This is a genomic window from Neptunomonas japonica DSM 18939 (assembly GCF_000422765.1).
Taxonomy (GTDB): domain Bacteria; phylum Pseudomonadota; class Gammaproteobacteria; order Pseudomonadales; family Balneatricaceae; genus Neptunomonas; species Neptunomonas japonica.
On record NZ_AUGR01000006.1, the window covers coordinates 172152 to 229822 of the forward strand.

The window sequence follows — 57671 nt, forward strand, 5'->3', positions numbered from 1 at the left end:
TCAGGTAAACCGATTGCTGATTGCGAAGGTATCGATATCCCTGAGTTTATCCATACGCTGACATGGCATGCTGAAGCGGCGGATAAAATTTATGACCAAACGGCACCGGTCGGTTCTGACGCCATCGCGATGATCGTACGTGAACCCGTCGGTGTAGTGGGGGCTGTATTGCCTTGGAACTTTCCTCTGCTCATGTTGGCGTGGAAGATTGCACCGGCGCTGGCGGCGGGTTGCACAATGGTGGTTAAACCTGCCGAGCAAACCTCACTCACGGCTTTGCGCATTGCTGAACTGGCGGCTGAAGCGGGCTTGCCTAAAGGTGTGTTAAACGTGATCACCGGTGGTGGCGCTGAAGTGGGTGAGCCTTTAGGTCTGCATATGGATGTGGACATGGTGACGTTTACCGGCTCCACCGTTACTGGACGTCGTTTCTTGCGTTATGCCGCGGACTCGAATCTCAAGAAAGTCGTATTGGAGTTGGGTGGCAAGAACCCATGCATCGTACTGGATGATGCCGAAGATCTGGACAAAGTGGCTGAGCAAGTGTGTGCAGCGGCTTTCTGGAACATGGGTGAAAACTGCTCTGCTGGTTCTCGTCTGATCGTTCAGGCCGGTGTAAAAGAGCAGCTATTGGAACGCATTAAAGCACATGCGCGTGATTGGAATACCGGTGATCCGCTGGACCCGACTAAGCAGTTAGGTGCAATGATCGATGCCGGACACTTTGCTAAAGTCAGCGGTTATCTGCATGAAGGAAAATCCGCAGGCCATGACGTGGTGTTGGGTGGCGAAACCATGGATGGCATCTTTATCCAACCCACTGTGTTTGATGGTGTCAGCAATGACGACAAACTCGCACAAGAAGAGATCTTTGGTCCAGTATTGTCGGTAATTACGGTTGCTAGTTATGACGAAGCGATTCAGGTTGCCAACGATACTGACTATGGTCTGGCGGCATCAGTATTCACGGCGAATGGTAAGAAAGCCCTGCGTGCTGCTCAAGCCATTAAGGCCGGTACTGTGACCGTAAACTGCTTCGGTGAAGGCGACATTACCACACCGTTTGGCGGCTATAAGCAGTCGGGCTTTGGTGGTCGTGATAACTCCATCCATGCCCATGATCAGTACACCGAGCTGAAAACAATCTGGGTCGACCTGAGTGATGATGCTGTTGACGGTTGCGTTGACTGAGTAAACATCAGTATTGAATCCGCATAGGTGCTAATGCAGGTACCTATGCGGTTCAGACAGGAACCGATTTATGAGTAAAAGTATTCACGTAAAGCGCTTGCCTAAGGACCCTGGGCCTGCAGCTTGGAATAGCATATTGCCAGCAGCGACTGAGTATCCTCAGCTTAACGATGATATTTCTGCAGACTGGGTCGTTGTCGGTGGTGGCTTTACTGGCCTCGCTGCGGCTCGTCGATTAAGCCAGCTGGTGGGTGATGAGTCGATTGTTTTGCTTGAAGCAAACAATCTGGCAGATGGGCCAGCAGGGCGTAACTCAGGTTTTATGATTGATCTTCCCCATGACCTGAATTCTGAGACCTATGCCGGTGCTCATGAGCAAGACTTGCAGCAGATTCGTTTGAATCGGGCGGCCATTGATTTTGCCCGTGATATGGCACAAGAGTATGGCATGAGTCGTGAGGTGTTTGACCCCTGTGGCAAAGTAACAGCTGCAGGGTCTAGCCGCGGTGAGGAGCATATAGAAAGCTACCGTAAGCACCTTGAAACGTTGGGTGAAACTTACAAGTTGATGAACACCAGCGAGATGAAAGACTGGACGGGTACTGAGTTCTATCGCCAAGGATTGTTTACGCCTGGTGCGGTAATGATTCAACCAGCAGCTTTTGTTCGTGAGGCCGCACAAGGTTTGAGTTCACAGGTAGTTTTCTTTGAGAAAAGTCCAGTCATTGGAATCGAAACCGGTGAAGTACACCGCCTGAATACGCCTAACGGTTCAGTCAGAGCGAAGAATGTGATTCTGGCCGTTAATGGGCATATCCAGTCGTTCGGGTTTTTTCCCCGCCAGTTGCTGCACGTGTTTACCTATGCATCGATGACTCGTGCCTTGAGCAGCACTGAAATAAAACAGCTTGGAGGTGTGAGTGATTGGGGGGTATTACCGGCAGATCCGATGGGAACAACCGTACGGCGAAGTTCTGATTTTATGGGTAGCGGGCACCGTGTGGTGGTTCGTAATCATGCAACGCTCAATCAGAATATGGAAGTAACCGAGCGCAATTTACGTAATGCGGCAAAATTACAGGACCGTTCTTTTGCTCGCCGTTTTCCTATGCTTAAGGGTGTCGATATTGAGCATCGCTGGGGTGGTAGGCTTTGTTTGTCTTGGAACTCGATGCCAGCGTTTGGTGAAGTAGAACAACGCATTTGGTCAGCGGCTTGCCAAAATGGCTTAGGTACTGTTAAAGGTACGCTGTCTGGCATGATGGCAGCAGAGCAGGCCGTATTAGGTCAGTCTGATCTGCTGAGTGAGTTTTTAGAGCATCAGGCACCTTCAAAATTACCGCCTGAGCCGTTCCTTTCATTAGGCGCCAACATGTCGATGAAATGGAAAGAGTGGCAGGCCGGAATCGAACTGTGATTGTGCGTTTTTTCAACTATTCTAGCTATTACGAATATTGCAGCTAATAAAAATAATTTGGGCAGATTGTTAAGGCTGCCAGGAGAGGCCGATGAGCGAATTTAATACCTCCGATTTCATGAACCCCATGATGACGCAAACCTGGTCAAATGGTCGCCATGAAGTGCGTTGTGTCAAAGTCATTGCCGAAACGCATGATGTCACTACTTTCACCTTTGGAATGAACCAACCGGTGTTGTTCTTTTTCAAACCGGGGCAATTTGTCACTTTGGAGCTAGAGATCGATGGTGAGCGAGTGATGCGCTCATATACCATTTCTAGCTCACCTTCGATTCCATATAGTTTTTCGATTACGGTAAAGCGCGTGGCTGGCGGTAAAGTATCAAACTGGCTGCATGATAACCTTAAGTCGGGTGATCAGGTCGCGGTTCATGGCCCCGTCGGGCAGTTTAACTGTATGGACTTTCCATCAGAAAAAATACTTCTTTTATCGGGCGGTGTGGGCATCACGCCGGTGATGTCGATGGCACGCTGGTGGTTTGATACCGACTCTGAAGTAGACATTGTTTTTGCTCATAGCGCTCGAAGCCCTAGGGATATAATTTATTCACGTGAGCTGGAATATATGTCGAGTCGAATCGATAATTTTCAGATGCATCTGATTTGTGAATCGACAGGGATTGGGCAAGCGTGGAATGGTTATCGTGGTTATCTTAACTATCACATGTTGAGTTTGATCGCCCCTGACTTTATGACACGAGAAGTGTTTTGTTGTGGTCCCGAGCCCTATATGAAAGCGGTTAAGTTGATGCTCCAGGGTGTTGGGTTTGATATGGATCGCTACCATGAAGAATCCTTTGGCGAGACACCGGTTAAGGATGTTGAGCTAGCAGAAAAACATGCTGATGCAGCAGAGGTTGAAAATTTACAACCCAAAGAGATGGTACAGGTCAGCTTTACCGACGCAGGCCAATCGGTTGCGGTAGCGCTGGGTACTAATTTAAATGAGGCGGCGAATGAGGCCGGAGTAAATATCTCTAAGGCATGTGGTGTGGGTATCTGTGGAGCTTGTCGAGTAAAAGTCATATCCGGTGATTTTGAAATGGCTCAAAATGGCGGTATTAGTGAGGAAGAGATCGAACAAGGCTATGTCTTATCTTGCTGTACGAATGTGATAGGCGATATAGAGATAGATTACTAACCTGTTTAGTTTTTGCTAGAAGGGGCAACGACTACTTTTATACAGGGCTGAGGCCCTGTTTTTTGTTAATGAAGTACGCTGTTTTTCGAGTAACTTATGCAACAGAAACTGAGAGGCCTACCGTCGTTGACTGCGTTGCGTACTTTTGAAGTGGCAGCACGCTATTGCAGCTTTAAACAAGCAGCTGAGGAGTTATGTGTTACTCAGGCTGCGGTAAGCCGACAAGTTAGGCAGCTGGAAACGCAATTAGATGTTGAGCTGTTTGTGCGTAGTCATCGAAGAGTCGATCTAACAGAGCAGGGCACTAAGCTGTTTCAGACAGTACATCGCTCGCTGGCAGATATAGCGGCTATCAGTTACGAAATGCAGTCAGGCCCTCGCCTAAATAATATTAACTTGTATGCCACCAGTTCATTTTCACGGCTGTGGCTGGTGCCACGTCTTAATCAGTTACGTAGGGCGCACTCACAGGTCCATCTACATCTGATCAGCGTGGAAGAAAACCCCGCGATGTCAGACAAGTTTGATGCGGGTATTACGCTTGGATTGGAGGATAACAACGCTTACCAGTCTGACTTTCTGTTTTCGGAGGATGTATTTCCTGTCTGTACGCAGGTATTTCTTGAGGCTAACCCAACAGCCAACTCTATAGAAGGGTTGATGCAACTACCGTTACTTGAGCTGGATGCTAAGTTTTGGAATGCAAAATGGTGGTCTGCAGTAGACTGGTCGTTTTGGTTCGATCAGCAAGGCTTGGACTGTGCTGATGTAAGCACTGATATCTCTTTCAGCCATTTTCCTATGCTATTGGATGCGGTATTGCAGGATGTAGGAGTGGGGCTTAGTTGGCAGCATCTGGTGCAGGATATGTTAGATGATGGGCGGCTTATTCAGCCGGTAATAGAACGTTATTCAGCACCGGAAAGAAAGCATTATTTTGTTTGTCGTAAAGACCTAGCAGAAAAACCAGAGATGAAGTTATTACGCGCCTGGCTGCTCGAACAAACGGCTATTTTTAGAATGTAATAGCTTATTTTAATAATATATATGGCTCGTTCGCTAGAAAAACCGCTAATGCTTATTACCGGTTTGTTGTTTGTACAGGTCAAAAAGGTAGAGGTAATTTGGCTGTTCTGCCGCCATCGATAACAAAATTTTGGCCGGTGATAAACCCTGCTTCCTCAGACACTAAAAAAGCGACCATGCTGCCTATATCAGAAGGCTCACCGGTTCGACCGACAGGATGCATCGCGCGTAGGTCTTGCTTGGCTTGCTGCGGATCATCTTGGGAATTAATGTAATCATTACTCAGGTCTGAGTTAATCCAGCCAGGGGCAATGGAGTTACAGCGGATGCCATCTTTACCTAGGTCAATGGCCAAGGCGCGAGTGAAACCGTGAACGCCAGCTTTTGAACCACAATAGGCAACATGGTAAGGGTTAGCGCCGATGCCTTCGATAGAACCAATATTGATGATGCTCGCATTACCTTTGGCACGCATCTGACTCAGCACCGCTTTAGCAAGAAACACCGGTGCCCGCATATTGACGATCATCATACGATCCCAATTTTCTTCGTCCATATCCTCTATATGTTGCTCGAACATAAAACCGGCATTGTTAACAAGAATGTCGGTGCCCCCAAGCTCTGCAGCAACTGATGCGATCTGATAGGGCGCTTCAATCTCGCTCAGGTCTGATTGAATATAAAAAACCTTGGCGTTACTTTGTAGCGCTTCATCAAGAGGTTGGCGTTGGGCTATTAATACCCGTGCTCCAGCGGCCAACAGTCTTTCGGTTATACCACGGCCGATACCACGGCCTCCGCCTGTGACAATGGCTAGCTTATCTTGTAGATTCATTATCAACCCTCACCCTGATACCGGTTTTGCACCGGTGACTTCTATGGTTTCACCAGCAATATAACGCGACTGATCTGATGCGAGAAAAGCGATTACATCGGCGATATCTTCAGGTTCGGCAATACGCCCAAGCGGTACTGTTTTGTTAAGCTCTTCCACGGCCTTATCAGGATCAAGACCGCGACGCTCAAACCCACTTCTAATCATCGGTGTATTGATCTCGTGGGGGCAGACTGCATTAACGCGTATTTTCATAGGCGCACAATCACGTCCCAGATTTTTAGTCAGTGCTGCAACGGCGCCCTTACTGGTGCAATAAGCAACGTGTGCAGGCCCAGGGTGAGTGCCCCAGACAGATGAGGTGTTAACGATTGCTCCACCACCGCGTTTTTCCATATATGGGATGGCTGCACGGCACAGGAAAAAGACGGCATTAAGGTTAACGTCCATCGCCAGAGACCACATGTCATCAGTAGTTTCTTCAATAGTGCCCCGTGGAATGACGCCAGCATTGTTAAGTAAAATGTCGATTCCACCAAAGGTCTCGATCGTCGCCTTGATCAGCTGCTCGCAATAACCCTTTTCACGTAGGTTACCAGCAAAAAAGGCGATGTCGGCTCCTGTTGCACGTGCCTCTTCAGCGACGTCCCGGCAGCCCGTTTCATCCATATCAGCAATCATGATACGTGCACCTTCGCTAGCAAAAAGTCTCACTAAAGTCCGGCCAACACCACCTGCACCGCCGGTGATAACGGCAATTTGATTTTCGAATCGCATTATTTTTATCCTTATCTAGCAAAATTGATCAGTGTTGATGTGACTGATGGTGCCGTAATAATAGGGAAGGCGACAAACGATCTTTTAGGCAGGTTTAGGTAACCTTAAGTTAAGTGAATGAGGTTTGATAGCAGGTGTGCCCACAGCGTGATAATCACGGAGTGGGCTAGATGTTTAGAAAGAGGTTAATTCAATTTCCATGTTTTACTTAAGGCGTTATTTATTGTTTATTTTGGTCAACTTTCTCGGCTAGAAGGCATAGCATTTCCCACATTAGGGTGGCGCCCACTAACGCAGTTGCACCACTTGCATCAAACGGCGGAGACACTTCTACTAGATCTGCACCGATAAGGTTTAATCCTCTTAGCCCACGAACCAGCAGCTGTGCTTCTACCGTTGTTAGGCCGCCGATTTCAGGAGTGCCGGTACCGGGGGCGAAAACTGGATCGAGACAGTCGACATCAAAGCTGATATAGGTTGCCTGATCACCGACAACATCGCGCGCAATTTCTAGTGCTTTTTTCACACCGAGTTCAGTGAACTCTTCCATGCGCATTACTCGAATACCTTGTTCTAGGCCCCAGTTATCGTCATTTTCGCTATACAGGCCACCTCTTATACCAATCTGAACGATTCGTTTTGGGTCAAGGATCCCCTCTTCGATAGCGCGTCGAAATGGCGTGCCATGGGTATACTTGCAGTCACCAAAATAACGATCCCACGTATCCGTATGTGCATCAAAATGAACCATGCCTAAAGGGCCATGCTTCTTGGCCAATGCACGTAATACTGGCAAGCTGACTAGGTGATCACCACCGGCACCGAGAGGCACAATATTTTGCTCAACCATCTCTGAGACAAACTGCTCAATCATGTCTAGCGTGGGCTCGATTTGTAGCGGATTAACCGGTGCGTCACCAAAGTCTGCACACTTAGCGAGTTTAAATGGGCTTAGATTAAGCACAGGGTGCACCTTACGCATAAGAGATGAGGCATCACGGATCTGTCGTGGGCCATGACGAGCACCGGCGCGATTAGTTGTACCGCCATCCCAAGGAATTCCGTATAGCCCGATATCGGCTTGAGGGGCTTGAGCGATGCTGTAATGGGGCAAGCGCATAAAAGTGGCTATACCCGCATAGCGAGGGACGGTTTCAGAAGCCAGAGGGCTAAAGCTAAGCTCTTGTGGGTGAGACATTTTGGTTCCTCAACTCATTTAGTAAAGATCTACTTTATGAATTGAGGTGTGTGCAATAAATGGCAAATGTTGCAGGTAAAGTTGCCTAAATCAGAAACTAACGAGGATCGTACTTTTTAAAGGCGTTAAGTAATGTTTTGCGCAGCATATTAGGGCGCGAATCACGCTGTACAATGACTTTAAATGGCACTTTATAATTGAGTGTTTGGGGGAGCAGAGCACGCATTAATTGTTTGTCACTCCAAAGTACTGCGTAATGCTTTGGCAAAAAACCAACATACTGGCCACTAAGAATTAGCGTAGCGATACCTTCTACCTGATAAGAGGTAGCACTGGCTTTCAACTGTGGGAACTGCTTTTTTAGCATAACGGAGTGGGTGTATCCCGGGGCAATAAAGTCATACTGGCTGACAGTATCTATATTGACTTGATCGTCTGGAACCTTGAACAAGGGGTGATTATGACCGCAGTAGAACAATGATGTTTCATTATATAAGTCATAGTATTCCAGCCCTGGCAGGTCGTGATGTTGGGGAATAATACCTATATTGAAGCGTCCTTCTATAACGGCTCGTTCGACCTCATTTGGAGCGGCAACTTGTAAGTTGATTTTCACCCCAGGTTCTTGCTGATGAAATGCCCCTAGAATCTCAACAACAGGCGAGTTTGGGTCGGTAAGCATATTGTCAGTAAGGCCCAGCGTCACTTCGCCAATCAGGTGGCTATGCAGGGCATTAACGTTAGCTCTAAATTTTTCTAGATCAAGGACCAGTTCCTGTATGGCTTCATAGACCAATCTGCCATGGTCAGTTAGCTGAAATCCAGAACGGCCACGTTGGCATAGGTTCATATCAAGCCGGGCTTCTAGGTCGGACATCTGGCGGCTGATAGCTGAGCGGCCAATGTTAAGCTCGACCTCTGCTGCTGAAAAGCCACCGCATTCAACAACGGTTTTAAAGATACGTAGTAGCTTTAGATCGATATCTGCAATTTGGCCGGACAGGCTGGAGCGTTTCATAGAAAGGGCATCTGGATAATGGTACAAGCAAGGTTAACCGAAAAAAGCCCTGCAAGCATAGCTGGCAAGGCAATCCAGAAGTACTTAATAGCTAGATTACACTTCGCTACGGCCAAGCAAACGAAGAATGCGATTAAGCTTATCTTTACCGCCAATACTCTCATAGTGTTTTGGCCATACAGCTGTTGTGGCTTTCTCTATCCACTCTTTTTCGCCATTTGCTGGATCGGTAATTATCATGCCTTTCTCAACCAATCGCTGTTTGATCCGTGCTTCATTTGCTGTAAGGAACTCTGCACTGTGCTTGGAGGCTGTTTCGCCTGCTTTAATAATAGCCTGCTGAACCTTAGGTGTTTGAGCCTGAAAAATGCTTTCACTCATAATTAAAGGTTCAATAGAAAAGATATAACGGATATTTGTTACATACTTTTGTACCGTATCGAACTTCATCGCATCTACTGTCACATAGGGGTTATCTTGCCCATCAACAACGCCTTGCTGCAGTGCTGTGAAGGTTTCAGCCCAAGACATAGGTGTAGGGTTACCTCCCCATGCTTTATAGGTATCGATCATAATTTCATTTTTGGGTACCCGCACGATAACCTGCTGCAGGTCTTCTAAGGTTTCAATTGGTTGTTTGGAGTTTGTTAGTACTCTAAACCCTGTATACGCCCATCCAACAATCCGCACGCCGGCATCATTTACGGTGTTTTCAATTAGCTCAGCGCCGACTTCTCCTTGAGTAAGTAGTTCAGCTTCTTCAAGACTTTGAATTACATAAGGTAAGGTGAAAACACCAACGCTAGGGGAGAAGGGCGTAACGTTATTAATAGCAAGAATAGAGAAGTCGAGTGTGCCAAGGCCAGTTTCAACAACGGTATCCTGCTCGCTACCCAGTTGGCTATTCATGAACAGGTGCCCACTGAACTCGCCGTTTGTATTGGCTTCTAGTTGCTCAACAAACTTCAAACCAAATGCATGTTGTGAGCTGCCTTCAGAATCGCCACCTGCAATCTTCCACGCTGTTGCAGCAAAACCGCTGCTGCTACCAAGCAGTATTGCAGTGGTTAAGGATATCGCTATGGCATTATTATTTTTATACTTCATATCAACCTCAGAGTAATTTTATTATCACCAGAGACCTGTAGCGGAATAGCCGCCTTGTCTGACAAGTCTGAAACCATCCTGCGCTAAATACTCGAGTGATTAAATGCAAACGTTTTATTGTTTAGTTGCTGTAATTGGAAACAATGATGTGAATACAGGCCTGGCTCGGAGTTTAGCGCTATAGACAGAGCAAAAAACGTAGATGTAGCAAGCAAGTACTCGTGTAGATGGCTGTTATGATGTGCTTTGTGATGACCGCTGTCGCGGCCATTACTAATTATTAAATTTTCATAGTTTCGAAGCGGCTCGTATTGCTTGAGTTTTTCCATTGTAGCCCCATGAATTGGCCGGTATTTCATCAACTACTACATAGCAAGCTTCTTGTATTGTGCCAATTTCATCTCGTAACATTTTTATTGTTTCGGAAATCATATTGGTTTTTTCTTCTGAGGTATTGGTCCCTGCTGTAACCTTAATATCTACATATGCACAAATAGGGTTTTCTGGATTTAAGGCTACAGAGTTAATTGCCCATTGTTGTGGGCTATCTTCTTGTATATGCACCGCGGTTACTTCTTGACGTTTTCCCATAATGGTATTCATGAGTAAGGTTGTTTTTTGCTGAAGTTTACCTCTTTGTTCGTTATCTAATGTAGTACCTAGGCGTATGTTAATGTATGGCATTTTTTGTAGTCCTATTTTTTATTAATGTTGTTATGTAAATGGTTGTATATACAACTATATGTGTGAAAAAATTACTTTTCCTCCACAATGTTTTGTATTTTTCTTAGATTAGATACCGTTTGGGAAAGGTCATCTTGGCCGATGATGCTACTCATCAGTTTAGATAAGTTTTTGCCCGTTTGATCTAGTTCATCATGAATTTCAATAGCTGCTTTTGTTGGGTAAATCTGAATTTCTCTGCCATCTTGGGCTGTCATTTTTCGTATCAGAAACCCGCGTTTCACTAAGCTGTCTAGGAAACGAGTTACTGTAGACCGAGAAAGGCTGAGTTCTTTTGCTAATTCGCGAGGCATTAAACCTGGCTTTGAAAGAACTGCACGCAACAAAAAGGCATGAGAGGGCGACAAATCCAAAGGTTTGTACGCCTCAGTCCAAATACGGGTTACAGTTCGTGCCAAAGCATTACTGTTAAAATATAAGCATTCTTCAAACATGCGTATAAGGCTAATTTAATATAATTGTATATGCAACTACTATTTGTAAGTAGGTTTAACTCAAGGTGTTGTCTCAGCGCTCTTTTTGTTGTTGTGTTCATGTCGGATTCGCATTCAAAGAGCATTCAATCATGAGTTTAAAGCAGCTTGATATTAGGAGGTGGACTTTCCATTTAATTCGTTGATTTTTAATCAAGTAATTTATTATTCAGCTTAAAAATGCATTGAAATAAGTGCTTTAGTATAGTGCTTTCTTGTGAGCAATTTATTGTCGCTATCTGTAGGTTCTTGCGCTGCTGATTTTGTTTAAGCGATCGTTAATTCTGAGACAGAAAATAAGCAGTTACAAAACAATCATTTTTTAAGGTATATAAGAATGACAATAAATTATCAGGTCATTGATCAGCACCAATTAGCGTTTGAATACCTCGATACGCTTCAGGCATTGATGGAAAAAGTCATCAATCAAAACGCCGCGCCTTATTTGTATCCACCAGAAGCGGGTTTTTTTGAACGAATACTAGGGGGTGGATTCGTTAAAGTGATAGCGCTAGATGCAGGCCGGCTCGTAGGGTTTTCAGTACTAAGACTGTTGGATGCTTGGCCTAGTTACCTGAAAGAGCAATCATTACCCGCCGAACAAAGTGCAATGATTTTTTTTACTGTAGTAGACCCTGACTATCGTGGCCAAGGTATAAATAAAAATATGTCCCAACTTAGAATCGAATCAGCACAACAAGCAGGCATTAAATATTTGATATCAACTGTCCATCCTGATAACCATCCCAGTATGCGAAGCCTTAAAGCCATCGGCATGAGGCAAATAGCTCAGAGGCCGATGTTTCAAGAGCAGTTATTACGCAACGTCATGTTTAAAGAGATTTAGGCCACAGTCGTTCTTTTGTTGTGGTCGTATTCTTGTATGTAAGCCATTGCCTTTTCTTCTATCAGTGCAGGGAGTGTTAGCTTGTACCTTTTGGCTGCACAGTAAATTACCAAATAAATTAGAGTGTCGAAGGCTTCTTGTTGGCCTACATATGAAAGTTGGGTGATGATTTGCCAAACAGTGACACTATCGGGGAACTCTAATCCGGGTAAGCCATTCACATCAAAAACTTTGAGCTGTCCTGACTCGTCTAAACGGCAGTCCATACGAGTGACATCACGTATATTTAAGGCTTTACATACAGATAACGCGAGGGCTGGAATTTGCGCCAAAATGTGTGCTTCGGTCACCATACTCATTCGCTTACTACCACCCCAGTCTTGCAGTCTATCGGTGCGGTCGAGCACTGATTCGGCCCCATTGTGATTGTCGGCTGTATAATAAGTTGATAGCAGTAGCTGCTCTTCGCCGCTATCAAATACTGCGACTGTTATATCATTGCCAGGTAAAAACTCTTCAACCATTACCGGATAGCCAAAATCCGCGCCCATTTGAGTTATTTTCGACGTTAGTGAGTTGATATCTTTAACGATGCAATCTTGGCTAATACCAACACTAGATGACAATGCATCGGGTTTAACGAATAGCGGGAAGCTCATAGAGCGGGCGACAATGATGCTATCAAGCTCGGCCAACATAGGCTCACTGATTGAGGCAAAAGCAGGAATCGGTATATTGGCCTTTTCTAAAATAGATTGGCAATTATGTTTAAGCAATACATCACTTAAGGCTTGCCTGTCTGAACCGATAAAAGGCAGATTATGTTGATTCAATACATCAGCTAACCAAAAACAATGATCGCTATTAGCCGCTTCTTTTACTTTATATGCGTTAGCCCAAATGAGGCAGGGCTTTTGTTTGATTATATCAATGGCATCAAGTAGCGATTGTCGGCTATCGACTTCATACACATCGACGGTCGCACCTGCGCGTCGCAAAGAATTTAATACGGGTTGTTGGGTTTTGGGTGTTATAGCCCAGCCTAAAGGCCAAAAGCCAGTGCTGTTGATGATAGTAATGTTCACTGCACGTTCCTTGATATCTATCGGTAGATCCATTATTAAAATATAAAATCAGTTACATTTTAGGGTGTTTGTTTTTCCAATTTTGTAAGTATGACCTTTGCCAGTGTGCAATTATGTTACACACCTGTTTTGGTCGATTTTTTGTATAGCTCCCGTGTTAAGTCATGACACTGCTTTCATTCACGTGATGATCAGGCAGAGCAAAGTGAAATTCAGTGCTTTCCTATTACTTCACGTTTACGAGCCTTTTGCAAAAGCGCGCATTATCAACAAACAGACTTATACCTAAGCTGAACCAAAATGGTGACTTTTTTAACTCGCTATGATGGTTTAATATTTGAATTTAAACGTTTTTATATTTCTTGTTAGTTTTCAATATATGTTTGGTTTTTTGAAGTATCGGGGGGCTGTGAATACAGAATTGAGTCTTGAAAGGCTTTAAAAAGGCAGGCCCGTATAAACTTATTAAAAGTCCATACAGGCCTGATTTCTAAAGTGTCATGGAGAGTGCGGCGAGCCACGTGTTACTGCTTATCGCTTCCTTCATTCTTTACTTCGTGATACCAAAGGTCATGATGTTGCTTAGCCCATGTTTCATCAACATGGCCGCTTTTCATGCCCTCGAGTGCGCCTTCAGTACCGGCGGTACCGATGTAGATATGGCCGAACGAAGCGGCTATCAATAGCAGTGATACGGAGCCATGAATTAGGTTCGCAAGTTGCATTGTTTCGCGGGATTGGTCAAAGTTTGGGAAATCCATGACTAATCCGCTAATACAAACAACCAGGCCGGCTATTGTTAGCACCCAAAACCATGCTTTTTCACCACCGTTCATGTAGCCCGCGCTAGGGTGGGTTTTGCCGACCATGCCGCCGCCTTGCATAAACCATTTGATATCAGTGCTGTTAAAGAAGTTATGCTTCATCCATTTGATGATCATGACTAATAACGCCACTACAAATATAGGCCCTAAGTAGTTGTGAGCTAGCTTACAGGCTGTGGCGTAGTTGCCCCAAAGCGAATCGCCTAATGCGGCGCGTAGGAAGAACTTCCCGTAGAGCAGGGTTAAGCCCGAAATGGCCAAGATGATAAACAGTGTGGCAACCGTCCAATGCATGGCGCGATCAAAACGCTTCCAACGCTCAACTGTGCTACCCGTACGGGGGGAGTCAAGCTTATTTTGTCCCACCAGAATATAAAACAAAAGCAGTACGGCAAGCGTGCCGCCCATAGCATAGGCGCCTGCTGGTGTTACCCATTGGTTACGCCATTGCCGCCACTCTTCACCTTGCACATTGATGAGCTGATTGGCTTCTCTTGTTTGTGATTGTGTTTGTCCTGCTTCACCTTGTTGTATGGCTCTCCAGTATTCAGGGCCTGCAAAGCTCGCGACTTTTCTTTCAGCGGGCCTCGCTTCTGAAGAGTTGGATGCTTGTGTTAGCCCAGAGAACAGCAGCGTGAATGCTAATGTGAGTGCCAGCAAGGGCAGCAGTAAGGTATGAAATGGCAGTGTAACACTGGGCCATTTATGTGGAATCATAGATCCCCCTAATAATAAGGCGCCGGAGTGTTCCGGCGCGTTAAGGGTTAAGAGCTAAAGTTTAGGCTTTAGGTTGCGTCGCATCATAAGCCAAGTCTGTTTCGTTCTGAAGTGTTGTTTGTGCCCACGCACCATCATTGTGACCTCGGTAGATCACACGCTCACGGAAGATATCAGACACTTCGGCAGCATCACCTGCCAACAGTGCTTTGGTGGAGCACATTTCAGCACACATGGGCAGCTTGCCTTCGGCAATACGGTTGGCACCGTATTTGGCTTTTTCTTCTGGGCTGTTGTCCTCTTCAGGGCCGCCTGCACAGAAAGTACACTTATCCATTTTCCCACGTTCACCAAAAGCAGCATCGCTCGGGAATTGTGGCGCTCCAAATGGGCAGGCAAATAAGCAGTAGCCACAGCCGATGCAACCATCTTTATTGTGTAGCACGATGCCATCTTCCGTTTGATAAAAAACGTCAGTAGGGCAGACGGCCATACAAGGCGCGTCTGTGCAGTGCATACACGCAACCGAGATGGAGGTTTCACCGGGTTCGCCGTCATTAATAGTGACGACACGGCGGCGCTGGATGCCCCACTCAACGTTGTTCTCATTTTTACAAGCGGTGACACAGCCGTTGCACTCGATGCAGCGCTTAGAGTCACAGAGGAATTTCATTTTAGCCATAATCTGTTACCCCTTATGCGGTAGCTTTATTGATACGACACAAGGTAACTTTCGTTTCCTGCATCTGAGTGACTGGGTCATAACCGTATGTGGTGGCTGTATTGGCCGCCTCACCGGTCACATAAGGTGCAGCACCTTTAGGGTATTTATCGGTGAGATCTTTACCCTGGAAGTGGCCACCGAAGTGGAACGGCATAAACACCACACCTTCATCAACACGACGAGTGACTAATGCTTTAACGCGAACCTTGCCGCCTTCAGCACCTTCAACCCATACATCGTCACCATCACGAAAGCCCATGTTGTTCGCATCAACAGGGTTTACTTCAACAAACATCTCTTGTTGAAGCTCCGCTAACCACGGGTTAGAGCGTGTTTCTTCACCACCGCCTTCATACTCAACTAAGCGGCCAGATGTGAGAATAATGGGATACTCTTTAGAAAGATCCTTGTCTTGAATTGATTTGTACAGCGTTGGTAGGCGGTACATGGATTCAGAGTCGTCCCATGTTGGGTATTTGCTGACTAGGTCACGGCGTGGTGTATAGAGTGGCTCACGATGAAGTGGCACTTTATCGGGGAAGGTCCATACCACGGCACGTGCTTTAGCATTACCGAAAGGTGAGCAGCCATGCTTGATAGCGACACGCTGAATACCGCCTGATAGATCGGTTTTCCAGTTTTTACCTTCAGCTTGGGCTTTTTCCTCTGCAGTTAAGTCATTCCACCAGCCCAGTTTTTTCAGCAGTTTATCGCTAAATTCTGGATAGCCATCTCTGATATCTGAATCTTTAGAGAATGAGTTCTCAGCGAGTAGGTTTTGACCTTCGCGCTCTACACCAAAACGGGCACGGAAGGTTAATCCACCTTCAGCGACAGGCTTACTGGTATCGTACAAGATTGGTGTACCTGGGTGCCCTTGCTCCGCGGTTCCCCAGCATGGCCACGGCATACCGTAGTATTCACCGGATATAGGGCCGCCTTCACCTTTCAGTGTATCGTAATTGAAGGTGTGCCAGTTTTTCTGGTGCAGCTTCAAACGCTCAGGGCTTTGACCGGTGTAACCGATTGTCCACATACCCTTGTTGATTTCGCGGGTAATGTCTTCGATGACCGGTTGGCCGTTTTTAATCTCGATATTCTTGAAAAGCTCTTCACCAAAACCTAATTTGTTAGCGAACAAGTTCATGATCTCGTGATCAGGTTTCGACTCGAACAGTGGCTCAATGACTTGGTCACGCCATTGAATTGATCTGTTGGAGGCAGTCACTGAGCCGGATGTCTCAAACTGAGTACAGGCGGGTAACAGATATACACCATCTTTACGATCAGACATTACCGCCGCGTGTGTTGGGTAAGGGTCAACAATCACCAGCGTATCGAGTTTCTCGATCGCTTTTTTCATCTCTACACCGCGTGTCTGAGAGTTGACGGCGTGGCCCCAGCATACCATGACACGCAGGTTATCTTTTTGGTCGATCTGCGCTTTATCTTCAAGCACACCATCAATCCAGCGAGAAACAGGAATACCCTTGTTATTGATAGGCTTTAGTTTGCGATAAACTTTTTGATCGAAGCGGTTTTGAAGCCACTCTAGATCGACATCCCACACTTTAGACCAATGCTTCCAAGCGCCATCAGATAATCCGTAGTAGCCAGGTAGTGTATGCGACAAAATGCCTAAGTCGGTCGCGCCCTGTACGTTATCATGGCCACGGAAGATGTTAGTACCGCCACCCGATTTACCCATGTTGCCTAAAGCCAACATCAGGATGCAGTAAGCACGCGTGTTGTTGTTACCCGTGGTGTGCTGGGTTCCTCCCATACACCAGATAATCGTACCCGGGCGGTTTTCAGCTAGCTCTTTAGCGGCGCGGCGCATTTGATCGCCTTTAACACCGGAAACATTTTCAACCTCTTCCGGTGTCCATTTACTGACCTCTTCACGTACTTCTTCCATGCCATAAACACGCTGTTGGATGAACTGATCATCTTCCCAGCCGTTTTCAAAAATATGCCACAACAGGCCCCAGACAAACGCAACATCAGAACCCGGACGAATACGAATATATTCATTAGCGTGAGCAGCTGTTCGGGTGAAGCGCGGATCAACACAGATGATGTGTGCTTTATTACGCTCTTTAGCACGCAGAATATGCTGCATCGCTACGGGGTGAGCTTCTGCAGGGTTGGAACCAATAAGAATAATCGATTTAGAAAAATGGATGTCATTGAACGAGTTGGTCATCGCTCCATAACCCCAGGTGTTTGCAACACCGGCTACGGTAGTTGAGTGGCAAATACGCGCTTGATGGTCGACGTTATTGGTACCCCAAAGAGCCGCGTATTTACGGAATAGATAAGCCTGCTCATTGCTGAATTTTGCTGAGCCAAGCCAGTAAACTGAATCTGGACCAGACTCTTGGCGAACTTGCAGCATTTTGTCGCCGACTTCATCGATAGCTTGCTCCCATGAGAGCTTTTTCCATTGGCCATCTACCAGCTTCATTGGGTATTTTAAACGACGGTCACCGTGGCCGTGTTCTCGTACGGCTGCGCCTTTAGCGCAATGAGCACCTAAATTAAACGGGTGATCAAAAGCAGGTTCTTGGCCTGTCCAAATACCATTTTGTACTTCGGCATAAACACCGCAACCAACTGAGCAATGAGTACAGATCGTACGTTTTACTTCTGTTGGTGCTCCTGTGGGTACGATGGCTGCTTGTGCTTGCTGCATCATGCCGGGTGCCATCATGCCTGCTGTTGCTACACCACCGGCAGCGATACCAGAGTTTTGCAAGAAGCGCCGACGACTCAGGCCTAGTCCCGATGTATTGGACGTAGCGGACGGCTGATCAGATTTTTTTGTTAGTCTCATATTCTCAGATCCTCACCTGTTCGTATTATTAGTTACGTAATGTGTCGTAATAACTACGAACATGTTCCGTTTCTTGGTAACCAGAACTTTTAGTTTCTTCTTCTGTTTCTGCGGTTACTTGTGCATTAACGGTGCCGGTAACGGCAACAGCGCCAACGGCTGTTCCTGCTAGTCCCAGTGTTTTCAGAAACCCGCGACGCCCTGTATCAGGCTTTTCTTGCTGGCTCATAATTTATCTCCGCTCTGTAAGTCGCTTAGTGGTTAAGCATCCTGTTTTTATTGTTGTCCGCTCTCACGTGCGGCAGGTGATAACTGCAGGAACCAGTTATCTTCCTGTTGCATAAAAGCGGTGCCTAACAAGCCGGCAGCGGTGTAAAACACAGCGTTATCCGCATTCTGCAAATCTGTAAAAAACTTAGTAGCCCAGCTTTGTAAATGTTGCTGCCAAAACTGGTGTTGTGCTGTATAGCCATGGCCGTTAGTGATGAGTAAGCTCATTACTTCGCACAGCGCTGCAATGTGATCTTCCGGTTCTTTAACGCTGGGTTGGCGCTCAAAACCGAGTCGGTTTAAGTCTTCGCGTAGTAAAACGAGAGGCTTTTCCATGAGTGACCCGGTTAAGTACCAACAGGCAAAAGGCATAAGCTCACCACGACCAACGCCAATAAAAAGGTGATGGTATTCATTATCAAGCTGTTGGGGTCGGCTATGTTTAGCGGCCAGTGCTAACGTGCTCCAGCCGCGCGCCATGGGTGTGTCTTCGTCTTGATCAGATTCAAGGCTTGCTAGCCACTCGAGCAGATCGCCGTTTGGTGCTTGGCGCAACAGCGTGGCGAGCAGGGCGTAGATGTCGGCTCTTAACTGGTCGGTTTCCTGCAGAGCAGGAGTCGCGTTAATCATATTCATGGTCTCTGACTCCTTAATCTTACAGTTCAAGTTGCTTTTCAGGGTGTTGTGTTAGGTCGACATAAATGTCTTGAACCCGGCAGTCCTCGCACATTTTTAGTCGGTTAATAGCCTCCCCCTGAAACATGCGGTGTTCACTCAGCTTATCGAGCATTTTTTCGACAGTACGTTTGGGTGCAAAAGGCTTACTGCACGTGATGCACTCAAAAGCTTCATCTGTATGGATCTCGATAGCGTGCTTACGTGTATCCGAAAGCAACAGGCGTGGCTCTAAGGTGATGGCATTTTCGGGGCAGGCGCGCTCGCACAGGTTGCACTGAACACAGTTTTTTTCAGTAAAATTAAGCGCCGGCTTTTCCCCTCCACTGGTCAGGGCCTGCGTCGGGCAGACCGCAACACAGGACAAGCATAATGTGCAGCTTGAGGAGTCGATGGAGACTTGGCCAAAAGGAGAACCCGCCGGCAGGGTGAGGTGTTCGGGTAGTGCTTGAGGTGCGTTTTCAGCTAGGTGACCTAGCGCAGCAAACAGTGTGTCGCGTTTGTTCTCATGTGAAGTGTTGAAAGCCGCTGGTACTGCTTGCTGGGTAAGCAGGCCATTCAATTGTTCTGGCAAGTCTGTACTCAGCTGCTCACGACCAATCACTTGGACTTGAGAAGGCTGGTAGCCCAAACCGCTTAACATGGTTTGCGTGAGTTTTACTTCGCGGTTAAGCAGTGTGTGAATGGATTCAGGTACAGCCGGTGTATCTAACAACAATATATGGCTAGTGCCTGCGGCCAATGCTGCAAGCCATATTTCTTGGCCTGCTGAGGTTATTTCTTCTAGTTCAATGGGTATAAGGTTACTAGGTAGCTGTGGCAGCAACTCAGTGACTATCTGTTGGCCTTGTTCGTGATCATGAAGTAATAGGGCAGGTTGCGTGCCGCCAGCTTCTTGGTAAGCCAGTAAAAGTTTTTGAATATAGTCTAGTAAGCGAGCTGGTTGTGGGAGTGTGTATGTGATTGCACCGGTTGGGCACGCGGTTGTACATCCTCCTGCACCGTGGCAAATGTGCGGGTCAATATTGATGATATCTTTTATCGAGCTAATAGCGTTTGCTGGGCATACATCTAAGCAGCGAGTACATCCGGTTTGCCCTCGGCTTGAGTGCGCACAAATGTCATTATTGATCTGAAAGTAGCGTGGTTTTTCAAATTTGCCAATGTATTCAGGAAGCTGCTGTATTACTTCACTGAAGTTATCTGCATGAGGTGATATATGGAAATAACCGGCAGGTGCCAGTTCAGCATTTACAAATAATGACTCTTTGCCCACGTTTAGAACTAAATCAAAGGTAGCGCGGTTTTGAGTGAGTTTGGCAAGTTCAATCGATTGTTCTTCATGATGAACAATGACTTGGAACTGGCCTAAAAAGCCTTTAATACCTTCTATTTTTGTTTGGTAGGCGGGTAGGTTTGCTGCCGCGGCTAATGCCTGTTCTAAATGCGTCGTGTCGGTATTTTGTATTGCTTCGGTACACAATAGGGTGATGCTGGCCATCTCTTGTAGCTGTTCGGCTGCAAGACGGATCATATCTTCTGGGCCAGTAATTAACAGGTGCCCTTGGGTGCTAAAGCTCACCGTGGCAGGTGCTAAATTGTGTGGCGGCGTGACACGCGCTTGCGCTGTTTGGCGTGCGGTTTGCTGTGTCAGACTGTTCAAGGGTTGCTCGTTTGTCATTTAATACCTCACCTGACCACTGACAACATGTGCAACCTTTAGCGGTTACGGACAGTCCGTCTTTGGTATCGGCGGCTGCTTATTATTCATGTTGTTAGGGTTGCCAACCTGTACTCACCCGAACAGATTGAAATCACTGATATAAATAAAGCAAAAGCGACACCAGAAAAATCTGAAAAAAGCGCCTTAAAATGGGTGTAGACCAGGGCGCTATGTTACGAATTGCTTCACTGTGGGACATATTGTCTGCCTGCCCTGTGGCGTGTGTGTCAATTCGGCGCGTTAGCCTTCCAAGTCTGCGTCGCCAAGATCATCTTCTATCTCTGCAAGTGTCTCTATCTCCTTATCAGTCAATGAGTTGCTGACAGGTGTGGTCGTTTCTTGTGTTTGTTTCTCATTCTCTTGTGATGAGAGATGTTCGTTTTGTTTTGGTATTAGCGTTTCTTGCTCTTCTGATGTGAGCTCTGTTGTAAGTTCATCTTGTTTTTCATGCATCCAACTACGCATTTTGGCGGCAACTTCTTGTGCTAATGCCGGCATCTTGCTGAAGTCTTCGTCATAATCATTGAGGCCGTCACGAATATTGAATTGCGGTAAGTTAAACAGCCTGCGTAGTGCTAAATTGCGTAACTCATCACTAACACCCGAGGAGAAAAACTGGCTGAAATCAGACTCTTCACTCAGGCTTTCTAAAGGGGGCATGTCTTCATCAGAGAGTGGTGGAATGTCGGCTAACTCAAGGTTCTCCTCTGTGCTGCTTTCACTTGTGTTGCTTTTATCTGCATCGCTTTCATGCGGCAGGGGAGTTGTTTCAATTGATGAGTCGCCAGAGGCACTCTCGACAAGAGTGCGCTCTTGTAGCTTGCTCTGTGATGCAAGGAGTGTGTCGTCCAGCTGATTAGGTTTGGTTTCTAGCGCTTGCGCTGCTCGTTCTGACTTGAGGCGAGACCAGCGAGAGATAAAAGTCTTATCGTTCACTACTGCGCCCCTTGCCTCTTTTTTTCTTTTTCTTGCCTTCGTCTATAAGCTCGCCATGTATTCCTAGGTAGCTATCTACCCAGCATTGAACGGCGGCTGGCATAGGTGTTTCTAATATCTGATGCTCACCGTCCATAAATGAAGCGGCGTCATCTTGGCTGGCAGTCATGTGCACGGGAGTTAATGTGCCGTCTGTTTCATCTTCATCACAGAGCACAAAAAGGTGAGGTGATGCTGAGTTCAGGTTAAAGCGATATGCCGTACGCTCATCTTTATAGAGTTCTAAATCTATATTGATGTAGCTTTCTCGCTCATCTGATCTGGGTATTAATTCCTTAATACTCCAGCGCTCTGTTTCCCAACCGCGAGTCAGCACAGGTTCATGCTGTAGGGCTATTTGCATGGGCCAACGATCAATGCTTTTGCTGGCGGACATCATCCGGCTCCTGTTGTAAATGTATTTAAAGCCTTAGCAAGGGATGGGCCAGCACTGTTTGTTCAGTGTTAATAGTCTGTTGGGACGCGGCGCATAGGGAGGTTAGCTTGGTCAGCGAAAAGCAGATAAAGGGGGCGAGTAGGTTTGAATCTGAACCTGAGTGGTAAAAAAGGGACAGATATAAAAGTGTGTGGGACATTTTGGCCCATGGGGCGAGTAATCCTTTAGTCAGCAATGTCTGTATTTGTCTGTATTTACTGGTGTTTCGTGGAAAGGGGCTGGGTATTGCTCGTAAGCCGCTTGGCAGGAACAGAAATTGCAAAGTTAGTCATAACGGATAAAAACTAACGGGTATGCTAATGAGCAGTCAAAATACACAGTTGGTATTGAGTAAGGCCGCAACGAATTTAACAGAGTCGGTTCAGGCATTAGATGAAAAGGGTGAGCTTCGTGTTGTCGAGATAGCGTGTGAGCGCCCTTTAACGATATATCTCAACAAGCGTGAAATCGTCACTCTGATGACGCTGGGCAGTGACCCTGAAGCACTGGTGCTAGGTTATTTGCGTAATCAAGGGTTTATTCTTACCTTGGATGAGGTGCGAGCTGTTCAGGTAGATTGGGATGTTGAAGTGGCGGTTGTCGTTACTAATGGCGAGCCACCGGGGCTGGAGGAAAAACTACAGCAACGCACAGTAACAACCGGTTGTGGGCAGGGGACTATGTTCGGCAGCCTAATGGATAAAATTGCTGAAGTATCGCTGCCCAAAGCTGACATTAAACAGAGTACCGTTTACGCACTCCTTAATAATCTTAATCTGCACAATGAAACCTATAAAAATGCAGGTGCAGTGCATGGTTGTGCTATTTGTGAGGGTGAGGAGGTCGTTGCCTTTGTGGAAGATGTGGGGCGTCACAACGCGGTTGATACGCTAGCGGGGCGAATGTGGCTCGACGGCATTAATGAAAAGAATAAAATTTTCTATACCACAGGGCGCTTAACCTCTGAGATGGTGATTAAAGTGGCGCAGATGGGTATTCCTATATTGCTGTCGCGTTCAGGTGTTACTCAAATGGGGTTAGCCTTAGCGAAGGAACTTGGCATTATTATGTTAGCGCGGGCCAAGGGTAAGCACTTCTTAGTATTTAGCGGTGAAGATTCACTGCTGCTAGATGCTATGTCTGCACCTAAAATTGACGTCAAAATAAAAGCAACGGAAGCTGTATCGTGAGCGAGTTACCCCCTACCTTTTTAAATGTTCGTCAATTGACTGAATATCTGCATCTTAATGAGAAAAAAATCTATGTGATGGCAGCTGAAGGGAAGATCCCTGCAACAAAGCTGACCGGAAAATGGCTGTTTCCTAAGGTGCTGGTGGATCGCTGGTTATTGGATAGCTGTCATGGTGGTTTGATGACAGATCGCCTGATTTTAGGGGGGAGTGATGATCCGTTGCTACAAGCGGCGGCCATTCGTCTTACACAGCAGCTCAGGGCGCAAGCGCTGTTTAGTTATACCGTAACGGGTACAACAATGGGGCTTGAGTTGTTGGCGCAAGGGCATGCCGACGCCTGTGTGATTCATTGGGGCAGAGCGGAAGAAAGTGAAGTACGCCACCCTGCGTTAATCCAGCAATACAGTGCCTCTAAGAATTGGATACTCGTTCATCTTTTTTGCCGCAGCCAAGGACTCATTGTACGTGCGCAAGATCAATCACGTTTTGAAGATCCAACAACAGCGCTAGATCATAATACGCGCTGGGCGGTACGACAAAAAGGAGCAGGATCTCAGCGTTTTTTAAAGGAATGGTTGATGACCCACTCATATCCCTTTGAGCGGCTAACGATCACTAATACCGCGTATTCAGAGCGTGAGATGGTGTCTATGATTGCTCGGGGAGAAGCCGATATTGGCCCAGGTACACTCAGTGCTGCTAAGGAATTTGGTTTAGGGTTTATTCCTGTGTGTGAAGAGAGCTTTGATCTTGTGGTGCCACGCAGTGTGTATTTTAGGAAGTTGTTACAGCAGTTGTTCGAATTTTTGCAGGGCTCTGAGGGCGTTATGTTAGCGCATCGTTTGCAAGGATATGACCTTAGCCGCAGTGGGCGGTTAGTCTGGAACTCTGAGGGTGAATAACTAAAATAAGGCAGCACCAAAATAACTAGTTAGTGCTGCGTGTTTCTTAGGTTTGTTCATCTGCGAGTGAGCGGCGATTGGTACGCTCTGCTGCAGTCAATCCGTCAAGTATCCCTTCCAGTTTGCTGTCTGTAGAGATATTGGCGCGGTGTAATAGGTACACAGAAAATACAGTGCCTTCACCAACGACTGAGGATACTTTGATATCACCGCCATGGCGGCGCACAATACCGTAACTGACAGATAGGCCAAGACCGGTACCGCTCTTTTTTGTGGTGAAGAAGGGATCAAAAATATGCTGTAGGTTCTGCTCGCTAATCCCTAGTCCTTTATCTATAACGCGAATAATGACGCCTTTAACATTGCCTTGTGTACTCTCATTATCAGCACCTTTTTTGTCGATGCTGTCTTTCTCTGCATCATCACTCTCGATCCAATCAGAAGTGTATAACTGGACGCTGCCAGGCTCAGTTAGTGAGTGTGACGCGTTAAGAATTAGGTTAACTAAGACTTGCTGGATTTGCTGGTAATTGATCTGTACAGAGCAGCTAGCATTGTAACTTTTCTTTATACTGACCTGTTGCTTTTCCAGAGCATGAGAGACTAGGAGTAGAGTGTCATCAATGACTTGGTTTATCTGGTGGCTTTGGTAACTATCTACGTAGTGATCTGGGCGGCTGTACTGCAACAGGTTGTTGATCAGTGAGCGGATACGATACACCTGACGAATGACCATATCGACTTCTTCTTGAGCAGGCTCTACTGCATCTCCTAGCTCTGCTACCAGTAAATCCATATTGCCGAGTATCACCGCCGCTGGGTTATTTATTTCATGAGCAATACCGGCGGTTAGCTCGCCTAATACTGCCAGTTTTTCATTATCTAATAATTTCTTTCGCGTGGTTTTTAGTAAGCGTATATGTTGTTTAAGTGCGTCTGTTCGGTTGCGTAGTGAGCTGGTACGTTTTTCGACGGTAATCTCTAGCTGATCGTGAGCTTGCAGTATTTCCTGCTCACGGCTTTCAAGTAAATCTAACATGGCATCAAATTGATGGGCTAGGTCAACTAATTCATCGGAGGTGTCCAACTTGCCAATTCTCGGGTGTATGGATCCATCATCACGTACCGCTGTCACCACAGAGTGGATGCGAGCCAGAGGGCTGATGAGTACACGAGTACGTTGCAGTATTACAAACCCGGATATCAGCATAATGAGCCCAATCAGGCTGCCTGATTCAAACAGCGTCTTATAATAAATCCTGCTGAACGGTGCTTCTGTAAAACCGGTATAGATCATACCTATGCGCTGGCCGGTTAAATCTATGAGAGGTTGATAAGCAGAGATATACCAGTCATTAACGACAAAGGCGCGGTTAATCCAGGTTAAGCCGCGTGTCATGACGTAGTTGTGCACCTCGGCAGATACGCGTGTGCCAATAGCGCGCTCTTGCAGAGACATCTGTCTTTTATTGCTTGAGTTGTCATCATGAGCAGCGTTCGGGCTGTCAGAAAAATTTTGGTTTTGTGGCACATTGGTACTTATGCGAACATCATCAAGAAAGAGTGTAACCGTACCAATACCGCCTGCTGGAAGAGTGCCGGGGCCATAAACTAGATCACGAATGGTATCGACTGCACGTGTGGTGTTGTTAAGAATACTGCCAGAATCGAGTATGCCGATCAGCTCACCAAATTCATCTTTAACGGGTAGTAATGTCCTAATAACCATCGCTTTATCTTCAATCAAGCGGTTAGTAGGGATGGCTCTGGGTGTTTCCGTTAAGGATATTTGGGCTTGTTTCTCAAGACCAAGGCTGATGAGGTCGAGCATTTTTTTATCAAGTACTGTGAGTCCTTTTAACGGCTCTCCGCGATATAGGCGGGGCAGTAGCGGCGCTAGTGCGGGGTCTTTGATATCAGCAATTAGATCGGTAGAGAGAAAGCGCAAAAAATCCAGTTGACGCCCTTGGCGTGTTTCGAGCATTTGTACTTGAATAGCGCGTTGGTTATCAAGCTGAAGATTAGTGCGAAACTCGTAGCTACCTGCTAGCTGGGTGAGCACATTGAGCTGCTCTTGTTGCATTATGTCCAGCGTACCCTTGGCTACTGAAAGATCAGCTCTGACTTTCATATAGAGCTGCTGATCGGTATAGCTGCTGGCCCAGTAGGCGGCCATAATGACAAAGCCAATGGCAGTTAATATGAGAGGCGCCAAGGTCAGTAATAATAGCTTGTTGCGTAGCGAGCTATTAATTTTTTGCCACAAGGCCCAGATCATAGAGCGCTCTCGTACTCGGTTGTCGTTTGCTCTTCACTTGCCCAGCTCGTTAGTTTACGGTCTAGTGTTTTTCTTGAAACACCCAGTGCACGAGCGGCAGAGGATTTATTGCCGCTATGTTGCTCAAGGGTAAGTAGGATATGCTGCTTTTCGACAGCGTCCATTGTCCACCCTGCAAAGTTGCCTGTTGTTTTCGAGTCATTTGCGTTTTGCTCACGGAAGTACTCGGCCGGCAATTTTCCTAATAAAATACAACGTTCAATGAGGTTTTTGAGCTCGCGAATATTTCCCGGCCAATGATAATGCTGCATTTCCTTGAGGTCGTCGTGGCTAAAAGGAATGGCTGCAAGCCCTAATTCAAGCGATAACGTATTTGAAAAATGATGGATGAGTTCAGGTATATCTTCGCGGCGATCTCTTAGTGGAGGCAAGGTAATGCTAAGTACGTTGAGACGATAATACAGATCTTCACGAAAGCGTCCTGAGGATACTTCATCTTTTAGCTGTCGGTTAGTTGCTGCAATAATACGCACATCAATACTGATCTCTTGCTCGCTACCGACAGGGCGCACTGCCTTTTCTTCTAAGGCGCGCAGTAGCTTTGCTTGCATTAGTAAGGGCATTTCACCCACTTCATCAAGAAATAGTGTGCCACCATTGGCAAAGCTAAATAGTCCATCGCGTGCTTTGAGGGCGCCAGTAAAAGAGCCTTTGGTGTGGCCGAAGAGCTCTGCTTCCAATAACTCAGGAGAGATGGCCCCGCAATTAATGGGTACAAATGCACCGCTGCGGTTACTAAATTGATGCAGCATTCTGGCAGCGAGTTCTTTGCCTGTACCAGATTCACCCTCAATCATGACGGCAGAAGGTGTTGGAGCTACACGATGAATAACTTCCTGTACTTGGCGTATAGAGGGGCTGTTGCCCATCATATTGGTAATTGGGAAAGCTTTTTCAACATCGCGTTGCAGAACAAAATTCGCCCGAGTCATAGCGCGGCGCTCTAGGCAGCGCTCAACGGCATTCATCATCTGTTCTAATCGGAAGGGTTTGAGGATGAAGTCGCTGGCACCTGCACGAAGTGCTTTGATGACTGTTTCAAGATCAGCGAAGGCCGTCATAAAAATAATATCGCTACTACGCTTGGTTTGTTCCATTGCTTCGCTCCACTCCATCCCAGAGCGTCCCGGTAATTTTATATCGACAATCAGCAAATCAAAGTGACAGCGTTTACGTAACTCTTCGGCTTCTTCAATGCTGCCGGCGGTTTCAACTAAAGCAAATTTCTTTTTGAGCGCTTTATTAAGAAAGCTGCACATCCCAGGCTCGTCATCGACTACCAATACAGAAACAGCAATAGGGGATGGGCTAATTTTATCTGAATCCGATTTCATTTAAGTCTCTCTGCATGACCTTTATGGGTAGCGCCGCGATCAAAAGCATATTGGAGAGGGACAAATTGACCCTCTCTATTTTTCGGTTGGTCATTATGACCCATATTAATCGCTTTTGCAGTTAAGACTATTGTCTCGATTTAGTATTAATCAAATAAAATCACCGCTTATTACCTATCGAAACCTCGTAATAGCGGGGTTTTAAATGGCTTTTGGGCATTGGCTTTGTGTCGTATTGGGTTGGCATTTAAATTGCTCTAAAGCTAACTAGCCAGATAAAAAATTTATTAAAGAGTAAGCAATAATGAAAAAATGGATCTCATGTTTGTTCTCAATAGTGCTGTTGTTGAGTGTCTCGTTAGGGGCTAGTGCTACAGAAAATATCATTCGCCTAGCAACCACTACCAGTACGTATAACTCAGGCTTGCTAGATAAATTATTACCTGTGTTTGAGCAAAAATTCGGTGTTAAGGTTCATGTGATTGCTGTTGGAACGGGCAAAGCGTTACGCATGGGTAGGGACGGTGATGTGGATCTTGTAATGACTCATGCCCCGGCTGCTGAAAAAGCTTTTATCGATCAGGGGCACGGTATTGAAGCAAAAAGCGTGATGTATAACGATTTTGTTGTGGTTGGACCAGCTAGTGATCCGGCAAAAATCAAAGGCAGCATGGATGTAGAGCAGGCATTGCGCGCTATCGCTGCGAGTAAATCACAGTTTATCTCTCGTGGTGATGATTCAGGTACGCATAAGAAAGAGTTAGCTCTTTGGAAAGCGGCAGATGCAGCCCCTACCTTTGATGGTTATAAGCAGATAGGCCAAGGCATGGGGAAAGTGTTACAGGTTTCTGATGAGCTGCAAGGTTACACCATGACCGATCGTGGGACATGGTTAGCTTACCAGGCGCGTTTGAATCTTGAACTGATGGTTGCAGGGGATAAGCGTTTGTTTAACCCGTACCAGGTGATGTTAGTGAATCCTGAGCGTTACAAAGGGCTTAATACTGAGGGAGCACGCTCGTTAGCGCAGTGGTTAGTGTCTGCACAAGGGCAGAAAATGGTTAATGATTTTCGTATTAATGGAGAAGTGCTGTTTCATGGCTCTGCTCAACAAATCGTGACGGCTCAGTAATGATGAATGCAATGTCGCTTGTGATAGTGAGCAGTGATTACTGATGGAGATGAGTTTACTCGACACCTGTATTGATGCCATCAGGCTGCTATTTAGCGGTAATACTGAGCTATGGAGCATCATATGGGTGTCTTTTTGCGTTTCAATGACCGCTATTTTGATATCTGCAGTACCGGCTATTTTTGTGGGTTTTTTGTTGGCAATGGTTGATTTTCCTGGGCGCTGGATGGTCATCGCATTATTCAATGCATTGATGGCTATTCCTACTGTGGTAGTGGGGTTGACGCTTTATTTGTTGCTGTCTCGTAGCGGCCCTTTTGGCGAGTTACATCTGTTATTTAGCCAACCGGCAATGGTGATAGGGCAGGTTTTGCTTTGTTTTCCTGTGTTGGTTTGTATGAGTCATGCTGCGTTTCAGGGAATTGACCGGCGTGCCTGGGAAACAGCACGCACACTGGGTGCTCATTGCGGGCGGGCAGCGTTAACCATTGCCTGTGAAGCGCGGTTTTCTCTATTGGGGGCGATGTTGGCTGGCTTTAGCCGCATCATATCTGAAGTGGGTTGCTCAATGATGGTTGGCGGAAATATCTTGGGTTATACCCGCAATATACCAACCGCTATTGCATTAGAAACCAGTAAAGGAGAGTTCTCGCAAGGCGTTGCTCTCGGGTTAGTTCTCTTAATGTTGGCGCTTGTTTTGAACTTCACGTTGGCTTCGGTGCGCGGTAAAGGGCAATTGATCTAAAAGAATAAATGAGCTGTTTTGTGTTCTTGGAAATGATTTTATGAGGAAAGTAGCGTGGGACTTGAATTAAAAATAGATAACCTTGTGAAGCGCTTTGGAACTCGTGAGATATTTCGCATCGAGCAACTTCATGTTCAAGAAGGCCAGAGCCTGCACTTAAAAGGTGAAAATGGTGTCGGTAAAACGACCTTAATGAAAATTATGGCAGGGCTTGAAAAGCCTTGTAGTGGTAATGTTTCAGTCACGCCAAATCATCGCCGCTGGTGGTCTGATCGCCTTCATCCAGACGTTATTTATCTGCATCAAACGCCTTATGTTTTCATGAGTAACGTCGTTGATAACGTTGCTTATGGTTTAAAGCTGCGTAAGGGGAATCGGCATGATGTTAAAAACAAGGTGCAGCAAGCGTTAGCATGGGCGCGCTTAGAGCACCTGGCAGAACAACCGGCATATTCGTTATCCGGTGGTGAAAGGCAACGCCTTGCTCTGGCACGAGCTTGGATTTTGGCTCCGCGTTTGCTGTTTCTTGATGAGCCAACAGCCAATTTAGACCGTCGCTCGGTGAGTACTGTTGCCGAGTTAGTAGGGCAGTTGTTAGAGCAGGGGACGACTATCATGGTGTCTAGCCATCAAAGCAATACAGTGACTGAGCTGTGTAACCGACATCTTCAGTTAGAGGATGGCGCTTTGCATGAAGTAGAGTCACTAACGCAGGTGAAACGTTATGCATAGTGAGCAGATTACTGCCGTTGTATTGGCGGGGGGCATGGCCAGGCGGATGGGTGGTGTTGATAAAGGCTGGGCTGACCTCAATGGCAAGCCGCTCATTCGTCATGTGTTGGATAGGGTATTACCACAAGTATCGCGTTGCTTGATTAATGCAAACCGCAGCTTAGATGCCTATGGCACTTTGGGTTTGCCAGTCGTGACTGACCTTGAAGGCGGTTTCGAAGGACCCTTAATGGGCATTGCTACTGGTTTGCATCATGCCACAACGGATTGGGTGTTATTTATCCCCTGTGATGGACCCTTTCTGCCGCAAGAGTTAGTCACACGTATGCTCGCTAAGGCAGAGCAAAGTGATGTAGAAATCGCAGTGGCGCATGATGGTAAGCGTCTGCAGCCGGTGGTGGCTTTAATTAAGCGTGAGCTGTTAGAAAGCGTGCGCGCGATATTGGCAACCGGTGAGAGAAAGATTGATCGTTGGTACGTACAACAGCGCATGGTTGAAGTGGATTTCTCTGATTACCCTGATGCTTTTGTTAATGTGAACCGCAAAGATGATATCGCACAGTTGCAGCAGGTGCCTAAACTACTTGGACTGGCTGCTTGGAGTGGCACAGGCAAAACGACACTGCTTAAGCAGTTGCTACCTGAACTAAAAGCACGAGGTGTTCGGGTGGGTGTGATCAAACATGCTCATCATCAGTTTGACGTGGACCACCCCGGAAAAGACAGTTATGAAATACGCCATGCCGGTGCTGATCAGATGCTGATCTGTTCTTCAAAGCGATGGGCTTTAATGTCTGAAGAGCCGCAAAGTGCTACGCCATCACTCTCTAGTATGCTTAATAAGTTGGAGCACTCCGCATTAGACTTGGTGATGGTCGAAGGCTTTAAAAAAGAGGTATTCCCTAAAATTGAGCTGTACCGGCGAGAAGTTAATAAACCTCAATTACATGGCGAGGATGAAAACATTATTGCAGTGGCGAGTGATGAAGCTATTCAGCTTGTACGTGACCTACCCTTATTGGATTTGAATAATATAGGGAGCATTGTCGCTTTTATTTTGTCATACCTAAATGAAAAGGGTATTAAGGGTGGCTCTTTTCACAACGCGGCTGTTGGAGACAAATTATGAGTCGTACTGGCAACTGCTTTGACCCAGCAGCAAATCCCGGTGGAATGTTCACGGTTACAGAGAGTATTGCGCGTATTTTAGCGCAAATAGCGAAGCCTACTCAGGTTGAAATGGTAGCGCTTTCCCAAGCGCACAACAGAGTGTTGGCACAAGATGAAGTGTCCTCTTTTAATGTGCCTCAACATACTAACTCTGCCATGGATGGTTACGCTATTTGCGCTGAGCATCTTTCCAGTCAGGAGTCATACACGCTAACGGTTGTTGGGCAAGTGTTTGCGGGTGGTGCTTTTAATGGCACTTTAGCGCCTGATGAAGCGGTTGAGATAATGACAGGCGCAGCATTACCCGCAGGTGCCGACTCTATTGTTATTCGAGAAGCGGTTGAACGAGATGTCAACCAGATAGCATTTTCTGATGCGGTGAAAATTGGCCAGCATGTACGCCAAAAAGGTGAAGACATAAAGGCAGGTTCAGTGGCATTATCGGCGGGTTGCCTGATTCGCCCGCAAGAGCAAGGTTTGTTAGCATCACTGGGTAAGCAGCAAGTTGGTGTTTTTAAGCAGCTCAGTGTAGCTATATTCTCAACAGGTGATGAAGTTGTCGCTCAAGGGCAGCCATTACCAGAAAATTGCATCTATGATACCAATCGCTTTACGCTGACCGGATTATTGCAGCGTATGGGGTGCCATGTTGTTGATTTAGGTATTATTGAAGATTCGCAAGCCTCTATGGAGCGGGTGCTGAGTAGTGCTGCCACACAAGCGGATATGGTTATCTCTTCGGGCGGTGTTTCTATGGGGAAGGCCGACTATATAAAGCAGGCACTCGAGGCTGTGGGTGATATCGCTTTTTGGCGAGTAGCTATGCGACCTGGTAGGCCGTTAGCGTTTGGGGCGGTAGGTGATACACCGTTCTTTGGTTTACCGGGTAACCCGGTAGCTGTAATGGTAACTTTTCTGCAATTTGTGCAGCCCACGTTACGAAAAATGATGGGGCAATTGGATTGGCAGCCACATAAAATGTCGGCGATTGCACAAGAAACAATTAAGTCCCGTGAGGGGCGAATTGATTATAGCCGTGGCGTATACCGTATAAATGATCAAGGTGAACTGGTGGTGCGCACGACGGGCGCACAAGGCTCCGGAATTTTAACCTCTATGATACAAGCCAACTGCTTGATAGAGATCAAAGAGCAATATAGCGAAGTTGAGGCAGGTGATCGTGTATTGATCCAGCCTTTTAGTGACTTACTGTAAAGATGAAGGTGAAACATGGCGAGTGAACGGCTGATAGACAAATTTGGACGAGAGATCACTTATCTTCGAATGTCAGTAACGGATCGCTGTGATTTTCGCTGTGTGTATTGCATGAGTGAGAAAATGACCTTCTTGCCGCGTGAGCAAGTGTTGTCACTGGAAGAGATACACATGATTGCAAAAGCATTTACTGAGCTGGGTATTAGTAAAATCCGCTTTACCGGTGGCGAGCCACTGGTACGCAGGGATGTTATAAAGCTGTTTAAAGGAGTGGGTGCGTTACCGGGTTTGAAGGACTTTTGTTTAACCACTAATGGATCGCAGTTGCCCCGTTATGCGCAACAACTTAAAGATGCAGGGCTAACACGCATTAATATCAGCTTGGACAGTTTGCAAGAGACACGCTTTAAAGCACTGACACGTATCGGTGATTTACATCAGGTGATTGCGGGTATTGATGCCGCCTGCCGCGTTGGCTTTAAGGGGATTAAGCTTAATGCGGTGGTACTACAAGGCCGCAACGATGATGAAGTCGTCGAGCTCGTTAAATTTGCCAGAGAGAAGCAGGTAGATCTTAGCTTTATAGAAGAGATGCCTCTAGGTGTGATTGCAGAGCATGACCGAGCTGAAACCTATTTTAGCAGTGAGCAGGTAAAGGAGCTCATTACCGAGCAATTCCCTCTGCTACCTACGACCGAGAACAGTGGTGGCCCTGCTAAATACTGGCGCATGGGCGATAGTGAGAGCCGTATTGGATTTATATCTCCTCATAGCAATAACTTTTGTGGTGACTGTAATCGTGTACGCGTAACGGCTGAAGGCTTACTGCTCTTGTGTTTGGGTAATGAACACTCCGTTGACCTAAAAGCAATTCTGCGCCGCTACCCGGGAGATACCGAACGCTTAAAGCAGGCGATTCGCACAGCTATCGAGCATAAGCCCGAAGAGCACCGCTTTACGTCTGATGGTGATGTGCAGATAGTCCGTTTTATGAATATGACGGGGGGATAATTGTCTGCTTGATGCCTCGTATAGATAACACGAGGCATCAAGAATTGCCTTCTACCTCAAGTGCATTAACAATATTTTCCTTCTGGCATGGCCGAATCCATCACTTTTATTTTCATTACTTAATCCTTAAATTGTTATGTTATAGTGTAACAATTAAATTTTTATTTTATGGGATAGGTGATTGTGTGGGTGCTGCGGAGCTAGTAGAAAGTAATGTTTATGTAAAAAGTTACCAGAGTGAAGATAACCATATAACAGGGGACTCTCCTGAGGTGCTAACAACTATCTATGAAGAGCAGGTAAATTTGGTGATATTGCAACGCTCGTTGCCCGGTGAAGTCACCAGTTACTGTCAAAAACTAGTAGATAACAATCCAAACTTTAATCTACGCTCAGTTCTCAGTCATAAGACGCCAACACAGTCGCTTACATCTTTACTACCAGATTTGGCGGGACAGTCCGCATTTATAGAAGACCTAGCTTTGTTATTGGATATGTATAGCTGCTTGTTCGATCTTGGTGAAGTTGGCCTAAGGTTACAAGTGTTAGACCGTGCGATGTGCCCACGTTTTCATACCGATAAACTGGGCTGTCGTTTGGTTTCAACTTATTATGGGCAAGGAACGGAATGGCTCGGCAATTGCAGTGTGGATCGCAGTAAACTCGGTGCAGGTAACATGGGGTTAAGCGATGATGAATCGGGTTTATACCCCCACGCTGCTAGTATTCAACAAGCCAGTGAGGGTGACGTTGTGCTGTTAAAAGGCGATGGTTGGTTCGGCAATGACGGGTTTGGTGCGGTCCATCGATCTCCAGCCTTAACATTGGGTGAGAAGCGCGTTGTTGTAACGATGGATTTTGCCTGAGTAGAGACAGATCTGTGTAAACCTATCCGCAGTAGTTACACACGTATTATGGGGGACTGACTTTTTAGGGGGGTTAAATAGGCCTTAATGTTGAGACCTTAGCGGTACATCAATCTGATTACTATGCTGTCAGTTATAGATAACTTGAAGTGTTATCAGTGAACTTTGGTAGGCGATGCTTTATGTCTCCAGTGTGCCAAAAGCAGAATTTAAGGTACTGCTAATATAATATCGCATCAGCTAACCCGCAGCTCAAGAAGGGGACGAATAATAGGCTGATCCTGCTGCCTAATAGGCTCGATTTTATGAGCGTTTAGATACAGTATTTGTGAATGATATTGCTGTCAGCCCCTTGTTCAGTGGACCCCCTTCCCCTTAATAAGGATGAAAGTAGCGTTAACATATTGATCTTTAAAGAAAATCGTTTATGCTCACAAACAACGGAATGAATAACAACAAGAGCATGGAGGCTTCGTTTGTCTATCAACGCCACTTCCATAAGCTCTTCAGGTTATTGATTTATAAGATTATGTGCCGCGATCTTTGATTTTTTCACCCTTGTTAATGGGGCCAAAGAGTTATAAGGCCCCGGTCTATATAATTAGCTGTTAGTGGGCAGGAAGACTCATGAATCAAGCTATTCATTTCAAGACATCCATGTTTGATGTTTCAAAAGAGAAAGAGAATCCTATAAATCCTATATATGGGTTGTCGCTTTTGGAATGGTTAAGAAAAGAACTGCGAAGCGAACTTGTGATCTCCGAACCCGACGCGGAAGATTGGGGCTGGTACAGCGAATTGGAATATGAGGGCAACAATTATCTCATTGGATCTTGTACTTTCTTCGAGCAAGGCGACGATCCAGCTGCTGAGCTAGAGTGGGTGTTCCAAGTCGACAAATATCGTAGCTTTAAAGAAAAGCTCTTTGGTAAAAATAAAATGAGCACTTCTGATGAGTGTTTTGTTTATTTTAAAGAGTTATTTGAAAAACACCCAAATATCACAGAGGTTGAAATTGGGTAAGCCACTAACAAGCAAAGGCAGCATCGCCCTGCGGGCTGGACGCGCTAACGCGCGCCGTTGCTTTGGGCGTTAGCTGTCAACAATGACAAAGATTATATTTATTGCTGCATTAATAATTTCATCTATCGCACAAGGAGAAACAAAAGTGCAATGGCCAGATTTATCAATAATTAAATATGTTGCTGACAGGCCTGCAACAGAAACAGATATAAATGAGGGTGCTGCCGTCTTCTTACTACAATCAGAAGGTGTCAATATTGGCGTTCCAATGAATATCCAAATACCACAATATGCAATTCACACTGACGGCGAAACAAATACAAAATCAAATGTCGTGGTAATCCAGGCCGAGCAAACCGATGATCAACAAGTCATAGGCGCCTTAATTGTTGGCACAAATGAGTTCATGGCAGGCTTATCGCACGAATTTGAGCTTTTAGGTCAAACAAATCCGGAGTTCTAAATGCAGCTAACAAGCACAAGCACGTTTGCCCCTTCGGGGCCGGACCTCCACTCCAGCGCTTCGCGCTTCCATTTCGGCCCGTGTTGTGGGGAACACCATGCCTGCTTTGGATCGCTTTGCGACTTAAATGGCTTTGAGTCGAACCAGATTAGCGTTTTGGCAAGCTTGCGCCAATTGCCGATCTCTATAGCTATTTTAAACGCCCGGTATTAATCAGTCATTATCCAATGCCTATTTAAAATATCTGTGTGCGATACTTGGATCAAACTACATCACTCTTAGTAAAACGCTATGTGCGATCCGTATGTAAAGTGCGCGCGTAGCTTAAGTAGACTGTCCCGTAATTCGCATACCGAGAACGTTTTGATAATACTCAACAGTCTCTTTAGCATCTTTGCAGCGATAAGCTACATGATGAAAACCATTTAGTTGGAGTGGGGGGCTCTGACGCCCCCCTTTTTCTCATTTTTTCCCAGTATTCAATACACCACGATTAATTTGGTCACGTTCAATAGATTCGAATAATGCTTTAAAGTTACCTTCACCAAAACCGTCATCGCCTTTGCGCTGAATAAATTCAAAGAATACTGGACCCAACTGGGTTTCAGAGAATATTTGAAGCAGTAATCGAGGGCCACCTTCAGTGGTGCCATCCATTAATATGCCACGTGTTTGAAGTTCTTCAACAGGCTCTCCATGGTTAGGTAAGCGACCTTCAAGCAATTCATAATATGTTGCTGGTGGCGCTGTCATGAAAGGCATGCCCATTTTTTTTAAGCGATCCCAACATGTAACTAAGTCATCGCAACTAAAAGCAATATGTTGAATACCTTCACCATTAAATGCTCTTAAGAACTCTTCAATTTGCCCTTTACCGCCTTCGCCTTCTTCGTTAAGCGGAATGCGAATCTTACCATCTGGTGCCGTTAGTGCTTTGGAGGTTAGCCCGGTGTATTCACCTTTGATATCAAAGAAGCGAATTTCTTGGAAATTAAACAACTTCTCATAGAAATCGGCCCAATATTTCATGCGACCGCCATACACGTTGTGAGTTAAGTGGTCGATTACTTTGAAGCCTGCTCCCACTGGATTGCGGCCTACGCCATCAATGTATTCAAAATCAATGTCATAAATAGATAATTCATCGCCATATCGGTCAATAAGGTAGATGATCGCGCTGCCAATACCTCTAATTGCTGGTAGACGCAGTTCCATAGGGCCCGTTTCGACTAGAACGGGTTCAGCGCCTTGTGCCAATAAGTGCTTATATGCTTTTACTGCATTTTTAAACGCGAAAGCCCATGCCACATGCGGACGGTCCATGTTCACGAGCAAAGTACCATGCTGCTGATTTTGGCTCGTAATTCGCGATTAAATTAATGCCGCCCTGACGCCATAGTTGCGCGTCTTTAGTGCGGTGATTGGCAATATGGGTAAAACCCATCGCTGTAAATACGGTTTCTAGTTGGCCCTTTTCAGGTGATGAAAATTCGATGAATTCAAAGCCATCTAAGCCTACTGGGTTTTCAAATAAATCTGCCATTGTTTACTCCCTTTGGTCATTCTTAAAATCAGATGAAGGTGCGTTTTATTAGAATTTGGTTTTAGGTATTACTTACCTCAATAGTACAAGGGTAAGTTTCATTGTGGCATTGAGTGATTTTAATCTTCGTTACTACACATCGTTCAAGCTTCTTTAATTCTCTGTATTTGTTCTTTATTGCTTGTTTAAGACATTAGCCATTGCTTGCATTGCTCTGGAAAAATTAAGCGTGTTAAAGCCAGATAAGTTTACTCGTCCGTTGTTAACGATATAGATGCCGTACTCTTCACGTAACTGTAGAATTTCCTCTGCCGACAACGGAAATAAGGCAAACATACCTCTGCCATCTATCAGAAAGCGCCAATCTTTATCGGGAACAGACTCGCTTAGTGTGTTGAATATATTGTGTCGAACGTCGCGTAATCGGGCGCTAATCGTTTCTAGTTCGGTTTCCCAGAGTTTTCGTAACTCATTATTATTGAGTATTTTTCTAACAAGACTTGCTCCATGCGCTGGTGGCGTAAAGTAGTGTTGGGTTGCTAGTTGCATCCATTGCTTTGACACCATTGAGCATCGCTCAGCATCAGCTGTGATAGCCATCACCATTCCTGTGCGGTCACGATACAGGCCAAAATTCTTAGAGCAGGTATAGCAGAGCAATAACTCGGGTAGTTCAGAAGCCATAATCTGCAGACCTTGGCGATCGGCCTCTAGGCTGTTTCCTAGTCCGTGGTAAGCCATATCAATGATGGGTAATAGTTCTTTTTGTGCGCAAAATTGAGCCAGCCTGTGCCATTCATCGTTGCTTAAATCGAGCCCTGTAGGGTTATGGCAGCTCGCTTGTAACAGAATGGCGTCGCCTGCTTTTGCTGAATTAAGGCTGTCCAGCAGCGCTTCGAAGCCCAATGGGCCTTTTGCAGGGTCGTAATAGCTGTATCTTTGCTGCGCTAGCCCTGCAGCATTGGCGATAGGAAGGTGTACTTGCCAGGTCGTATCGCTGAGCCATAGTGATCTATCGGCGTTATTTTCTGACAACAGCTCAAACGCTAAACGTAATGCGCCAACCCCTCCGGGAGTCTGCGCATAGGCTAGTCTGTCTGTTAATACTTCAACAAGATCTTCGCCTAGCGCTAAACTAGCAATAGCTTGACAGAAGGGAAGGTCACCAAGGGGGCCAATATAGGTCTTATCTTCTTCGGTATCGACACGCCATTGTTCTGCATGTTTAACGGCTGAAAAAACCGGTGATTGGTTGATGTGATCTCGATAGACGCCTATGCCTAGATCAATTTTATTACTGCGGCTGTCTTGTCGAAACTGCTGTAACAGCTCAAATATGGGGTCTTCTTTGATGTGCGTTGTGATTGAACCAAGTTGTAGTTTTTGTTGGGTTTTCGGCACTAAAGCGCGGCTGTTCATGGTTTGATTTACGATGTCTGGGCGATTGTCGAGAGCACCCTTTAGCGGTTTTAAATTCATATACATTATCTTTTAATTAGTTTGCTGGAGAGGCTTAGGCTTAATACAGCCCGCTGTGTCTGTTATCGCATTAGTGAATATGGCATTGGGATAGTAAGTAGAGGTGGTAAACGATCTGTAGTGACCGTTTACCGAGAGTTATAGAGCTATATTTATAGGTTAATTACGCCCAAGGCATTGAGGAATACAATCACGATACCGATCGGAGTGAGGTAGCGCATAGCAAACTGCCACGTTTTGAACAGTAAGCCCGCGCCCATGCCTAACTCTTCTTCTGCGACCTTTGATTTGATAACCCATGCGGCAAATATTGCGATACACAGACCGCCTAGTGGCATCATCAGATTTGCAGTTAGGAAGTCGATCAGATCAAAAAACGTCTTACCAAATAGCTTTTTATTTTCCCAGACGTTAAAGGAGAGCACAGTACCAATACCTAGCAACCATAAACTAAGACCTGACGTGATACAGGCTTTTAGGCGAGAGAACTGGCGCTTCTCGGTTAACCAAGAGACCGCAGGTTCTATTAGCGAAATAGCCGATGTGATAGCGGCTATCGACAACATGATAAAGAATAGAGAACCAAACAGTGTTCCAAATGGCATCTGGCCGAAAGCGATAGGCAGGGTGACAAAGATCAGCCCCGGCCCTGCGCCAGGCTCAAGCCCGTAGGCAAACACGATAGGGAAAATAGCCATACCTGCTAGTAACGCTACTGCAGTATCAACAAAGCCGACCGCCATTGAAGTTTTAACAATGGATGTATTTTTAGGAAGGTATGAGCCATATGTCATAATAGCGCCGGATGCTAAGCTCAGCGTGAAGAAGGCATGCCCCAGAGCAACCAATACGCTTTCTGTAGAGAGCTTGCTGAAATCAGGCGCAAAAAGGAATTTAACACCTTCAATAAAGTGGCCGGTACTCATCGCGTAGCCAACCATTATCAGGATCAGTACAAGCAAGCCTGGCATCAAAAAGTTAACTGCTTTTTCTAAACCTGCATTAACGCCTCGACCAACAATATACATAGTGACAATAACAACCAGAGTACTCCAGGATAAGAGTCGGATAGGGTCGGCCAGCATGCCGCCAAACATAGCACCGGCTTGGTCGGGGGTGATATCGACAAAGGCACCGCTGCTTGCGGTAAATATGTACGAAACAGCCCAGCCAGCGATGACGGTATAGAAGCTGAGGATCAGGAAGCCACAAATAACGCCCATCCATCCCACGCTTTTCCAAATAGGGTTCGCTTTGGCTTCTCGTGCCAAGGTTTCCATCGCCTCTGCGGGGTTCTTTTGCGCACGACGGCCGATCATTATTTCGGCCATCATCACTGGGATACCAATCAGTAAAATACAGGCTAAGTAAACTAATACGAAAGCGCCACCGCCGTTCTCACCGGTAATATAGGGGAATTTCCAGATGTTACCAAGACCAACAGCGGAGCCCGCTGCTGCTAAGATGAAAGCCATACGGCTTGACCACTGAAGGCGTTTTTTTCCAGTTGCGACAGCGCTGCTGTCATCTGCTGGTGCTGAGATTGCACCGGTTAGGTCAGACATAGGTATTCCTTGTTTATTATTTTTTTGTATTTGTAAGTTTTCAGGTACAGCAACCCCGTTCCCTCTGCATAGAAAAGGGAGTGGGGTTTTCATCTACTCATGTTTTTTGTGTTGGGTTGTGCTGTCTAGATAACGCCGCGACGTTCTTGATCGCGCTCAATTGAGTCGAATAACGCCTGGAAGTTACCTTCACCAAAGCCATTATTGTTTTTGCGTTGGATTAGCTCGATAAAGATCGGGCCGAATAGATTTTTGGTAAAGATCTGAAGCAGATAGCCTGAATCATCGCCATCCAGAAGCACTTGGTGGTGCTTAACGCGGGCAGGGTCTTCAGATACGCCGGGTACTCGATTGAACACTTCTTCGTAGTAATCGTCGCTAATATCTAGGGTGTCGATTACATCATGGTCTAGCTTGTCCAATGATGTTAGCAGGTCGTTAGAGCGAAAAGCGATATGCTGTACGCCTGGGCCGTTATACATAGTTAGATATTCGTCGATTTGGTTATTGTTATCGTCTTTTCCTTCATTGATTGGAATGCAGAAGCTGCCATCGGGTGACTGCAGCGCATAAGAGATCAATGCGGTTTTCTCACCTTTAATATCGAAGTAGCGTACTTCGGTAAAACCAAACACATTCTTATAAAAGTCAGCCCATTTATGCATGGTGCCCTTATAGACGTTGTTGGTTAGGTGGTCGATATTCATAAAACCTTTATCTTCAACAATGACGGGCTGATCGAGATGGTTAAAGTCAGTTTCATAGATAGTGCCTTTTGCACCGAACTTATCAATAAAATAGATCAGGCTGTCGCCAATGCCATAAATTGCCGGGTAAGGCAGGTCTTTATTGTCGTCATCTGCGGCTTTAGCGCCACGTTCAATCGCTGTTTTATAAGCATAGTCAGCATCTTCTACCCGCCAGCCCATAGAGCAGATGGCAGGGCCATGGCTCTTAGCAAATCCGGCTGAGAATCCGGCTTTTTCATTATTGAGTAAAAAGTGGATATCGTTCTGGTTGTAGTAAGTGATGTCTTTGGTGCTGTGCTGCTTTAACTTGGAAAAACCAAATGCGACAAAGACATCGTGCATGAACCTAGAATCGGTGCTGGCAAATTCGGTAAATTCTATGCCTTGTAGTCTCAGAGGATTGCTTTGAACGGTCATTTGTTTATTCCTTTCTTATTCTGTTGTTAGTGAGTAATAGACTATGGCTTCGATGCTTCATGAATCTTAGAAGTCATCTGAGGCTGTTCGACCTATAAACTTGATTTAAGTCATTTTCGTTTGAATGATGATAAAAAAAAAGAATAATATTTCGCTAAAGATGATCAAATAATTTGATGTTGTTGGGCGAAGGTTTACCTGATGAGATAGCTAAGGGTTGCTTTAGGGTTTAGCAGGTGCTTAGTTTGCTGCTAGTTGGCTTTTACAGGGTGTAGCGTTTCTAGCGGGAAAGCGCTTCGAATTCTGAAAGCACTTCACTCAAGATTAATTCGCCGGCTTTACCCAGTGGTAGCTCTGCAGAATGGACTAATTTTGGCGTGAATGCATGGCGGGAGCTTGTGTAATCTACTTCTACCAGTTCGCCACAGGCGAGTTCTGTTTCAATCAGTGACAATGGCATCCAGCCATAACCTAGGCCCATCAGTAGGCAGGTTTTTTTGCTATCAAAGCCGTGTAAGTAAAACACTTTGTCGCCGCCAAATTGCAGGGAATCTAGCTTGCTAGTAGGAAGTTCGCTGGTGTCATGAATAGTTAGCTCGACATAGTTAAGTAGCTGGTTAAGGTCTACTTCCTTTTGTTGGGCCAAGCAGTGATCCTTAGAGGTGACTAATATCATAGGCACTTCTGGCAACGGGATGGCATTTAGTTTGGGGCTAGGGGTGTAATCCACAACAAGCATCATATTGGCTTCATCCTGATCAAAACGCATCTGGACACCTCCTAATGCTTCTACCTTAATTTGGATTTTGGTTGGGATCTCTTTCTCAGCTAACGCCTTCATGGCCCGCATCACAGGCTCCAATGGTAGAGCGCCATCGATTACAAGTTCAAAAGTGGGTTCCCAACCTTTTGAGTAGTGATCAGCTAGGTTTTCGATCCGTATAGCTTGTTGTAGAAGTTGTCGGCCCTCTTGCCATAGCGCTCGTCCTTGAGGTGTTAGTTCTGCTCGATAGCTGCTGCGATCGAAGATAGGGACGTCAAATTGCTGTTCTAGCTTTTTTATCTGATAGCTAATGGCCGATTGAGCTTTGTGCAATTTAGCGGCCGCTTTGGCAAAACTGCCTTCTTGGATAACGACATCAAGAACACGTAGAGCTTCGATATCAAGACGCATAAAACGTTACCTCATGGCTGAATGTTTGATCATGTTGGACTGCAATTTTGCGGCATTACCCTATCAGTTAAATCGATGGAGATGATAGGAAATATATACTTTTTATGAATTTTTAAACATATAAACTGATTCGCCTCATGGAGATTTGGTTGTTTAGTGTGTAGGGCACATGGCTTTGCTTAACCATTATCTAGGGCTTCGTGAGAATGTTTCTGATTAAGTGAATAAAAATAATTAATGGTAAATTTAATGATACTAAAAAAAATAGCACTCGCCACAATTGCATTGAGTTCTGTCACTACTGGGCATGTGGTAGCGGCTGAAACTGATAATGAAATGCAGATTAACCTTGGCTTACGTACTTTTTACATGAATCGAGATTTTGATGCGGGCATCCCAGATACGATCGCTGCGGGGCAGGCATTTCGTGCTGATATATCGTCACCTTTATGGGGAGGTATGATTGGCTTTGATGTATCTGTTGTGCATGTGGCAAAGCTGGAAGGTGATAAAACCATTAACTCTTCTGATGTTCTGACGCCAGAGGGGCAGGGCTATACCACGCTAGAGCAAGCCTTTGTAAAACTAAAACCCACCGGAAACAGCAGTATTCGCCTAGGGCGGATGGTTTTGATGACACCGCTATTGAACGATCTGACTTCTCGTATATCGGCACCTAGCACTCAGGCTGTACACGCTACTCTAAAACTGGGCGATGGTGAAATTTACGCATTTTATTCGGATAAAGCGTCAAACAATAACAGTGAAAAATTTACTTCTTATTCAGCTAATGGTGGTGAGTATGAAGTGGCTTCTGTCGGTGGGACTTATAAATTCAACAATGGGTTAGGTGTGCATTTACAATATGCAGTAGCCGACGAATACCAGAAACAAACTTATATAAACTTGAATTACCCGACTCAGTTAGGCGGTTATGATCTGTTATTAGACCTGGCACATATGAGCGGTGAAGATGACGGTGTTTTATACGGTAGTGATTACAATAGTAATTTGACGGGGCTAACAGCGCGCTTATCCAAAGGTGATTTTGCTTATACTCTGGCCTATCAGAGAGTTGGCGGGGATGATGGTTACGACCAAAAATGGGGCGGGCAAGATAATACTCAATTCTTTACTTGGGGTGCGGTGCAGCTGTTGGATTTCAATGCTAAAGATGAGCAGTCTCTACAGGCGCGTATCGATTATGATGTGCCAAGTATCAAGGGCTTAAGCCTTATGGCGCGACATACTGAATCTTGGGATATTGATCATAGTGGTGGTGATAATGGGAAGCGTCATGAAACTAACTTTGATGCGAAGTACACGCTACAAAGTGGTGCTGCTAAAGGGTTGAATTTACGCTTGCGTGTTGCTCATGCCGATGGCGATGATGCAGTTGTTCCGCGCATCAATGATATTCGTTTCATCGTGAATTATCGTACTGACGTGCTATAGAAAACAGAGTTTGTTGCAGAAGGTATTGTTGCGAATCCCCTTCAGCAGTTAATGCCTATCTGTAATGTGTCTTATGTTCTCCAGGCTTGGTGGGGGTTGTGCCTCCACCTTTTTTTAACTACTTACTATTAGTAGTGTCACTTCATGATGAGGTGATACGTACAAATATCTTGCTGTATTAGCGATTACGAGGTTTTCGTGATTTAGCTGTCGAGGAACGATTTTGTGTCGTATGCGCATTTTTTGAAGGTGTTTTCTGGCTTTTAGACATAGGCGCTATATTAACTGTCTCTTCTCTAAACTCTCCGGGTTGAAGCATTTCTAAACACCAGTTACCAATGGCATATCGGATTAGGCGTAATGTAGGAAAGCCAACGGCCGCTGTCATGCGTCTGACTTGACGATTTTTTCCTTCGGTTATTTTTAATTCTATCCAGCTAGTCGGTATCTCTTTGCGGTCGCGGATGGGTGGGGTTCTTTGCCATACATTGGGTTCTGGTATTAGCTTGGCTTTTGCTGGTCGTGTTTTTCCGTCTTTGAGCTCTACACCATTGCGCAGTTGCTCTAAGGCGCTATCAGTAACATCGCCTTCTACTTGTGCCCAATACGTCTTTTCCATCTTGAATTTAGGGTGTGCAAGCGTGTGTTGTAGTGCCCCGTCATTCGTCAGAATAAGCAATCCTTCTGAGTCGTAATCAAGCCTGCCTGCTGCGTAAAACCCCGGTTTTTTGATGAAGTCAGCCAGTGTTTTTCGGCCGTCTTGATCAGTGAACTGAGTGAGTACTTGAAAGGGCTTGTTGGTAATCAAGATATTAGACATAGATCCTGTTTCTGTAGTATGAGTAAAGTAGGGCGGCGTAATAGTTCGGATTATTTTGTTAATTATGCCTGCTGACACATATTTCTACGAATCTATTTAATAGCTATTAATGGAGTAGAGCGATGACATACAGCAATATTCAAATACCGGCTCAAGGTGAGAAGATTACCGTTAACGCAGACTATTCACTGAATGTGCCTCTTAATCCTATCATTCCCTATATTACTGGTGACGGAATAGGTGTGGATGTTACGCCGCCTATGATGAATGTAGTTAATGCCGCTATCGAAAAAGCCTATGGAGGAAAACGCAAGATCTCTTGGATGGAAGTTTATGCAGGTGAAAAAGCAACTCAGTTATATGACCAAGATACATGGATGCCTGAAGAGACGCTGGCCGCATTTAAAGAGTTTGTTGTTGGCATTAAAGGGCCTTTGACTACACCGGTGGGCGGTGGTATTCGTTCTTTAAATGTGGCTTTGCGACAAGAATTAGATCTGTACGTTTGTCAGCGCCCTGTAATGTGGTTTAAAGGCGTGCCGAGTCCTGTTGTGCAGCCTGAAGATGTTGATATGGTTATTTTTAGGGAAAACTCTGAAGATATCTATGCAGGAATTGAGTGGAAAGCAGGGTCTGCAGAAGCAAAAAAGGTGATCCAGTTTCTAACACAGGAAATGGGCGTCACACAAATTCGCTTTGAAGATAACTGTGGTATAGGTGTTAAGCCTGTATCCAAGGAAGGTACGCAGCGCTTAGTGCGGAAAGCGTTACAGTATTGTATTGATAATAATCGTGAGTCGTTAACGCTGGTGCACAAAGGTAACATCATGAAGTTTACCGAAGGTGCCTTTAAAGAGTGGGGTTATGAGCTGGCGGTTCAAGAGTTTGGCGCTGAATTATTAAATGGTGGGCCATGGATGGTCTTTAAGCATCCAAAAACGGGTAAGGATATAGTAGTAAAAGATGTTATTGCAGATGCCATGCTGCAGCAAATATTACTGCGCCCGGCAGAGTACGATGTTATAGCAACATTAAACCTTAATGGGGATTACTTGTCTGATGCATTAGCAGCAGAAGTGGGGGGGATTGGTATTGCGCCAGGAGCAAATTTGTCAGACAGCATTGCTATTTTTGAAGCAACGCATGGAACGGCACCAAAATATGCAGGGCAAGATAAGGTAAACCCTGGGTCTTTAATTTTGTCCGCAGAGATGATGCTGCGGCATATGGGTTGGACTGAAGCGGCAGATTTAATACTTAAAGGTGTCAATGCTGCTATTGGTGAGAAAACAGTGACTTATGATTTTGAGCGTTTAATGGACGGCGCAACTTTACTGACATCTTCTGAGTTTGGTGAAGCTATTATTCAAGGCATGTGAAGAAGGAATAGAAAGCTGATGACAAAAACCAGCTAGGTTTAGCTGGTTTTTGTAGCGTCAATTTACACTTGTGCCTCTACTTCTACCGGTTGTTGCTGCGGCAATGGAGTTATATTGACGGCATGAAGGCCTTTGGGGCCTGGAGTTGTTTCAAAGCTGACGGGTTGCCCTGCTTTTAGGCTTTTGTACCCTTCGACTTGAATGGCTGAATAATGGGCAAATAGGTCTTCGTTTTGGTTTTCATCTGCGATGATAAATCCGAAGCCTTTGGCATTATTGAACCACTTTACTTTCCCTGTCTGCATTTCAAACTCCAATTTTGGCTAATTTACAGGTCTACTAGCAGAGAGTATGCCTGAACTGCAAAGCTCACACCTGCTACAATGGTTCTATTGTAAGAGGCGTGACTCATGAATGCAGGGACTTCTGGTAGTAGGTTTACCACACCTGTTTAAATCGAGTATAACATTGTGGTTCGATGACGCTAATTGTTCTTAAGTTTATCTATCATTTTTTATTAGAGATTGTTCATGAAGGCCGAAAGATATAAAAATGTGATTCGTGGTGCATCAGAGGGAGAGCAAGGAGATGAGCCTTTTTCAGATGACGGAAGTTTGGCAACGCAAGAGGCAAAGCCTAAGCTAAAAAAGCCACCTATGTATCGTGTGCTATTGTTAAATGACGATTACACCCCCATGGAGTTTGTTGTTGAGGTGTTAATGATTTTTTTCAGTATGACTCAAGAGCAGGCGACGCAGGTCATGTTGGCTGTTCATAATGAAGGTAAAGGCGTGTGTGGTGCTTTTTCTCGTGATGTTGCTGAAACTAAAGCGGCTCAAGTGAATCAATACTCTAAAGATAATAAGCATCCTTTGTTATCTGAAGTAGAAGCTGTTTAGCGGAGACGTAGCTATGTTAAATCGTGAACTTGAAGATACATTAAGTGCTGCTTTCAAAGGTGCACGTGAAAACCGCCATGAATTTATGACGGTTGAGCATCTGCTGTTAGCTCTGCTCGATAATAGAGATGCATACAGAGTGCTAGCCGCGTGTGGTGCTGATGTCGATACAATACGAACAGCGTTGAGCTTGTTTATTGACGAAACAACGCCGCTATTGCCCGAAAATATTCCGGCGATGGAAACGCAGCCTACTTTAGGTTTTCAGCGTGTTTTACAGCGTGCTGTATTCCACGTGCAGTCTTCGGGTAAAAATGAAGTAACGGGGGCGAATGTAGTTGTTGCCATCTTTAGTGAGCAAGAAAGCCACGCAGTTTTCGTTTTGCAGCAGCAAGGTGTTGAGCGTATTGATGTGGTTAACTATCTTTCACACGGCATTTCTCGTGTAAGTCAGGATGAGCATGATGGTGAGGGCTTGCTGGAGTCCGATGAGGCCACAAAAAACAGTGAGCCAAGTGCACTAAGCAAGTATGCCGTTAATCTTAACCAGGAAGCTGGAGAAGGGCGCATAGACCCATTGATTGGACGTAGTTCTGAGGTTGAGCGTGTCATTCAGATTCTTTCTAGGCGCCGTAAGAATAACCCATTATTAGTTGGCGAGGCGGGGGTTGGTAAAACAGCTATTGCAGAAGGCTTAGCTAAGCTGATAGTTGAAGAAAAAATCCCTGAGGTAATGAACGGCAGTGTCGTTTATTCACTTGATCTTGGTGCATTGCTTGCGGGTACTAAATATCGTGGTGATTTTGAAAAACGTCTTAAAGCATTGTTGAATGAAGTCAAAGTTAAAGACAACGCGATTCTGTTTATCGATGAAATTCATACAATTATTGGCGCCGGGGCTGCTTCGGGTGGTTCGATGGATGCTTCTAATCTATTAAAGCCCTTACTTAGCTCGGGTGACTTGCGTTGTATTGGTTCTACGACCTTTCAAGAATTCAGAAGCATTTTTGAGAAAGATCGCGCCTTAGCCAGACGCTTTCAAAAAGTTGATGTGCTTGAGCCTAATGTGCAGGACACATATGAGATTTTGTGTGGGCTACGCAAGAAATTTGAGCAGCATCACGAAATTGAATATACCGATGAAGCGTTACGAGCTGCTGCAGAGCTTGCTGACCGATATATCAATGATAAGCATATGCCTGATAAGGCTATTGATGTTATTGATGAAGCGGGTGCCTATCAGCGTTTGTTGAGCGAAGAAGAGCGAACCCCGATCATTGATGTTCATGAAGTCGAATCAGTTGTTGCTAAGATTGCGCGCATTCCGCCAAAAACTGTTTCCGTATCTGATAAAGAGCAGCTTAAAAAGCTTGATAACAACCTGAAAATGGTTGTGTTGGGCCAAGAAGAAGCGATCTCTTCATTATCCTCGGCTATTCGTTTATCACGTGCAGGTCTGAATGACCCACATAAACCCGTGGGTAACTTCTTGTTCTCAGGCCCTACCGGTGTTGGTAAAACAGAGGTGACAACCCAGCTTGCACGCATCCTGGGGATTGAATTAATTCGCTTTGATATGTCTGAGTATATGGAGCGTCATACCGTATCTCGTTTAATTGGTGCACCTCCTGGGTACGTTGGTTATGACCAAGGTGGTCTATTAACTGAGGCTGTAACCAAGTCTCCACACTGTGTGTTGTTATTGGATGAGATTGAAAAAGCTCACCCTGAGGTGTTCAACATTCTTTTGCAGGTGATGGATAACGGTACATTGACGGATAACAACGGCCGTAAAGCGGATTTTCGTAATGTGATATTGGTTATGACAACCAATGCCGGTGCTGATGCAATGAGCCGTCCTTCCATTGGCTTTTCTCATCAAGATCACTCGACAGATGGTATGGAAGCGATTAAGCGTTTGTTTTCACCTGAGTTTCGCAATCGTCTTGATGCTGTCATTCAGTTTAAAGCCTTGTCGCCAGATATCATTATGGGTGTGGTTGATAAGTTCTTAACAGAGCTGCAGGCGCAGTTAGACGATAAGAAAGTGGTCTTGCATGTTAATGATGATGCGCGTACTTGGTTGGGTGAGCATGGTTACGATGAAAAAATGGGTGCTCGTCCAATGAAACGCTTGATTCAAGAGAAGCTTAAAAAGCCATTGGCTGAGATGATTCTATTTGGTGATCTTGCAGAAGAGGGTGGAGAAGTGCAGGTGTCAGTGGATGATCAAAATGAAATAGTGCTAAATGTAACAGTGGCAGCCTAAGGCTGCCACTGGGGAACTTTCGAATCTGGTTTTAACAATAAAGTTAAGCCAGATCGATTGTACTAACGGGCACGATATACGATGCGGCCTTTGGTCAAATCGTATGGTGTTAGTTCAACTTTTACTTTGTCACCCGTTAAAATACGGATGTAGTTTTTACGCATTTTGCCTGAGATATGAGCGGTAACTACGTGACCATTCTCAAGCTCTACGCGAAACATGGTGTTGGGTAGCGTGTCAACCACGGTACCTTCCATTTCAATGCTATCTTCTTTAGCCATTCGTTACCTACCTGTGAAAGGGCTGATTTCGAACAATGTCCTATTATCAGAGCGCAGTATTCTGCCTGAATTATCTAAGGATATCAAAGAGTATTGGCTCTTTTATTGTTATCTAATGAGAATCCATTGGCCATCGATTAAAAACTCTAAAGGACGATAGGCGATTTTATACTTCATTTTGCGACAAGACTGTACCCAATAGCCCATATATAGGTATTCAAGGTTGAGTCGGCGACATTCTTCAATTTGCCAAAGAATAGCGTAAGACCCTAAACTCCGCTTTTGCAAATCAGGGTCTGGATCGAAAAAAGTGTAGGTAGCAGACAGTCCTTGTACGAGTTGATCGGTAACGGCGACACCAATAAGTTTGTCGTCTAAGTAAAATTCTAAAAAATCACACGGTTGCTCACCTTCAATTAAGAAGTTTATAAACTGTTCTTTGTTGGGGGGAAACATGTCACCATCGGCGTGGCGATGTGTTATGTAATCAGAATAGAGTTTGAAGTATTTATCGCTGTAGTGAGGCGTTGATTTTTTTACAACAAGATCTTTATTCTTATTAATAATGCGGCGTTGTGTTTTATTAGGTTGAAACAGATCAACAGGAACTCTGACAGAAATACAGGCTTGGCAATTATCGCAATGAGGGCGGTAGATATGTTTGCCGCTGCGCCTGAAACCAAGATTAGATAGCTGGCTAAAGGCATTGACTGAGATGCTTGAGTGCGGATCGACGAACAGAGTTTTAGCCTTGTAGCCTTCAATATAACTACAGTTGTGCTCAGGGGTTGCAAAAAAATGTAACTCTTTAAGCTCTGTCATTAACTTTCAATACCTAGCGTAGCGATGGGCTCACCGAAACTCCAAGGGTGATGCGTTTCTGTATCTATATATTGTCTAATGTAATGTATAAATTCCTCGCGGGGAATATTAGTAGCCCCTAAGCTTTCTAAATGGTCATTATGAACCTGGCAATCAATTAGCGGGTACCCCCATATTTTTAATTGTTTACACAGCGCAATAAAAGCAATTTTTGATGCGTTTACTTGAAAGCTGAACATGGACTCACCAAAAAATAGTTTGCCTATTCCTAGCCCGTATAAGCCACCAATTAATTGCTCGTTCTCCCACACTTCCACAGAATGGGCAACACCTTGCTGGTGGAGTTCGATGTAGGCTTCTTGCATCTCTGGCGATATCCAAGTGCCTGTAGACTCTTCACGGATGCTCGCGCAGGCTTGTATGACGTCTGTAAAGGCTTCATCAAAAGAAACACGGTAGTGGCTCTTTTTGAGATGCTTACGCATGCTGCGAGAGATATGTATTCGTTCAGGAAATAATACGCAACGAGGGTTTGGGCTCCACCAAAGAATTGGGTCATCTTGGCTGAACCATGGGAAAACACCGTGCTTATAAGCCGCAATTAACCGTTCTGGTGAAAGGTCGCCACCGGCTGCGAGCAAGCCATCAGGTTTATCTAGTGCTGAGCTCGTATCGGGGAAGATTAATTTAGTTGGATGTAACCAAGGGATCATGTGAAATGTTCAAAAAAGACCAAAGGCAAATTAACCTTCGGTCTGTTGTAGTTATGTTTGGCTATCTAAGCACCTATTTGGCCAGGTCATCCAAATAGCGTTCAGCATCTAGCGCTGCCATGCAACCAAAGCCTGCAGACGTGATCGCTTGGCGGTAAATGTGGTCACATACATCTCCTGCAGCAAAAACGCCTTCTACGCTGGTCTGAGTCGCTTTACCTTCTAATCCAGATTGGATTTTAAGGTAGCCGTTATTCATCTCAAGCTGGCCTTCAAAAATACTGGTATTAGGCTTGTGTCCGATAGCGATAAATACGCCCGCTAAGTCGAGTTCTTGAGTGGAGCTGCCATCCGTACTGCTCAAGCGTAAGCCTGTCACGCCAGAATCATCACCCAGTACTTCGTCGAGTTGGTGGTTCCAGATGATATTGATATTGCCATTTTTAGCACGATCAAACAGCTTGTCCTGAAGAATCTTTTCAGAACGAAGAGAGTCGCGACGATGAACAAGTGTTACTTCATCAGCAATGTTCGATAAGTAAAGTGCTTCTTCTACTGCAGTATTACCGCCGCCGATGACAGCCACTTTTTGGCCGCGATAGAAGAATCCATCGCATGTAGCGCAAGCACTGACACCTTTACCCTTAAATGCTTCTTCAGACTCAAGACCTAGATACTGCGCTGATGCACCTGTACAAATGATGAGGGAGTCGCAGGTATAAACACCCATATCACCTGTTAAAGTGAATGGACGGTTTTCTACATCAACAGTATGTATGTGATCGAATAATACGGTGGTGTCGAAGCGCTCTGCGTGTTGCTGCATGCGCTGCATGAGTTCAGGGCCTTGAACACCTTGAACATCTCCTGGCCAGTTGTCTACGTCTGTTGTTGTAGTTAGCTGGCCGCCAGCTTCCATTCCTGTGATAACAACAGGGTTAAGGTTGGCGCGTGCTGCATAAATCGCAGCGGTGTATCCAGCAGGGCCAGAACCAAGGATGAGAAGTTTGTGATGTTGTGTTTCGCTCATGAATGCATGCCTTAAACTATATGTGTCTGTGTTTTATAAAAAATATGATGGGGGGAGTGCTTAAGAAATACAATCCTCAAGAGAAGATATTTTTCTAATCTGTGCTGATAACTTTTCGATACACAGCATCATGTAGCGTTGTCCTGACTTATGTCTTAGATAGCCTTTTAACGGCTCGTGACTGAGCGCTTGTGCTGTTTGTGTATCAAGGTTATCTATTTCGTAGTCAATAATGTCATCGACCTCATCTAGTGCTAAAGAGAAAGAGGGGGTTTTGCCGTCAAGTGTAAGGTGGATGATGACGGGGTGCATGTCTCGCTTAAGAATGTCTGTGATTTGATCTAATGAGCGCAACAGTTTTCTAAGCGTCGTACCTTTTTCGATCGACAGTAACCGTATGGCGCGTTCAGCATCCCCACTATTTTTCATTTCTAGTAGAACGTCAGCCAGTTGATGAATTAGTTGATGAGGCTTATCAATCTTCTCTAGTATAGCGAGAAGGTCGGAATCTTCTGTTTTAAAACTATAGAACCACTGCCCAAACGCACACATTTTCGGATCCCTTGAGAGAGTGAAGTTTTCATCCGAAGTAATGCTTCGCTCAAGTGCCTGAATCCAGTCGGTGTGTGCTTGCTTATAAGTGTCAATATCAGCAATTAGTTGGTTTTTATCATCCCAGTTTCGTTTTCTATTAAGTAAGGTCGCACTATCATAAACATTAATCAGCGTATCTCGGTAATCTAAATAACCAAGAAAGCTAGGATGCTGGGCAGTACTGGCGAGTTGTATCTGTTTATATTCATCTGAAAAAGAGAGGATATTGCAGGCATCTATGCCAAAATGGCTATTAGCGATCGTAAAGGTCAATACACGCGAGTTGTTTTGAAACAGATTGGCTAAACTCATGTCTATAACCTCATATGACATTGGATGGGGATTTTAGTCTTCAATTATAACTATAGCGTGTTATTGGTGGGATAATAGTGAGTGTTTAATTAATTAGCGGGTTGTTAACAGTATGTAGTTGTCTTTATCTATCAAGAGCCTTCGATACCATTAGTTGAATTGTGTTATTTTTAAATGTTCGTAGTAAGTATTTAAGATTAAAAGGAATATGAGTGAAAAATAAGCTCCCAACAAGCCCCTATGCTTTTTCTGAGCTGCTAGCGCGTGTAGTAAAAGTTTGCGTGTTGTTTTTAATTATCATGAGTTGTACCTATATGCTTTTAGGTATGCTCGGTTATCACCCCAAAGATCCCGGTTGGTCTCACCTTGGTTACCACCCTGGCGTGAGTAACTGGACGGGTATATTCGGGGCCTGGATGACAGACTTGCTGTTTTCTTTTCTAGGAATAGCGGCTTGGCTTTTACCCGTTATTATCATTGTTCCTACTGTGCGCTTTATGGTGCGAAAAGAGGTGTCGCTTTTAGACGGGCTGCCCTTTGCTATGTTGCGCACATTCGGCATTCTTTTATTGATGGCCTCTTTATGCGCTTTGGCGTCGATTCATCTTTCAAACCAATCGTTAGGCTTTCCCTTTACGAGTGGTGGCATTGTCGGCCAAGCATTATCTGACTGGATGGTTTCTTGGTTTAGTTTGCTTGGTAGTACTGTGCTTTTGATAACGGCGGCGGGTATGGGGTGTACCTTCTATATGGAGCTTTCGTGGGATAGTATCCAAAACCGTTTAGGCGCATGGGTGTTATCTGCATATCGTGGACTTTCAGCATTGTTGAGCCCAGGCAGTGAGAGTAATAACGCTGAAGAGCGCATTCCAGAAAGTGAGAACAATGTAGCTAGTGCAGAGTACAGCACAACAAAATCACTAAAAGAACGTATAAGAGAGCGCTTTGAGCCAAGCTTACATAGTGGGGCTGAGGAGCACTTTTCGACATCGTCGGGACCATCATTTAATGCGGTGAATGGAGAGTCTGCGTCTGCTCATCATGAGCGGACTTCACCGCAGGTATTATCAGGAAACGATAAGAGAAATGCCGTGCCTCCTTTAGTGACGGACATTGTTAACCCGGACAATGTTAGGCAAGAGGTCGTAAAACGCTCTTTGCCTATCAGGGACTCTAGGCCAGAGTCAGGTGGTCATGAGTTATCTATGTCTTCTGAGGTGGAAAAATCGCAGCCTCAGAATACCGTGATGCAAACACCCTCTGCTGCTAAAGAACCTAAGAAAGAACTTAAAATTGTGCCATTGGCAGAAGCGCACCAGCCTATTCAAAGTGATGACCAAGATAATAATGCTCAAAACAAAGAGCGCCGCCCGGTTCGCTCATTACGAAAAATACCCTCACTCGATTTGTTAGACCCTCCTGAGCTGCAAGCGGACCACGGGTATTCGGAAGAAGAGTTGGAAGATATGTCACGCTTGCTTGAAAGTAAGCTAAAAGATTTTGGCGTTATTGCTGAGGTGGTGGAAGTCAATCCGGGTCCTGTTATTACACGTTTTGAGATACAGCCTGCCCCGGGTGTTAAGGTGAGCAAAATCACTAATTTGGCCAAAGATTTGGCGCGCTCCTTAGCGATATCGAGTGTACGTGTTGTAGAAGTTATTCCTGGCAAGTCCGTTGTTGGTATTGAGATTCCTAATGCGAGCCGCCAAATGGTGCGCTTGAGCGAAGTGCTTAACTCAAAGCCATACAACGAGGCATCTTCTCGGTTAACGTTGGCGTTGGGTAATGACATAGCCGGTAATCCAGTGGTGGCTAACCTTGCAAAAATGCCGCATTTATTGGTTGCGGGTACTACAGGTTCAGGTAAGTCTGTGGGTGTTAATGCCATGATTCTGAGCCTGTTGTTTAAGGCAACGCCAGAAGAAGTACGCTTGATGATGGTTGACCCCAAAATGTTGGAACTTTCAATTTATGAAGGCATTCCGCATCTGCTCACACCTGTTATCACTGATATGAAGGAAGCGGCTGGCGGCTTGCGCTGGTGCGTAGGTGAGATGGAGCGCCGTTATCGCTTAATGGCAAAAATGGGCGTGCGTAACCTTGCTGGTTTCAATGACAAGGTTAAAGCTGCAGAGCAGCAAGGCAAGCCATTACTTGATCCGCTTTGGAATGCAGAAGAGCATGGCGAGCCGTTTGGCACGCCAGCACCCGCCTTAGAAACGTTGCCTTATATTGTCGTCATCATTGATGAGTTTGCTGACATGATGATGATTGTTGGTAAAAAAGTAGAAGAGCTAATTGCACGTATTGCTCAAAAAGCGCGGGCGGCAGGTATTCATCTGATTTTGGCAACGCAAAGACCTTCCGTTGATGTTATTACGGGCTTGATAAAGGCTAACGTGCCTACAAGAATTGCATTCCAAGTGTCTTCGAAAATTGATTCACGGACGATTCTAGATCAGTCCGGTGCTGAAAACTTACTGGGTAACGGTGATATGTTGTATCTACCTGCCGGAACCAGCGTTCCTAACCGAGTACATGGTGCTTTTGTTGGCGATGAAGAAGTACACCGTGTAGTTGAAGCATGGAAGCAGGTAGGTGCTCCTGTGTATATTGATGCGGTATTAAGTGATTCGGGGGCGGAAGGAGGTGCGGCATCTGGAGGCTTATTTGATGATGAGCAAGACCCTCTTTATGACGAAGCGGTCGCTTTTATTACTGAAACTCGCAAAGCATCTATCTCAAGTGTGCAGCGAAAAATGAAAATTGGTTATAACCGAGCGGCCAGAATGATAGAAGCAATGGAAGCTGCAGGGGTTGTTACTGAGGCCGGATCCAACGGCCAGCGAGAAGTATTGGCCCCCCCTCCGGTAAGAGGTTAATCGTTGTAAGCCAAATAGTTTAATAGGGTAAAGAATGAATAGATTATATAAATTGTGTGCGACTCTCTCTTTAGCGGTTATGCCAATGCTAGCCTTGGCGGAGGCATCAACACCTACAGAGGCTTTAACGCAGGTGCTAAAGGGTTACGATCGTTTTAGCGCTAACTTTGAGCAGGTAACCCGTAGCGATCAGAGTAATGCGGCCGAAGTCTCTAAAGGCTCAATGAAAGTGGCACGTCCAGGGCAGTTTCGCTGGGAAACGCAAAGCCCGTTCCCGCAGCTTATTGTGAGTGATGGTGAGTATGTTTGGATTTATGACCCAGATCTTGAGCAAGCAACGCGTAAACCGGTTGATCCTAAACAAACCAATGGTGCTGCACTTATTTTGAATGGCAATGTTGTAGAGCTGGCCGAAAAATTTGAAATATTCTTACCTATTAATCAAGAGAATGAGCAGCTATTTGAGTTGTTACCAAAAGATGATCAAAGCAGCTTTCAGCGGATTCGCTTGTATTTTATCGATGGAGTTATGTCCGAGTTGATGTTGCAAGATGTACTGGGCCAACAAACAACTATCTTATTGCGTGATTCTGTCATTAACGACTCCATGGATGATGCTTTATTTAAGTTTACACCTCCCAAAGGTACTGATGTTATTGTGAGTGATGAGGCCTGATGAGCGACCTGTTTGATGATGTAACACCTCCTTATCAACCGCTGGCGGCAAGAATGCGGCCTAGCGGCTTGGAAGGTTACGTCGGTCAGTCTCATCTACTGTCAGCAGGAAAACCCCTTCGCCAAGCGATAGAGCAGAACGCATTGCACTCTATGATATTTTGGGGGCCGCCTGGTGTTGGTAAAACCACCTTGGCAAAAATTATTGCACATACCTGCGATGCACATTTTATGACACTTTCAGCTGTTTTGTCCGGTGTTAAAGAGATTAGAGCTGCAGTAGAAGAAGCAAAGCAGATGAGGGCTTCTCGGCAATGCAAGGCGATTTTATTTGTTGATGAGGTGCACCGCTTTAACAAATCTCAGCAAGATGCTTTCTTGCCTTATATT

Annotated in this window: 54 protein-coding genes and 1 pseudogene (2 of these 55 cut by a window edge); 23 read left to right on the plus strand and 32 right to left on the minus strand. The window is 45.4% G+C overall.

All coding sequences use genetic code 11. From position 1 onward, the window contains the following. The 4 genes from G511_RS0106340 to G511_RS0106355 all read left to right on the plus strand — a co-directional run. Nucleotides 1-1191: the 3' portion of an aldehyde dehydrogenase gene (locus G511_RS0106340; protein ID WP_028468897.1), read on the plus strand. Its footprint begins 327 nt before the window's first position; 1191 of the gene's 1518 nt are visible here — the last part of the coding sequence; its start codon lies beyond the left edge, outside the window; it ends in the stop codon at nucleotides 1189-1191. A gap of 70 nt (nucleotides 1192-1261) precedes the next feature. Beyond that, the gene (locus tag G511_RS0106345; protein WP_028468898.1) at nucleotides 1262-2608 is read left to right on the plus strand and encodes an NAD(P)/FAD-dependent oxidoreductase; all 1347 of its coding nucleotides are present in this window, start codon (nucleotides 1262-1264) and stop codon (nucleotides 2606-2608) included. A 91-nt stretch (nucleotides 2609-2699) separates the two neighbouring features. Further along, complete coding sequence (locus G511_RS0106350) at nucleotides 2700-3809, plus strand: FAD-binding oxidoreductase (RefSeq protein WP_028468899.1); 1110 nt, start codon at nucleotides 2700-2702, stop codon at nucleotides 3807-3809. A 96-nt stretch (nucleotides 3810-3905) separates the two neighbouring features. Next, nucleotides 3906-4835, plus strand: coding sequence for a LysR substrate-binding domain-containing protein (locus G511_RS0106355; protein ID WP_028468900.1), 930 nt, complete (start codon nucleotides 3906-3908; stop codon nucleotides 4833-4835). 79 nt (nucleotides 4836-4914) lie between these two features. On the opposite strand, the gene G511_RS0106360 is transcribed toward G511_RS0106355, so the two are convergent. From G511_RS0106360 to G511_RS0106390, 7 genes are all read right to left on the minus strand, one after another. Further along, nucleotides 4915-5670: an SDR family NAD(P)-dependent oxidoreductase gene (locus G511_RS0106360; RefSeq protein ID WP_028468901.1), complete on the minus strand. Its 756-nt coding sequence runs from the start codon at nucleotides 5668-5670 to the stop codon at nucleotides 4915-4917. 9 nt (nucleotides 5671-5679) lie between these two features. Beyond that, nucleotides 5680-6447: an SDR family NAD(P)-dependent oxidoreductase gene (locus tag G511_RS0106365; RefSeq protein WP_028468902.1), complete on the minus strand. Its 768-nt coding sequence runs from the start codon at nucleotides 6445-6447 to the stop codon at nucleotides 5680-5682. Between the two features lie 220 nt (nucleotides 6448-6667). Beyond that, complete coding sequence (gene speB / locus G511_RS0106370; RefSeq protein WP_028468903.1) at nucleotides 6668-7645, minus strand: agmatinase; 978 nt, start codon at nucleotides 7643-7645, stop codon at nucleotides 6668-6670. A gap of 97 nt (nucleotides 7646-7742) precedes the next feature. After that, nucleotides 7743-8663 carry a LysR family transcriptional regulator gene (locus G511_RS0106375; protein WP_028468904.1) on the minus strand — a complete coding sequence of 307 codons (921 nt, stop codon included), beginning with the start codon at nucleotides 8661-8663 and terminating at the stop codon, nucleotides 7743-7745. Between the two features lie 96 nt (nucleotides 8664-8759). After that, nucleotides 8760-9770: a TRAP transporter substrate-binding protein gene (locus G511_RS0106380; RefSeq protein WP_028468905.1), complete on the minus strand. Its 1011-nt coding sequence runs from the start codon at nucleotides 9768-9770 to the stop codon at nucleotides 8760-8762. Between the two features lie 288 nt (nucleotides 9771-10058). Then, nucleotides 10059-10454, minus strand: a complete 396-nt coding sequence (locus G511_RS0106385) for a tautomerase family protein (RefSeq protein ID WP_028468906.1) — start codon at nucleotides 10452-10454, stop codon at nucleotides 10059-10061. Between the two features lie 71 nt (nucleotides 10455-10525). After that, on the minus strand, nucleotides 10526-10948 hold the full coding sequence (locus tag G511_RS0106390; RefSeq protein WP_028468907.1) for a MarR family winged helix-turn-helix transcriptional regulator: 423 nt from the start codon (nucleotides 10946-10948) through the stop codon (nucleotides 10526-10528). A 376-nt stretch (nucleotides 10949-11324) separates the two neighbouring features. On the opposite strand from G511_RS0106390, the gene G511_RS0106395 reads away from it, so the two are divergent. After that, nucleotides 11325-11834 (plus strand): GNAT family N-acetyltransferase, encoded by a 510-nt coding sequence (locus tag G511_RS0106395; RefSeq protein WP_028468908.1) that lies wholly within the window; start codon nucleotides 11325-11327, stop codon nucleotides 11832-11834. On the opposite strand, the gene G511_RS0106400 is transcribed toward G511_RS0106395, so the two are convergent. From G511_RS0106400 to G511_RS0106440, 9 genes are all read right to left on the minus strand, one after another. Beyond that, nucleotides 11831-12919 carry a D-alanine--D-alanine ligase family protein gene (locus G511_RS0106400; RefSeq protein WP_028468909.1) on the minus strand — a complete coding sequence of 363 codons (1089 nt, stop codon included), beginning with the start codon at nucleotides 12917-12919 and terminating at the stop codon, nucleotides 11831-11833. The genes G511_RS0106395 and G511_RS0106400 overlap by 4 nt on opposite strands. 524 nt (nucleotides 12920-13443) lie before the next feature. Further along, nucleotides 13444-14460: a formate dehydrogenase subunit gamma gene (locus tag G511_RS0106405; RefSeq protein WP_036551460.1), complete on the minus strand. Its 1017-nt coding sequence runs from the start codon at nucleotides 14458-14460 to the stop codon at nucleotides 13444-13446. A 61-nt stretch (nucleotides 14461-14521) separates the two neighbouring features. Beyond that, nucleotides 14522-15142, minus strand: coding sequence for a formate dehydrogenase FDH3 subunit beta (fdh3B, locus tag G511_RS0106410; protein WP_028468911.1), 621 nt, complete (start codon nucleotides 15140-15142; stop codon nucleotides 14522-14524). Between the two features lie 13 nt (nucleotides 15143-15155). Continuing rightward, nucleotides 15156-18020 carry a formate dehydrogenase subunit alpha gene (locus G511_RS0106415; protein ID WP_028468912.1) on the minus strand — a complete coding sequence of 955 codons (2865 nt, stop codon included), beginning with the start codon at nucleotides 18018-18020 and terminating at the stop codon, nucleotides 15156-15158. 28 nt (nucleotides 18021-18048) lie between these two features. Beyond that, a complete protein-coding gene (locus G511_RS0106420; RefSeq protein WP_028468913.1) occupies nucleotides 18049-18249 on the minus strand; it encodes a twin-arginine translocation signal domain-containing protein in 201 nt (66 codons plus the stop codon). A 47-nt stretch (nucleotides 18250-18296) separates the two neighbouring features. Further along, nucleotides 18297-18926 carry a TorD/DmsD family molecular chaperone gene (locus G511_RS0106425; RefSeq protein ID WP_028468914.1) on the minus strand — a complete coding sequence of 210 codons (630 nt, stop codon included), beginning with the start codon at nucleotides 18924-18926 and terminating at the stop codon, nucleotides 18297-18299. 19 nt (nucleotides 18927-18945) lie between these two features. Next, nucleotides 18946-20646: a 4Fe-4S binding protein gene (locus tag G511_RS0106430; protein WP_028468915.1), complete on the minus strand. Its 1701-nt coding sequence runs from the start codon at nucleotides 20644-20646 to the stop codon at nucleotides 18946-18948. Nucleotides 20647-20928: 282 nt separating this feature from the next. Then, nucleotides 20929-21624, minus strand: coding sequence for a DUF3306 domain-containing protein (locus G511_RS0106435; RefSeq protein WP_028468916.1), 696 nt, complete (start codon nucleotides 21622-21624; stop codon nucleotides 20929-20931). Then, nucleotides 21614-22063 (minus strand): DUF3305 domain-containing protein, encoded by a 450-nt coding sequence (locus tag G511_RS0106440; protein ID WP_028468917.1) that lies wholly within the window; start codon nucleotides 22061-22063, stop codon nucleotides 21614-21616. Before G511_RS0106440 ends, G511_RS0106435 begins: the two co-directional genes overlap by 11 nt. 356 nt (nucleotides 22064-22419) lie before the next feature. Between G511_RS0106440 and G511_RS21985 the strand changes: the two genes are divergently transcribed. Beyond that, a complete protein-coding gene (locus tag G511_RS21985; protein WP_036551463.1) occupies nucleotides 22420-23289 on the plus strand; it encodes a formate dehydrogenase accessory sulfurtransferase FdhD in 870 nt (289 codons plus the stop codon). Next, nucleotides 23286-24194: a helix-turn-helix transcriptional regulator gene (locus G511_RS0106450; protein WP_028468918.1), complete on the plus strand. Its 909-nt coding sequence runs from the start codon at nucleotides 23286-23288 to the stop codon at nucleotides 24192-24194. Before G511_RS21985 ends, G511_RS0106450 begins: the two co-directional genes overlap by 4 nt. A 46-nt stretch (nucleotides 24195-24240) precedes the next feature. Here the strand turns inward: G511_RS0106450 and G511_RS0106455 are convergent, their stop codons facing one another. Next, complete coding sequence (locus G511_RS0106455; protein WP_028468919.1) at nucleotides 24241-26472, minus strand: sensor histidine kinase; 2232 nt, start codon at nucleotides 26470-26472, stop codon at nucleotides 24241-24243. After that, nucleotides 26469-27866, minus strand: coding sequence for a sigma-54-dependent transcriptional regulator (locus G511_RS0106460; protein WP_028468920.1), 1398 nt, complete (start codon nucleotides 27864-27866; stop codon nucleotides 26469-26471). The genes G511_RS0106455 and G511_RS0106460 overlap by 4 nt, the downstream gene beginning before the upstream one ends. 304 nt (nucleotides 27867-28170) lie before the next feature. On the opposite strand from G511_RS0106460, the gene G511_RS0106470 reads away from it, so the two are divergent. From G511_RS0106470 to G511_RS0106510, 9 genes are all read left to right on the plus strand, one after another. Continuing rightward, nucleotides 28171-28998, plus strand: a complete 828-nt coding sequence (locus tag G511_RS0106470) for an ABC transporter substrate-binding protein (RefSeq protein ID WP_028468921.1) — start codon at nucleotides 28171-28173, stop codon at nucleotides 28996-28998. Between the two features lie 43 nt (nucleotides 28999-29041). After that, on the plus strand, nucleotides 29042-29743 hold the full coding sequence (locus tag G511_RS0106475) for an ABC transporter permease (RefSeq protein ID WP_211224873.1): 702 nt from the start codon (nucleotides 29042-29044) through the stop codon (nucleotides 29741-29743). A 54-nt stretch (nucleotides 29744-29797) separates the two neighbouring features. Then, nucleotides 29798-30475, plus strand: a complete 678-nt coding sequence (locus G511_RS0106480) for an energy-coupling factor ABC transporter ATP-binding protein (RefSeq protein ID WP_028468923.1) — start codon at nucleotides 29798-29800, stop codon at nucleotides 30473-30475. Next, the gene (gene mobA / locus G511_RS24885) at nucleotides 30468-31604 is read left to right on the plus strand and encodes a molybdenum cofactor guanylyltransferase MobA (protein ID WP_156905161.1); all 1137 of its coding nucleotides are present in this window, start codon (nucleotides 30468-30470) and stop codon (nucleotides 31602-31604) included. Before G511_RS0106480 ends, mobA begins: the two co-directional genes overlap by 8 nt. Continuing rightward, the gene (locus tag G511_RS0106490) at nucleotides 31601-32860 is read left to right on the plus strand and encodes a bifunctional molybdopterin-guanine dinucleotide biosynthesis adaptor protein MobB/molybdopterin molybdotransferase MoeA (protein ID WP_028468924.1); all 1260 of its coding nucleotides are present in this window, start codon (nucleotides 31601-31603) and stop codon (nucleotides 32858-32860) included. The genes mobA and G511_RS0106490 overlap by 4 nt, the downstream gene beginning before the upstream one ends. 15 nt (nucleotides 32861-32875) lie before the next feature. Then, the gene (gene moaA / locus G511_RS0106495; RefSeq protein WP_028468925.1) at nucleotides 32876-33871 is read left to right on the plus strand and encodes a GTP 3',8-cyclase MoaA; all 996 of its coding nucleotides are present in this window, start codon (nucleotides 32876-32878) and stop codon (nucleotides 33869-33871) included. Nucleotides 33872-34056: 185 nt separating this feature from the next. After that, nucleotides 34057-34737 carry a DUF1826 domain-containing protein gene (locus G511_RS0106500; protein ID WP_028468926.1) on the plus strand — a complete coding sequence of 227 codons (681 nt, stop codon included), beginning with the start codon at nucleotides 34057-34059 and terminating at the stop codon, nucleotides 34735-34737. Between the two features lie 627 nt (nucleotides 34738-35364). Continuing rightward, nucleotides 35365-35760 carry a hypothetical protein gene (locus tag G511_RS0106505; protein ID WP_028468927.1) on the plus strand — a complete coding sequence of 132 codons (396 nt, stop codon included), beginning with the start codon at nucleotides 35365-35367 and terminating at the stop codon, nucleotides 35758-35760. Nucleotides 35761-35842: 82 nt separating this feature from the next. Further along, nucleotides 35843-36223 (plus strand): hypothetical protein, encoded by a 381-nt coding sequence (locus tag G511_RS0106510; protein ID WP_211224874.1) that lies wholly within the window; start codon nucleotides 35843-35845, stop codon nucleotides 36221-36223. A 324-nt stretch (nucleotides 36224-36547) separates the two neighbouring features. Here the strand turns inward: G511_RS0106510 and G511_RS24925 are convergent. The 7 genes and pseudogenes from G511_RS24925 to G511_RS0106535 form a co-directional block, all read right to left on the minus strand. Beyond that, nucleotides 36548-36634: pseudogene (locus G511_RS24925) on the minus strand (VOC family protein); the annotation flags it as partial. Nucleotides 36635-36685: 51 nt separating this feature from the next. Beyond that, entirely contained in the window at nucleotides 36686-37546 is an 861-nt protein-coding gene (gene hppD / locus G511_RS21995; RefSeq protein WP_342664786.1) for a 4-hydroxyphenylpyruvate dioxygenase, read from the minus strand. After that, the gene (locus tag G511_RS24890; RefSeq protein ID WP_342664785.1) at nucleotides 37509-37766 is read right to left on the minus strand and encodes a VOC family protein; all 258 of its coding nucleotides are present in this window, start codon (nucleotides 37764-37766) and stop codon (nucleotides 37509-37511) included. Before G511_RS24890 ends, hppD (G511_RS21995) begins: the two co-directional genes overlap by 38 nt. A gap of 174 nt (nucleotides 37767-37940) precedes the next feature. After that, on the minus strand, nucleotides 37941-39245 hold the full coding sequence (locus G511_RS0106520) for an amino acid aminotransferase (RefSeq protein WP_051221630.1): 1305 nt from the start codon (nucleotides 39243-39245) through the stop codon (nucleotides 37941-37943). Nucleotides 39246-39397: 152 nt separating this feature from the next. Continuing rightward, complete coding sequence (locus G511_RS0106525; protein WP_028468930.1) at nucleotides 39398-40810, minus strand: sodium-dependent transporter; 1413 nt, start codon at nucleotides 40808-40810, stop codon at nucleotides 39398-39400. Nucleotides 40811-40935: 125 nt separating this feature from the next. Continuing rightward, the gene (hppD, locus tag G511_RS0106530; RefSeq protein WP_028468931.1) at nucleotides 40936-41976 is read right to left on the minus strand and encodes a 4-hydroxyphenylpyruvate dioxygenase; all 1041 of its coding nucleotides are present in this window, start codon (nucleotides 41974-41976) and stop codon (nucleotides 40936-40938) included. Between the two features lie 280 nt (nucleotides 41977-42256). Beyond that, entirely contained in the window at nucleotides 42257-43150 is an 894-nt protein-coding gene (locus tag G511_RS0106535; protein ID WP_028468932.1) for a LysR family transcriptional regulator, read from the minus strand. A gap of 249 nt (nucleotides 43151-43399) precedes the next feature. On the opposite strand from G511_RS0106535, the gene G511_RS0106540 reads away from it, so the two are divergent. Next, nucleotides 43400-44605, plus strand: coding sequence for an OprD family outer membrane porin (locus tag G511_RS0106540; RefSeq protein ID WP_036551466.1), 1206 nt, complete (start codon nucleotides 43400-43402; stop codon nucleotides 44603-44605). A gap of 178 nt (nucleotides 44606-44783) precedes the next feature. On the opposite strand, the gene G511_RS0106545 is transcribed toward G511_RS0106540, so the two are convergent. Continuing rightward, complete coding sequence (locus G511_RS0106545) at nucleotides 44784-45425, minus strand: pseudouridine synthase (RefSeq protein WP_028468934.1); 642 nt, start codon at nucleotides 45423-45425, stop codon at nucleotides 44784-44786. Between the two features lie 122 nt (nucleotides 45426-45547). Here G511_RS0106545 and icd point away from each other — a divergent pair, with 122 nt between their 5' ends. After that, entirely contained in the window at nucleotides 45548-46804 is a 1257-nt protein-coding gene (gene icd / locus G511_RS0106550; protein WP_028468935.1) for an NADP-dependent isocitrate dehydrogenase, read from the plus strand. Nucleotides 46805-46866: 62 nt separating this feature from the next. Here the strand turns inward: icd and G511_RS0106555 are convergent, their stop codons facing one another. Next, nucleotides 46867-47109: a cold shock domain-containing protein gene (locus G511_RS0106555; protein WP_028468936.1), complete on the minus strand. Its 243-nt coding sequence runs from the start codon at nucleotides 47107-47109 to the stop codon at nucleotides 46867-46869. Between the two features lie 225 nt (nucleotides 47110-47334). On the opposite strand from G511_RS0106555, the gene clpS reads away from it, so the two are divergent. Together clpS and clpA are read left to right on the plus strand one after the other, a co-directional pair. Further along, nucleotides 47335-47703, plus strand: coding sequence for an ATP-dependent Clp protease adapter ClpS (gene clpS / locus G511_RS22000; RefSeq protein ID WP_051221633.1), 369 nt, complete (start codon nucleotides 47335-47337; stop codon nucleotides 47701-47703). 13 nt (nucleotides 47704-47716) lie between these two features. After that, nucleotides 47717-49972 carry an ATP-dependent Clp protease ATP-binding subunit ClpA gene (gene clpA, locus G511_RS0106565; protein ID WP_028468937.1) on the plus strand — a complete coding sequence of 752 codons (2256 nt, stop codon included), beginning with the start codon at nucleotides 47717-47719 and terminating at the stop codon, nucleotides 49970-49972. 62 nt (nucleotides 49973-50034) lie between these two features. On the opposite strand, the gene infA is transcribed toward clpA, so the two are convergent. The 5 genes from infA to G511_RS0106590 all read right to left on the minus strand — a co-directional run bounded on the left by infA (nucleotide 50035) and on the right by G511_RS0106590 (nucleotide 53724). Beyond that, a complete protein-coding gene (gene infA, locus G511_RS0106570) occupies nucleotides 50035-50253 on the minus strand; it encodes a translation initiation factor IF-1 (protein WP_028468938.1) in 219 nt (72 codons plus the stop codon). Nucleotides 50254-50361: 108 nt separating this feature from the next. Continuing rightward, nucleotides 50362-51075, minus strand: a complete 714-nt coding sequence (locus G511_RS0106575; RefSeq protein ID WP_028468939.1) for an arginyltransferase — start codon at nucleotides 51073-51075, stop codon at nucleotides 50362-50364. Next, complete coding sequence (aat, locus tag G511_RS0106580) at nucleotides 51075-51788, minus strand: leucyl/phenylalanyl-tRNA--protein transferase (protein WP_028468940.1); 714 nt, start codon at nucleotides 51786-51788, stop codon at nucleotides 51075-51077. Before aat ends, G511_RS0106575 begins: the two co-directional genes overlap by 1 nt. Before the next feature lie 73 nt (nucleotides 51789-51861). Next, nucleotides 51862-52818 carry a thioredoxin-disulfide reductase gene (gene trxB, locus G511_RS0106585; RefSeq protein ID WP_028468941.1) on the minus strand — a complete coding sequence of 319 codons (957 nt, stop codon included), beginning with the start codon at nucleotides 52816-52818 and terminating at the stop codon, nucleotides 51862-51864. A 60-nt stretch (nucleotides 52819-52878) separates the two neighbouring features. Then, nucleotides 52879-53724, minus strand: coding sequence for a CZB domain-containing protein (locus tag G511_RS0106590; protein ID WP_028468942.1), 846 nt, complete (start codon nucleotides 53722-53724; stop codon nucleotides 52879-52881). Between the two features lie 212 nt (nucleotides 53725-53936). Here G511_RS0106590 and G511_RS0106595 point away from each other — a divergent pair, with 212 nt between their 5' ends. The 3 genes in view from G511_RS0106595 to G511_RS0106605 are tightly spaced (at most 34 nt apart) and all read left to right on the plus strand, a layout consistent with a single transcriptional unit that may run on beyond the window. After that, a complete protein-coding gene (locus tag G511_RS0106595) occupies nucleotides 53937-56606 on the plus strand; it encodes a DNA translocase FtsK (RefSeq protein ID WP_028468943.1) in 2670 nt (889 codons plus the stop codon). Nucleotides 56607-56640: 34 nt separating this feature from the next. Beyond that, nucleotides 56641-57282 (plus strand): outer membrane lipoprotein periplasmic chaperone LolA, encoded by a 642-nt coding sequence (gene lolA, locus G511_RS0106600; RefSeq protein ID WP_036551470.1) that lies wholly within the window; start codon nucleotides 56641-56643, stop codon nucleotides 57280-57282. Further along, nucleotides 57282-57671, plus strand: the beginning of a protein-coding gene (locus tag G511_RS0106605) for a replication-associated recombination protein A (RefSeq protein ID WP_028468945.1). It continues 960 nt past the right edge of the window; the window shows 390 of its 1350 coding nt (coding positions 1-390); the start codon lies at nucleotides 57282-57284; the stop codon falls past the right edge of the window. Before lolA ends, G511_RS0106605 begins: the two co-directional genes overlap by 1 nt.

Coding starts and splice junctions, on each gene's coding strand:
- G511_RS0106345 (WP_028468898.1), top strand. CDS start 1,262: ATGAGTAAAAGTATTCACGTAAAGCGCTTGCCTAAGGACCCTGGGCCT.
- G511_RS0106350 (WP_028468899.1), top strand. CDS start 2,700: ATGAGCGAATTTAATACCTCCGATTTCATGAACCCCATGATGACGCAA.
- G511_RS0106355 (WP_028468900.1), top strand. CDS start 3,906: ATGCAACAGAAACTGAGAGGCCTACCGTCGTTGACTGCGTTGCGTACT.
- G511_RS0106360 (WP_028468901.1), bottom strand. CDS start 5,670: ATGAATCTACAAGATAAGCTAGCCATTGTCACAGGCGGAGGCCGTGGT.
- G511_RS0106365 (WP_028468902.1), bottom strand. CDS start 6,447: ATGCGATTCGAAAATCAAATTGCCGTTATCACCGGCGGTGCAGGTGGT.
- speB (WP_028468903.1), bottom strand. CDS start 7,645: ATGTCTCACCCACAAGAGCTTAGCTTTAGCCCTCTGGCTTCTGAAACC.
- G511_RS0106375 (WP_028468904.1), bottom strand. CDS start 8,663: ATGAAACGCTCCAGCCTGTCCGGCCAAATTGCAGATATCGATCTAAAG.
- G511_RS0106380 (WP_028468905.1), bottom strand. CDS start 9,770: ATGAAGTATAAAAATAATAATGCCATAGCGATATCCTTAACCACTGCA.
- G511_RS0106385 (WP_028468906.1), bottom strand. CDS start 10,454: ATGCCATACATTAACATACGCCTAGGTACTACATTAGATAACGAACAA.
- G511_RS0106390 (WP_028468907.1), bottom strand. CDS start 10,948: ATGTTTGAAGAATGCTTATATTTTAACAGTAATGCTTTGGCACGAACT.
- G511_RS0106395 (WP_028468908.1), top strand. CDS start 11,325: ATGACAATAAATTATCAGGTCATTGATCAGCACCAATTAGCGTTTGAA.
- G511_RS0106405 (WP_036551460.1), bottom strand. CDS start 14,460: ATGATTCCACATAAATGGCCCAGTGTTACACTGCCATTTCATACCTTA.
- fdh3B (WP_028468911.1), bottom strand. CDS start 15,142: ATGGCTAAAATGAAATTCCTCTGTGACTCTAAGCGCTGCATCGAGTGC.
- G511_RS0106415 (WP_028468912.1), bottom strand. CDS start 18,020: ATGAGACTAACAAAAAAATCTGATCAGCCGTCCGCTACGTCCAATACA.
- G511_RS0106420 (WP_028468913.1), bottom strand. CDS start 18,249: ATGAGCCAGCAAGAAAAGCCTGATACAGGGCGTCGCGGGTTTCTGAAA.
- G511_RS0106425 (WP_028468914.1), bottom strand. CDS start 18,926: ATGAATATGATTAACGCGACTCCTGCTCTGCAGGAAACCGACCAGTTA.
- G511_RS0106430 (WP_028468915.1), bottom strand. CDS start 20,646: ATGACAAACGAGCAACCCTTGAACAGTCTGACACAGCAAACCGCACGC.
- G511_RS0106440 (WP_028468917.1), bottom strand. CDS start 22,063: ATGATGTCCGCCAGCAAAAGCATTGATCGTTGGCCCATGCAAATAGCC.
- G511_RS21985 (WP_036551463.1), top strand. CDS start 22,420: ATGAGCAGTCAAAATACACAGTTGGTATTGAGTAAGGCCGCAACGAAT.
- G511_RS0106455 (WP_028468919.1), bottom strand. CDS start 26,472: ATGATCTGGGCCTTGTGGCAAAAAATTAATAGCTCGCTACGCAACAAG.
- G511_RS0106460 (WP_028468920.1), bottom strand. CDS start 27,866: ATGAAATCGGATTCAGATAAAATTAGCCCATCCCCTATTGCTGTTTCT.
- G511_RS0106470 (WP_028468921.1), top strand. CDS start 28,171: ATGAAAAAATGGATCTCATGTTTGTTCTCAATAGTGCTGTTGTTGAGT.
- G511_RS0106475 (WP_211224873.1), top strand. CDS start 29,042: ATGGAGATGAGTTTACTCGACACCTGTATTGATGCCATCAGGCTGCTA.
- mobA (WP_156905161.1), top strand. CDS start 30,468: ATGCATAGTGAGCAGATTACTGCCGTTGTATTGGCGGGGGGCATGGCC.
- G511_RS0106490 (WP_028468924.1), top strand. CDS start 31,601: ATGAGTCGTACTGGCAACTGCTTTGACCCAGCAGCAAATCCCGGTGGA.
- moaA (WP_028468925.1), top strand. CDS start 32,876: ATGGCGAGTGAACGGCTGATAGACAAATTTGGACGAGAGATCACTTAT.
- G511_RS0106505 (WP_028468927.1), top strand. CDS start 35,365: ATGAATCAAGCTATTCATTTCAAGACATCCATGTTTGATGTTTCAAAA.
- G511_RS0106510 (WP_211224874.1), top strand. CDS start 35,843: ATGACAAAGATTATATTTATTGCTGCATTAATAATTTCATCTATCGCA.
- hppD (WP_342664786.1), bottom strand. CDS start 37,546: ATGGACCGTCCGCATGTGGCATGGGCTTTCGCGTTTAAAAATGCAGTA.
- G511_RS24890 (WP_342664785.1), bottom strand. CDS start 37,766: ATGGCAGATTTATTTGAAAACCCAGTAGGCTTAGATGGCTTTGAATTC.
- G511_RS0106520 (WP_051221630.1), bottom strand. CDS start 39,245: ATGAATTTAAAACCGCTAAAGGGTGCTCTCGACAATCGCCCAGACATC.
- G511_RS0106525 (WP_028468930.1), bottom strand. CDS start 40,810: ATGTCTGACCTAACCGGTGCAATCTCAGCACCAGCAGATGACAGCAGC.
- hppD (WP_028468931.1), bottom strand. CDS start 41,976: ATGACCGTTCAAAGCAATCCTCTGAGACTACAAGGCATAGAATTTACC.
- G511_RS0106535 (WP_028468932.1), bottom strand. CDS start 43,150: ATGCGTCTTGATATCGAAGCTCTACGTGTTCTTGATGTCGTTATCCAA.
- G511_RS0106540 (WP_036551466.1), top strand. CDS start 43,400: ATGATACTAAAAAAAATAGCACTCGCCACAATTGCATTGAGTTCTGTC.
- G511_RS0106545 (WP_028468934.1), bottom strand. CDS start 45,425: ATGTCTAATATCTTGATTACCAACAAGCCCTTTCAAGTACTCACTCAG.
- icd (WP_028468935.1), top strand. CDS start 45,548: ATGACATACAGCAATATTCAAATACCGGCTCAAGGTGAGAAGATTACC.
- G511_RS0106555 (WP_028468936.1), bottom strand. CDS start 47,109: ATGCAGACAGGGAAAGTAAAGTGGTTCAATAATGCCAAAGGCTTCGGA.
- clpS (WP_051221633.1), top strand. CDS start 47,335: ATGAAGGCCGAAAGATATAAAAATGTGATTCGTGGTGCATCAGAGGGA.
- clpA (WP_028468937.1), top strand. CDS start 47,717: ATGTTAAATCGTGAACTTGAAGATACATTAAGTGCTGCTTTCAAAGGT.
- infA (WP_028468938.1), bottom strand. CDS start 50,253: ATGGCTAAAGAAGATAGCATTGAAATGGAAGGTACCGTGGTTGACACG.
- G511_RS0106575 (WP_028468939.1), bottom strand. CDS start 51,075: ATGACAGAGCTTAAAGAGTTACATTTTTTTGCAACCCCTGAGCACAAC.
- aat (WP_028468940.1), bottom strand. CDS start 51,788: ATGATCCCTTGGTTACATCCAACTAAATTAATCTTCCCCGATACGAGC.
- trxB (WP_028468941.1), bottom strand. CDS start 52,818: ATGAGCGAAACACAACATCACAAACTTCTCATCCTTGGTTCTGGCCCT.
- G511_RS0106590 (WP_028468942.1), bottom strand. CDS start 53,724: ATGAGTTTAGCCAATCTGTTTCAAAACAACTCGCGTGTATTGACCTTT.
- lolA (WP_036551470.1), top strand. CDS start 56,641: ATGAATAGATTATATAAATTGTGTGCGACTCTCTCTTTAGCGGTTATG.